Annotated in this window: 48 protein-coding genes, 2 tRNA genes and 2 pseudogenes (1 of these 52 only partly in view); 19 read left to right on the plus strand and 33 right to left on the minus strand. The window is 65.9% G+C overall.

The genetic code is table 11. The features are described from left to right. Positions 1-71: 71 nt before the first annotated feature. A pseudogene (locus AB4851_RS27310) lies at positions 72-321 on the plus strand (transposase); the annotation flags it as partial. Positions 322-1,103: 782 nt separating this feature from the next. Here the strand turns inward: AB4851_RS27310 and AB4851_RS27315 are convergent. Then, positions 1,104-1,421 carry a hypothetical protein gene (locus tag AB4851_RS27315; RefSeq protein WP_414449572.1) on the minus strand — a complete coding sequence of 106 codons (318 nt, stop codon included), beginning with the start codon at positions 1,419-1,421 and terminating at the stop codon, positions 1,104-1,106. Positions 1,422-1,624: 203 nt separating this feature from the next. Here AB4851_RS27315 and AB4851_RS27320 point away from each other — a divergent pair, with 203 nt between their 5' ends. The 3 genes from AB4851_RS27320 to AB4851_RS27330 all read left to right on the plus strand — a co-directional run bounded on the left by AB4851_RS27320 (position 1,625) and on the right by AB4851_RS27330 (position 3,249). Continuing rightward, positions 1,625-2,338 (plus strand): YdcF family protein, encoded by a 714-nt coding sequence (locus AB4851_RS27320; protein WP_414449573.1) that lies wholly within the window; start codon positions 1,625-1,627, stop codon positions 2,336-2,338. Positions 2,339-2,579: 241 nt separating this feature from the next. Continuing rightward, positions 2,580-2,837, plus strand: coding sequence for a hypothetical protein (locus AB4851_RS27325; protein ID WP_414444943.1), 258 nt, complete (start codon positions 2,580-2,582; stop codon positions 2,835-2,837). 157 nt (positions 2,838-2,994) lie between these two features. Continuing rightward, complete coding sequence (locus tag AB4851_RS27330) at positions 2,995-3,249, plus strand: DNA-binding protein (RefSeq protein WP_414444942.1); 255 nt, start codon at positions 2,995-2,997, stop codon at positions 3,247-3,249. A 737-nt stretch (positions 3,250-3,986) separates the two neighbouring features. Here AB4851_RS27330 and bamC read toward each other — a convergent pair. From bamC to AB4851_RS27345, 3 genes are all read right to left on the minus strand, one after another. Continuing rightward, on the minus strand, positions 3,987-5,189 hold the full coding sequence (bamC, locus tag AB4851_RS27335; RefSeq protein ID WP_414449574.1) for an outer membrane protein assembly factor BamC: 1,203 nt from the start codon (positions 5,187-5,189) through the stop codon (positions 3,987-3,989). A gap of 212 nt (positions 5,190-5,401) precedes the next feature. Further along, positions 5,402-5,478 (minus strand) — tRNA-Pro (locus AB4851_RS27340). A 137-nt stretch (positions 5,479-5,615) separates the two neighbouring features. Continuing rightward, entirely contained in the window at positions 5,616-5,792 is a 177-nt protein-coding gene (locus tag AB4851_RS27345) for a Flp family type IVb pilin (RefSeq protein ID WP_414444940.1), read from the minus strand. A 426-nt stretch (positions 5,793-6,218) separates the two neighbouring features. Between AB4851_RS27345 and AB4851_RS27350 the strand changes: the two genes are divergently transcribed. Beyond that, on the plus strand, positions 6,219-8,390 hold the full coding sequence (locus AB4851_RS27350; protein ID WP_414449575.1) for a hypothetical protein: 2,172 nt from the start codon (positions 6,219-6,221) through the stop codon (positions 8,388-8,390). 91 nt (positions 8,391-8,481) lie between these two features. Here the strand turns inward: AB4851_RS27350 and AB4851_RS27355 are convergent, their stop codons facing one another. The 14 genes and pseudogenes from AB4851_RS27355 to AB4851_RS27420 form a co-directional block, all read right to left on the minus strand. Then, positions 8,482-8,889 carry a MerR family transcriptional regulator gene (locus tag AB4851_RS27355; RefSeq protein ID WP_414449576.1) on the minus strand — a complete coding sequence of 136 codons (408 nt, stop codon included), beginning with the start codon at positions 8,887-8,889 and terminating at the stop codon, positions 8,482-8,484. A 58-nt stretch (positions 8,890-8,947) separates the two neighbouring features. After that, the gene (locus AB4851_RS27360) at positions 8,948-9,337 is read right to left on the minus strand and encodes an integration host factor subunit alpha (protein ID WP_414444937.1); all 390 of its coding nucleotides are present in this window, start codon (positions 9,335-9,337) and stop codon (positions 8,948-8,950) included. A gap of 87 nt (positions 9,338-9,424) precedes the next feature. Beyond that, entirely contained in the window at positions 9,425-11,854 is a 2,430-nt protein-coding gene (gene pheT / locus AB4851_RS27365; RefSeq protein ID WP_414449577.1) for a phenylalanine--tRNA ligase subunit beta, read from the minus strand. Between the two features lie 75 nt (positions 11,855-11,929). Next, positions 11,930-12,943 (minus strand): phenylalanine--tRNA ligase subunit alpha, encoded by a 1,014-nt coding sequence (gene pheS / locus AB4851_RS27370; RefSeq protein WP_206127167.1) that lies wholly within the window; start codon positions 12,941-12,943, stop codon positions 11,930-11,932. Between the two features lie 148 nt (positions 12,944-13,091). Beyond that, positions 13,092-13,451 carry a 50S ribosomal protein L20 gene (gene rplT, locus AB4851_RS27375; protein ID WP_004192938.1) on the minus strand — a complete coding sequence of 120 codons (360 nt, stop codon included), beginning with the start codon at positions 13,449-13,451 and terminating at the stop codon, positions 13,092-13,094. A gap of 29 nt (positions 13,452-13,480) precedes the next feature. After that, on the minus strand, positions 13,481-13,678 hold the full coding sequence (rpmI, locus tag AB4851_RS27380; RefSeq protein WP_006052501.1) for a 50S ribosomal protein L35: 198 nt from the start codon (positions 13,676-13,678) through the stop codon (positions 13,481-13,483). A 191-nt stretch (positions 13,679-13,869) separates the two neighbouring features. Further along, positions 13,870-14,394, minus strand: a complete 525-nt coding sequence (gene infC / locus AB4851_RS27385) for a translation initiation factor IF-3 (RefSeq protein ID WP_414445573.1) — start codon at positions 14,392-14,394, stop codon at positions 13,870-13,872. Positions 14,395-14,443: 49 nt separating this feature from the next. Further along, on the minus strand, positions 14,444-16,351 hold the full coding sequence (thrS, locus tag AB4851_RS27390; RefSeq protein ID WP_414444935.1) for a threonine--tRNA ligase: 1,908 nt from the start codon (positions 16,349-16,351) through the stop codon (positions 14,444-14,446). A gap of 248 nt (positions 16,352-16,599) precedes the next feature. After that, positions 16,600-16,676, minus strand: a tRNA-Val gene (locus AB4851_RS27395). Between the two features lie 79 nt (positions 16,677-16,755). Beyond that, entirely contained in the window at positions 16,756-18,993 is a 2,238-nt protein-coding gene (locus tag AB4851_RS27400; protein ID WP_414449578.1) for a RelA/SpoT family protein, read from the minus strand. Positions 18,994-19,029: 36 nt separating this feature from the next. Continuing rightward, positions 19,030-19,383 (minus strand): RidA family protein, encoded by a 354-nt coding sequence (locus tag AB4851_RS27405; protein ID WP_414444933.1) that lies wholly within the window; start codon positions 19,381-19,383, stop codon positions 19,030-19,032. A gap of 81 nt (positions 19,384-19,464) precedes the next feature. Continuing rightward, positions 19,465-20,462: pseudogene (locus tag AB4851_RS27410) on the minus strand (alpha/beta fold hydrolase); the annotation flags it as partial. A gap of 184 nt (positions 20,463-20,646) precedes the next feature. Continuing rightward, positions 20,647-21,288, minus strand: coding sequence for a CoA transferase subunit B (locus AB4851_RS27415; RefSeq protein WP_414444932.1), 642 nt, complete (start codon positions 21,286-21,288; stop codon positions 20,647-20,649). 1 nt (position 21,289) lies between these two features. Further along, positions 21,290-21,994, minus strand: coding sequence for a CoA transferase subunit A (locus tag AB4851_RS27420; protein WP_414449579.1), 705 nt, complete (start codon positions 21,992-21,994; stop codon positions 21,290-21,292). Positions 21,995-22,214: 220 nt separating this feature from the next. Here AB4851_RS27420 and AB4851_RS27425 point away from each other — a divergent pair, with 220 nt between their 5' ends. After that, positions 22,215-22,760, plus strand: a complete 546-nt coding sequence (locus AB4851_RS27425) for a LuxR C-terminal-related transcriptional regulator (RefSeq protein ID WP_414444930.1) — start codon at positions 22,215-22,217, stop codon at positions 22,758-22,760. A 49-nt stretch (positions 22,761-22,809) separates the two neighbouring features. On the opposite strand, the gene AB4851_RS27430 is transcribed toward AB4851_RS27425, so the two are convergent. After that, the gene (locus tag AB4851_RS27430; RefSeq protein ID WP_414449580.1) at positions 22,810-23,241 is read right to left on the minus strand and encodes an acyl-CoA thioesterase; all 432 of its coding nucleotides are present in this window, start codon (positions 23,239-23,241) and stop codon (positions 22,810-22,812) included. A gap of 27 nt (positions 23,242-23,268) precedes the next feature. Continuing rightward, the gene (locus tag AB4851_RS27435) at positions 23,269-24,045 is read right to left on the minus strand and encodes an SDR family oxidoreductase (protein WP_414444928.1); all 777 of its coding nucleotides are present in this window, start codon (positions 24,043-24,045) and stop codon (positions 23,269-23,271) included. A 170-nt stretch (positions 24,046-24,215) separates the two neighbouring features. Between AB4851_RS27435 and AB4851_RS27440 the strand changes: the two genes are divergently transcribed. Continuing rightward, positions 24,216-25,889 (plus strand): electron transfer flavoprotein-ubiquinone oxidoreductase, encoded by a 1,674-nt coding sequence (locus AB4851_RS27440; RefSeq protein ID WP_414449581.1) that lies wholly within the window; start codon positions 24,216-24,218, stop codon positions 25,887-25,889. 91 nt (positions 25,890-25,980) lie between these two features. Here the strand turns inward: AB4851_RS27440 and aroC are convergent, their stop codons facing one another. The 3 genes from aroC to AB4851_RS27455 form a co-directional block, all read right to left on the minus strand. Next, on the minus strand, positions 25,981-27,081 hold the full coding sequence (gene aroC, locus AB4851_RS27445; protein WP_414449582.1) for a chorismate synthase: 1,101 nt from the start codon (positions 27,079-27,081) through the stop codon (positions 25,981-25,983). 105 nt (positions 27,082-27,186) lie between these two features. Continuing rightward, positions 27,187-29,121 (minus strand): MFS transporter, encoded by a 1,935-nt coding sequence (locus AB4851_RS27450; RefSeq protein WP_414449583.1) that lies wholly within the window; start codon positions 29,119-29,121, stop codon positions 27,187-27,189. Between the two features lie 166 nt (positions 29,122-29,287). Beyond that, the gene (locus AB4851_RS27455) at positions 29,288-29,758 is read right to left on the minus strand and encodes a CBS domain-containing protein (RefSeq protein WP_414444924.1); all 471 of its coding nucleotides are present in this window, start codon (positions 29,756-29,758) and stop codon (positions 29,288-29,290) included. 202 nt (positions 29,759-29,960) lie between these two features. Between AB4851_RS27455 and AB4851_RS27460 the strand changes: the two genes are divergently transcribed. After that, positions 29,961-30,281 carry an Mpo1-like protein gene (locus tag AB4851_RS27460; RefSeq protein WP_414449584.1) on the plus strand — a complete coding sequence of 107 codons (321 nt, stop codon included), beginning with the start codon at positions 29,961-29,963 and terminating at the stop codon, positions 30,279-30,281. Positions 30,282-30,302: 21 nt separating this feature from the next. Here the strand turns inward: AB4851_RS27460 and AB4851_RS27465 are convergent, their stop codons facing one another. After that, positions 30,303-31,640 (minus strand): YihY family inner membrane protein, encoded by a 1,338-nt coding sequence (locus tag AB4851_RS27465; RefSeq protein WP_414449585.1) that lies wholly within the window; start codon positions 31,638-31,640, stop codon positions 30,303-30,305. A gap of 81 nt (positions 31,641-31,721) precedes the next feature. On the opposite strand from AB4851_RS27465, the gene wrbA reads away from it, so the two are divergent. Genes wrbA through AB4851_RS27485 form a run of 4 tightly spaced genes read left to right on the plus strand, consistent with a single transcriptional unit; the run spans position 31,722 to position 35,198 of the window. Next, on the plus strand, positions 31,722-32,327 hold the full coding sequence (wrbA, locus tag AB4851_RS27470) for an NAD(P)H:quinone oxidoreductase (RefSeq protein WP_414449586.1): 606 nt from the start codon (positions 31,722-31,724) through the stop codon (positions 32,325-32,327). Beyond that, positions 32,327-32,818: a DUF2069 domain-containing protein gene (locus AB4851_RS27475; RefSeq protein ID WP_414449587.1), complete on the plus strand. Its 492-nt coding sequence runs from the start codon at positions 32,327-32,329 to the stop codon at positions 32,816-32,818. Before wrbA ends, AB4851_RS27475 begins: the two co-directional genes overlap by 1 nt. Positions 32,819-32,838: 20 nt before the next feature. Further along, on the plus strand, positions 32,839-34,260 hold the full coding sequence (locus tag AB4851_RS27480) for an FAD-binding oxidoreductase (RefSeq protein WP_414449588.1): 1,422 nt from the start codon (positions 32,839-32,841) through the stop codon (positions 34,258-34,260). A 56-nt stretch (positions 34,261-34,316) separates the two neighbouring features. Further along, complete coding sequence (locus AB4851_RS27485; RefSeq protein ID WP_414451962.1) at positions 34,317-35,198, plus strand: metallophosphoesterase; 882 nt, start codon at positions 34,317-34,319, stop codon at positions 35,196-35,198. A 170-nt stretch (positions 35,199-35,368) separates the two neighbouring features. On the opposite strand, the gene AB4851_RS27490 is transcribed toward AB4851_RS27485, so the two are convergent. Both AB4851_RS27490 and AB4851_RS27495 read right to left on the minus strand, forming a co-directional pair. Further along, on the minus strand, positions 35,369-35,527 hold the full coding sequence (locus AB4851_RS27490) for a hypothetical protein (protein WP_414449589.1): 159 nt from the start codon (positions 35,525-35,527) through the stop codon (positions 35,369-35,371). Positions 35,528-35,649: 122 nt separating this feature from the next. Continuing rightward, positions 35,650-36,591 carry a LysR family transcriptional regulator gene (locus AB4851_RS27495; RefSeq protein ID WP_414449590.1) on the minus strand — a complete coding sequence of 314 codons (942 nt, stop codon included), beginning with the start codon at positions 36,589-36,591 and terminating at the stop codon, positions 35,650-35,652. 236 nt (positions 36,592-36,827) lie between these two features. On the opposite strand from AB4851_RS27495, the gene AB4851_RS27500 reads away from it, so the two are divergent. The 4 genes from AB4851_RS27500 to AB4851_RS27515 are packed head-to-tail and all read left to right on the plus strand — an operon-like array spanning position 36,828 to position 41,749. Then, entirely contained in the window at positions 36,828-38,387 is a 1,560-nt protein-coding gene (locus AB4851_RS27500) for an efflux transporter outer membrane subunit (protein ID WP_414449591.1), read from the plus strand. Between the two features lie 11 nt (positions 38,388-38,398). After that, positions 38,399-40,606 carry an FUSC family protein gene (locus AB4851_RS27505; protein ID WP_414449592.1) on the plus strand — a complete coding sequence of 736 codons (2,208 nt, stop codon included), beginning with the start codon at positions 38,399-38,401 and terminating at the stop codon, positions 40,604-40,606. After that, positions 40,603-40,806, plus strand: coding sequence for a DUF1656 domain-containing protein (locus AB4851_RS27510; protein WP_206129043.1), 204 nt, complete (start codon positions 40,603-40,605; stop codon positions 40,804-40,806). The genes AB4851_RS27505 and AB4851_RS27510 overlap by 4 nt, the downstream gene beginning before the upstream one ends. 13 nt (positions 40,807-40,819) lie before the next feature. Continuing rightward, complete coding sequence (locus AB4851_RS27515) at positions 40,820-41,749, plus strand: efflux RND transporter periplasmic adaptor subunit (protein ID WP_414449593.1); 930 nt, start codon at positions 40,820-40,822, stop codon at positions 41,747-41,749. 101 nt (positions 41,750-41,850) lie between these two features. Here the strand turns inward: AB4851_RS27515 and AB4851_RS27520 are convergent, their stop codons facing one another. Continuing rightward, positions 41,851-43,509: a methyl-accepting chemotaxis protein gene (locus tag AB4851_RS27520; protein ID WP_414449594.1), complete on the minus strand. Its 1,659-nt coding sequence runs from the start codon at positions 43,507-43,509 to the stop codon at positions 41,851-41,853. A gap of 346 nt (positions 43,510-43,855) precedes the next feature. On the opposite strand from AB4851_RS27520, the gene AB4851_RS27525 reads away from it, so the two are divergent. Next, entirely contained in the window at positions 43,856-45,106 is a 1,251-nt protein-coding gene (locus AB4851_RS27525) for an MFS transporter (protein ID WP_414449595.1), read from the plus strand. Between the two features lie 97 nt (positions 45,107-45,203). Here the strand turns inward: AB4851_RS27525 and AB4851_RS27530 are convergent, their stop codons facing one another. Together AB4851_RS27530 and AB4851_RS27535 are read right to left on the minus strand one after the other, a co-directional pair. After that, on the minus strand, positions 45,204-46,037 hold the full coding sequence (locus AB4851_RS27530; protein ID WP_414449596.1) for a 5'-methylthioadenosine/adenosylhomocysteine nucleosidase: 834 nt from the start codon (positions 46,035-46,037) through the stop codon (positions 45,204-45,206). A gap of 2 nt (positions 46,038-46,039) precedes the next feature. Continuing rightward, positions 46,040-48,409 (minus strand): UvrD-helicase domain-containing protein, encoded by a 2,370-nt coding sequence (locus AB4851_RS27535; RefSeq protein ID WP_414449597.1) that lies wholly within the window; start codon positions 48,407-48,409, stop codon positions 46,040-46,042. 210 nt (positions 48,410-48,619) lie between these two features. Here AB4851_RS27535 and AB4851_RS27540 point away from each other — a divergent pair, with 210 nt between their 5' ends. Then, positions 48,620-51,490, plus strand: coding sequence for a valine--tRNA ligase (locus AB4851_RS27540; RefSeq protein ID WP_414449598.1), 2,871 nt, complete (start codon positions 48,620-48,622; stop codon positions 51,488-51,490). 88 nt (positions 51,491-51,578) lie between these two features. Continuing rightward, positions 51,579-52,460 carry a UTP--glucose-1-phosphate uridylyltransferase GalU gene (gene galU / locus AB4851_RS27545; protein WP_414444907.1) on the plus strand — a complete coding sequence of 294 codons (882 nt, stop codon included), beginning with the start codon at positions 51,579-51,581 and terminating at the stop codon, positions 52,458-52,460. Positions 52,461-52,547: 87 nt separating this feature from the next. Here galU and AB4851_RS27550 read toward each other — a convergent pair whose 3' ends face one another. The 4 genes from AB4851_RS27550 to AB4851_RS27565 all read right to left on the minus strand — a co-directional run. Then, positions 52,548-53,192, minus strand: coding sequence for a DUF4136 domain-containing protein (locus tag AB4851_RS27550; protein WP_414449599.1), 645 nt, complete (start codon positions 53,190-53,192; stop codon positions 52,548-52,550). A 78-nt stretch (positions 53,193-53,270) separates the two neighbouring features. Then, positions 53,271-55,652, minus strand: a complete 2,382-nt coding sequence (locus tag AB4851_RS27555) for a CHASE2 domain-containing protein (RefSeq protein ID WP_414451963.1) — start codon at positions 55,650-55,652, stop codon at positions 53,271-53,273. 48 nt (positions 55,653-55,700) lie between these two features. After that, positions 55,701-57,071 (minus strand): FecR domain-containing protein, encoded by a 1,371-nt coding sequence (locus AB4851_RS27560; protein WP_414449600.1) that lies wholly within the window; start codon positions 57,069-57,071, stop codon positions 55,701-55,703. Beyond that, positions 57,068-57,268, minus strand: the 3' portion of a protein-coding gene (locus AB4851_RS27565) for a response regulator transcription factor (protein ID WP_414449601.1). 504 nt of this gene lie beyond the right edge of the window; the window shows 201 of its 705 coding nt (coding positions 505-705); its start codon lies off the right edge, out of view; the stop codon is at positions 57,068-57,070. The genes AB4851_RS27560 and AB4851_RS27565 overlap by 4 nt, the downstream gene beginning before the upstream one ends.

Consider the following 57,268-nt stretch of genomic DNA (forward strand, 5'->3'; position numbering starts at 1 on the left):
GGATCGGGTGCTTGAAGAGTGCGCGGCGCAGGGCAGCGCACCGGAGTTAGCTTCGCTGAGGTGAGGACATGATGCTGTTCGACGATTTGAAGGATAACGAATGGGCGCTGGTCGAAGGACTGTTCTGCGCGGAACCCGCACGCAGTGAGCGTCGTGGTCGCCCCCGCGTGGAAGCACGTTCGGTCGTGAACGCCGTTCTGTGGGTGCTGTCGACGGGCGAAGGTTGGTCGAAGCTGCCCGGGCGCTACCCGTCCCCGCCGACCTGCCGTCGGCGCTTCGACGAGTGGCAGGCCGATGGCACGCTCGCCGAAGTGGTGAAGCGCCTCGGCACCAGCGGCCGTCAAGTCTCGCTGCGCGGCCGGATCGGCGCCAGCGCGGTCAAGCCGCCCGCCCCCCGAGCCGCGATCGCCTGCGTGGCGCATTCTGGACCAATCCGGAATCGTGGCGCGCACCGGTGAAGATGGCGTAATCGCCTAGACGATTGCAGGCGGCCGCGGTTGCCGCTTGAAGTCTCACACGCCGGCATCCTGCCGCCTCGCGGCGTCGGCGTGATTCGCGAACTTGGCATGCTCGCGACGGCGATACATCTCTTTACCAATGCTTACAGCGCGCGAGTGCTCCCGCCCCTACCGTAAGGCTAGGTCAACAGGCCGCCTTGACGGCTTGAAGGGAGCCCAACCATGCCAAGCCGCTCGTCGCTCGCCACCGCGAGCGTGGTGCTTGCCCTGGCGCTCACCCCACTTGCGCTGGCCGATCAGCACGCCAAACCGCCGTCTGGCCATAGGGGGCAAGCAGGCCAGAGTCATGCACCGCCGTCACCGCCAGCCGCATCGCCCAATATCGTTCCGCGAGGCGATTTGCGTGGCGATATTGCGAGCAATGCACGCGTTCGCAACGACAGTGCCCCACGCCCGACCGGTTTTGCACCGCGTCACTAGCCGCACCTGCGTGGAAAGTTCAGGAAATTCAGGAACTGCGCGCGACAGCGGCAGTCAGACCTTAGCCATGAGCACAGCCTGGCAACAGCAATGTACCCGGTAGCGCCCGTATCTCGCGATACGGGCGTTTTTTTGCCCGCCTGGATGATTCCCGGTTCCGGCTGGCTACAGCCGGCTTTCGAGGATCGAAACGGCGCTCGCGTCACTCAGTACGTAATCGTCGATCCGGCGATCCACCCAGGCGGTCGACCGCTCGTCGCGTTCAAGTCGGGTAAATTCGGCGCGGCCGGTGTCGGTCAGTATCGCGATATCGACCGGGGCGTGGAAGCCCGGCGCCGGTGCAACGGTCTTCTGGCGCACCGTATCCATCAGTCCGAGGTTGCGAAGGTACTCGAAGACGTTCGGGCGTCGCGCCCAGGGAACCTGCCGGTACTGCACGCGCCGCAAGGCATCGAGCACTGCTTCGTTGGAATACGTGGCCATCTGGACTCTTTCTCAAAGTACAGCGATCCTGCAGGCGGTCCCGCCGGCCCGATGCTTCATTAGCCGGCGCCGCCACGCAACGACAGGCGGACATTACCCCTGATCCCCCTGCGCCTTCCTTCCTATCCGCTCCGCGCCACATTTCGCGGCGCCTCGACCGGATCGAACTCAACCGGGCAAACAGTTACCTTACCCCATTCAAATTGATTCTGTTCGTTTCATTTGTGATGCTTATTGCAGCCACCGCGATCTTGCGCAAGCACCGATTCGTGCTTGCGGTTGCCGCGTTCGTGCTGCTCGCCGGACTGGCCAGCGGCTGGCTCGTGGTGCCGCTCCTGGCCATTGCCGAAGCCGGCGTCCAACCCGTCGATCCGCCCGTGATGAGCGGCCGCACCGCGATCGTCGTGCTGGGCGCCGGCATCGACCGCCGCGACGGCACGCTCGTGCCGCCCCGCGATGCGCTGGCCCGCATCGCCCGCGCCGCGCAAGTCTATTCGGTCTGCCAACGAATTGCCGCGCATTGCACGGTGATCGTGACCGGTGGCGACCCTCACCACCACGGCATCAGCGAAGCCGAGCTCTACGCACCGTTGCTGCGCGAACAGGGCGTGAGCAGCCACGACCTGATTCTCGAGCCGCGCAGCCGCACGACCTACGAAAACGCGAAATTCACGGCTCCCATCCTACTCGCCGAACATTACGACGCAACGATTCTGGTGACGTCGTCCTACCAGATGCGCCGTGCCCTGCTCGATTTCGCGCGCTTCGGCATCACACCGCAACCGGTGTACGCCAACCGCCTTCGCGCCGCGTGCGGCTGGCCCCATGCATCGAATTTCGTCGTGGCATCTCGCGCGCTGCACGAGATCGCCGGGATCGTTCAATTTTACGCGTATCGGTGGCTGGGCTGGTTCTGATTCGATGCGATACCCGGCATTGCCCACGCCACGCCGCCCCATATCGTGCGCACAGCCTTGTGGCGCGCGGATGTCCGTACGGCATCGCGCACCCCGATTGTCGCGACCGCGACACGCCGTATCGCCATTCCTGGCCGGAAGTGCACCGATCCGTCACTTTTGCTACACTCGGCTCACTCGGTTGCAATGCCGGACGGATCGGCAAACTCGGGTCCCATCACCACTTAGCGGAGGTAGAGCAATGAAGAAAATGTCCCTGGCTATTCTGGTTTCGATGTCGGCTCTGGCTGGCGCAGCCCACGCCCAAGAAAGCACGACGATCACGACGATCACCGATCCGGCCAAGATCGCCGAAGTCGAACAACGCGCTCAGGCCATTCAACAGCAACAGGATGCCCAGCGCGCTGCTGCAGAAGAACAGCCGATGCATCATCACGCAGTGAAGAAGCACCACCACGCGGCGAAGAAGGCTGCCAAGCCGGAAGCGGCCAGCCAGTAATCGGCACGCTTCGACGGTTTCCGCCAGCGCGGCCGCCAAGAGCCGAATCCGGTTTTTCCGGGTTCGGCTTTTTTCATGGTACGGCGTACGGCACGCGCTGTGCTAAAGTCGCGCACCCAAGTTATCCAACCGTGCGCACCCTGGTGCGGAGGACAGAATGAGCAATATCGAACTCGACATCGAATGGACCGAAGCCGCAACGCACAAGATCAAGCAACTGATGCCGCGCGGCTCCGAAGAGGCCTATCTCGCGCTGCCGCCGATCGAATGCCTGCCGATGGAAGGTGACGTGCTGTTTCTCGGGCCGCAAGGCAAACAGCAACCGTTTATCGTCGTCGAACGCCAATATCACCATGAGGGCGACGCGGACTGGACCATCATCCTGATCCTCGACGTACCGAACGCGCACTGACGCCTTCCGTATTGCGCCGGGCGGCGCCCTGCCGCCCGCAAGCCGCATCGCCTCACGCGATGCGCTGCATCACCCTCACCTCCGACGATTCGACGTGCCGCGAGTGCCCCATCGCGTCCCTGTCGCTCGAATAATGCAAAGCGACGCGCCTCCTCTGTCATCGCGGTGCCGGTCGTATTGCAACGCATCCGCCTCAATTCGTGGCGACGACGGCGATCTTCGGCATGCTTGGCCCCTCTCTCGAAAAATCCGCCCCATACGAAACCAGCCTGCCCCGGCATTCGTGCTCCCATCGAGGGGGGACCGCACAAAAAAAATTGCCCGCGCTTAAATAAAGCGCGGGCAAAACCGTCGCCCTACGAGGATAGGCGACGGGGCCAACGGGGCTCATGCTCGCGCATGAGCCATCAAGCCTGTCCGGGGCGGGGGCGCACCGAAACGATGACGATGACCGCGACGACGAATGCGGCGTCAAACCGCTCCACGTCACGCACGATGTGCGAAGGCAACATCATCCGAATGATTTAAAGCAGCTTCCGTGCCAATCCATAAAACCACCATAAGCCTTTGATTTAAATCGCTTAATGTTTATTCACACAGGAATCATAAGTGGACTGATCCGTCCCGTTACCGGGTAACGTTACGTAACGCCCCGTCATTCCTCATATCGTTTCCGGCGCGCCAAAGAAAAAGCCCGCCAGGCGGCGGGCTTTGGACTACGCGCTGCGACGCAGCGATCAGCGCAGTTGATTCACGAGCAACGTCATGATCTGACGGCCCGGGCCGGTCGAATCGACGCCACCGTTGGCATCGACGACGGCAACGCGAGTCTGGTCCTGCGTCAGCGCCTTCACGTTGACGAGATACTGCTTCGCCGTCTTTTCCTTCTTGCCGTGGAACAACTGGCTCCAGAAGCCCTGCTCGGCCGAGGTCAAATCCTTCGGATCGACGTAGCGCACGTAGTAGAGGCCCTTCGTGCGGTCGCGATCGTCCACCGTGAAGTTGGCACGGTCAAGCGCCAGACCGACGCGCAACCACGCACGATCGTACGGCTCCGGCAGCGTCACGTCGCCCGGCACCGTCTCGGAATCGCTCCCGGCGTTGTCACGCGACGTCGGCGCGGCTGCATTGGCAACGTTCTGTGCCGCAACCGATGCCGCTGCGGCATCGCCGCCCTTGCCCGCCGCGGGTGCCGAGGCGCTGGTGATGGTCGTACCGCCCGTCTTCGCGCGGGTATCGTTCTGCGCGAGCGCCACCATCAGGCGCTTCAGGTATTCGGCTTCCAGCGCCGGATCGTTGGGCTTCGTTTCCCACTTGCTCGAATCGTTATTCGTGCCGGTCAGCGCTTCGCGCATGCCCTTCTGGCTGACGAACACATAGGTGCCACCGCCCGGCGCGCTTTCGAGGCGCGTGCGGTACTTGTTGCGCTCGGCGGTGACGTACGAGTTGCCCATCGCCTTCGAGATCACGCCGCGAATCAGGCCCTCGCCAACCGACGGATGCGTTTCGTTCCAGTCGGTTTCCATGACGCCCTTGTCGCGCTGATCGATGACCAGCAGGAAACCCTGCTCCTGCCAGAAGCGGCGCACTTGCGGCCAGACCTCGGCGGGTGCCTGCGCGTCGATGACGAGCCAGCTTTCGGTGCCATCGCGTTGCAGATGCATGCCCGGCGTGACGGGCACGACGGCCGTATCGGTTTGCGGCGCGACCTGCTGCGTTTGCTGCAGGCTCGACAGCGAGGTTTCGCCACCCGCCGGCGGCAGCGAGCGCTGGTCGGCCGTTTCATCCATCATGTTCGGCGGCACCGCGAGCGATACCTCCTTGGTCCGGGAATCGCTCTTGTAGTCGATTTTCGTGGGCGACGGCGAGCTGCACCCTGCCACGAACGCACCGGTTGCCAGCACAACCGCAAACCGCTTGATAAGACGAAGATCAGACATGTTCAGGGAATCCTTCCGGCTAGAGGCCACGGGCACTTTTCCGTGGATCAACCGCGCATTTTACCGGGGTCACGCCGTCACGTGCAAAAAGCTGAGGGTCGTTTATGCCGATGACGGGATGTGGGAGGTAAATCGGTGAGCAAGTTAGAGAGTCAGGGCCGAGAAAAAACCAAAAAGCCCGCATAACCTTTTGGTTATGCGGGCTTTGTTCTTGGTCGGGGCGAGAGGATTTGAACCTCCGACCACCTGCACCCCATGCAGGTACGCTACCAGGCTGCGCTACGCCCCGAAAGAACGAAAGTATATCAGACAGTTTGTCCGCGCAGAACCATCATCGAGCACTTTTTTGCGGGGTCGCTCGCGCAACGCGTCCTGCCAGGCAGGGCAAACCGCCATCCCGCAGTCGTAACGCAGCACGCAAACGTTTCAAAAATGAGGGAAAAGAGAAGCAACGTAGACGAATGCGCTAGCGGTCGCATCGCTGATCGAACGCATCCCCATCGCCATCCCCGCAAGGATGGCACCACCCATCAAGCCGTATTCCACGGCGGTCGCGCCTGACTCATCCGCCAGAAAACGCGCCATCAAACCCTTCATATTCATTCCCCAATTGCGTGGTCTTATATCTTTATTGATGCAAATCATACCTCGCACAAAATGACGAGTCCGTGGCGGCAACGAAAAAGTGTCACGCCTGTCGCGCGATTTCGTCACATTCGCAATTCGCCGCAGGCATCGGCATCGTTCGGTGCGCCGAAATCGTGCCGCACGCCCATGTTTTTGGTCCGCGCGCCTCCGCACACAACACAACTCATACGTTTGTTTGAATTTCCGCGTTTGAATTTTCGCCGACGGCCGCCCGCCGTTCGCGCGACGACTCGCTCCGTCGCATCGCAACACGGCGACCGTGTGTTTGGTACGGCTTCTCTAGCTCGCCTATGCCAGACTTTCACGCAGTCGGATCGCACCGACATCTCGGCCCGGGCAGCAGCCACGCACCACGGGCCGACCGACAGGGAGACGATAACTATGCGGAAATCGGCATCGCGTGCCCATCGCACGCGTTTTGCGCTTGCGCGTCGCGCGGGCTGGCATGGGCTGTCGCGGCCGGTCGCCGCGCTTGCGCTCGCCACCTTGCTGCTGGCGGCCGGCTGTGCGGAGCCGTCGGCCAACGCCCGCGCCGACACCAATGCCGTTGTACCGAAGCTCGATCGCGACAAGGCCGCGCAACTGCGACGCGAACAGCAGATCGCGCGCACCGTGCCGTCGCTCGGTTCGATCCATCTCGCCCAGCCGCGCCCGGTCACGCTGCGAGATTCCGGCCAGGATGGCGCGATCACGATGTTGCGCGACGTCGATTTCCGCATCGTTGGCGACCTCGGCTTCTACGTGCATCAGCTATCGGCCACGCTCGTCCCATCCCGAGTGGGTGCGCCGATCGTGTTCGACGATCCGTCGACGTTCGCCATCGACGTGCATCGCGGCATCGTCACGCTCGACGACACCAAGCTCACCGCCGTCTTCAACAACTATCTGTTCGGCTATCGCAACGCGCCGCTGCGCAAGCTGAAGGTGTCGGCCGGCGACGGCACGATTCATCTGGAAGGCGAAATGAAGCGCGGCGGCTGGGTGCCGTTCTCGCTGACCGGCACGCTCTCGGTGCGCGACGGCTCGCAGCTCGTGTTCCATCCGAGCACGGTGCGCGTGCAGGGGCTCGACGCCAATCCCGTGATGCGCGCGGCCAACGTCAAGCTGGCCGATCTGCTGCAGATCGATACGCCGGTCGCGAAACTGACGGGCGACGATCTGGTCATGCAGGTCGACAAGCTGATGCCGCCGCCGCAACTGAAGCTGACCGTGGTGGCGCTGCGCATCACGCCGGCCGGCCTCGATCTGGCTTTCGACGACGGCACGCACGCCGGCCTCGCGATGCCCGACGGCGCACCGCAGCAGGCGATGCTGATTCGCGGCGGCGATGTGAAGTTCATGCGCTCGATGCCGATGAACGCCGACATTCTGATCGCGCCAACCCAGCCCGCCACGCACGCCGCGCCGTTCGTGTTCGATCTGTATCACTACCGCGACCAGGTTTCGACCGGCTATTTCAATTTCGCGCCAAGCGGCGCGATGACGATCAGGATTCCGTCCTATGCGGGCGCGAAACCGCCGGCCAATGCGATCGGCGCGGCCGGCGCGCGCCTGAACGACAGCTTCGCCGACGCGCAGCAAGCGTCGCTGCGCGACGCACGCCAACGCTGGTTCTCCGATGCGTTGGCCGGCGGCGGCACGGCGGCCGCCCCGAACACGGCCAACGCCGCCCCGGCCGACGAACGTCACGTATCGAACAAGATCACGTCGATCCAATTGCGCAACGTCGATTTCACGATCTCGGGCAACATCGGCTTCCACGTCGACCGGCTCGACGCGCAAATGGTGCCGCGCCGCCCCGGCGAACCGGTCGACCTCGACGATCCGAACCAATACGACATCAAGATTCTCGGCGGGTCGGTGCTCGAACCGTGGCCGGCGATGAACGCGCTGTTCAACGACTACCTGCTCGACTACACGCCGCGCGCGCTGAACGACCTGAAGCTTGCACCCGACGGCACGAACCTGCGCGTGACGGGAGGCATCCGGCTCTGGAATCACGTGCCGCCCGGTGTCTGGCTGCCGACCTCGATGAACGGCACGATCGCCGTGCTCGACGGCCGCCATATCGCCTACACGCCCACCCAGGTCTCCGTGCTCGGCGTGCCGCAGGCGAAGCTGCTGCGCGCGCTCGGCATCGAGCTCGCCTCGTTGACGCCGCTGCGCCGGCGCGGTGCCGAATTGCGCGGCGACGCGCTCGTGCTCGATCAGTACACGGTGTTCCCGCCACCGGCGCTGAAAGGCCAGTTGACCCAGGCCAGTGTCGAAGCGAATGGCCTGCGGCTCACTTTCAATCGTGTGCCCGATGCACCGCCGCTGCCGAAGCCCGGCACCAGCGCCGCCAGCTATATCTGGATGGAAGGCGGCGACATGAAGATGTTCAACGTGCTGGAGACCAACCTGCGCGCGTTGATCGAAAACACGACGCAGCAGGGGCCGATGCAATTCGATCTGTACGGCTATCGCGCGCAGGTATCGAAGGGCTCGGTGCGCATGGCGGCCGACGGCACGCTGCTCGTCGACCTCGGCAAGACCAACCCGCTCGCGCCGTAACACATCACGCGAGACCACCGCATCATGAAAAAAGCCCGCGAGGCACTTGCCTGCGGGCTTTGTTTTGACCTGGCCACCACGGCCACGCTGCCTACTTGCGTTCGAGCACGTCGATCACGGCAAGCAGCGCGCGCCGCAACTGGTCGACATCCACGGCCTCGGCGACGCTGGTTTCTTCAGCCGCGGGAAACAGCGCCTCCTGCTCGGTGGGCATCGCGCTGCGATCCGAAGCATGCGAATCGAGCCGATTGCGTGCCCCGTTGATCGTGAACCCCTGCTCGTAGAGCAGCTCACGAATTCGCCGGATCAACAGCACCTCGTGGTGCTGGTAATAGCGACGGTTGCCACGGCGCTTCACCGGGCGAAGCTGCGTAAACTCCTGCTCCCAATAACGCAGCACATGCGGCTTCACACCGCATAGCTCGCTGACTTCACCGATCGTGAAGTAGCGCTTCGCGGGAATCGGGGGCAACACGACTTTCTCAACCGTCGATGTCATCGTCAGTCAACCGTCGGTAAGCGCGGGAGCCGCGCGGCAGCACGCAAGCGCGTGCAGGTCAGCCTTCTGCGCCGTTTTCGACGAGCGCCTTCAACTTCTGGCTCGCGTGGAACGTGACGACACGGCGTGCGGCGATCGGAATCGCCTCGCCCGTCTTGGGGTTGCGCCCCGGACGCTGCGGCTTGTCGCGCAACTGGAAATTGCCGAAACCGGACAGCTTCACGCTCTCGCCATTCTCGAGCGCATCGCGGATCACTTCGAAGAAGGCCTCGACCATGTCCTTCGCTTCCCGCTTGTTGAGCCCGACGCTGTCGAACAGCAGTTCGGCCAGCTCCGCCTTGGTCAGCGTAGGCGTTTCGCCGGACTGCGCCGGCGCCACATCGCGGTTCAGGGCGCTGCGCTGCGCCGTCAGGAGGGCTTCGAATTCACTCGAGTTCATGTCATTCATATCTGCAAAACTTGCGCATTATCCCTGGTCAAAACCGACCGGAGCCTCGTGCCCCCGGCCGGCTCCCGCGTATCCCGGCGGCTCGGTTCAGCCGCGCAGACGCGCGCCGTGAACCTGCATGCTGCCAACGAGGGCCTGGATCGCGAGATCGACCGTTTCGTCCTGCAGCGTGCCGGCCGGGTCCTGCAAGGTGACGCGGAATGCCAGGCTTTTCTCGTGCGCGGCCAAACCACCGGAAGTGTTTGATTTTGCACGAAATTCGTCAAAGAGTACAACCTTCTGAACGAACTTGCACGGCTCGCTGGCGAGCGCATCCTTCATCGCGTCGAACAAGGCCTGGACCTCGATTTTTTGATCGACGACAACGGCGATGTCGCGACGCACCGGCGGGAATTTCGATACGTCGGACGGTGCCGGCAGCGCGCGCGCGATCAGCGCATCGGTATCGATCTCGAACATCATCGGGGCGTGCGGCAGCTCGTATTGCTGCATCAGGCGCGGGTGCAATTCGCCGACCCAGCCGACCGTCTTGCCGTCGAGCTCGATGCGGGCGCTACGGCCCGGATGCAGCGCCGGGTGTTCCGCTTTCACAAAACGCGCAACGGCCGGCGCGAGCAGCGCCTCGACATCGCCCTTCACGTCGAAGAAATCGACCTGACGGGTCGCCGCACCCCACTGCTCGTCGAGCTGCGGGCCGTAGGCCAGCGCACCGACGCGCTTCGGCTGGGCATAGCCCTCGACCGTCAACTCGCCCGCGGCCACCGACGCATCGGCGATGAACACGCGGCCCGTCTCGAACACACGCACGCGCTCGGCACGACGGTTCAGGTTGTGACGCAGCACATTGACGAGGCTGCCGAACAGCGTGGTGCGCATCACCGACAACTGGCTCGCGATCGGATTCAGCAAGCGTACCGGCTGGGTATTGCCCGCGAAATCGCGTTCCCAATCCGCATCGACAAAGCTGAAGTTGACCGTTTCCGCGTAGTCGCGCGCGGCCAGCGCATGACGGATCGTGTGGATCGAACGCTGCGTTTCGTTGGTCGCGCGCATTTCGCTGATCGCCACCGGCGGACGCGCGGGAATGTTTTCGAAACCGTAGATGCGCGCGACTTCTTCGATCAGGTCTTCCTCGATCTCGATGTCGAAGCGATGCGGCGGCGGCGTCACGAGGAACGTGTCGCCGTCGCGCGTGAAGCTCAGGCCCAGGCGCGTGAAGATGCCGCCGATTTCCTGCGCGTCGATCGGTACGCCGATGATGCGATTCGCGCGCGCAACGCGCATGGCCACCGGCGCGCGCACCGGCAGGTTCACGGATTGATCGTCGACCGGGCCGGCCTGGCCGCCGCAGATGTCGAGGATCAGTTGCGTGATGTGTTCGAGGTGTTCGACCGTGGTCGAGTAATCGACACCGCGTTCGAAACGGTGCGCGGCATCGGTCGAGAAGTTGTACTTGCGCGCGCGGCCGCGCACGCTGTCCGGCCACCAGAACGCCGCTTCGAGGTAGATATTGGCCGTGTCGAGCGAGACAGCCGTGCTGTCGCCACCCATGATGCCGGCCAAGCTCTCGACCTGACCTTCGTCGGCGATCACGCCGACGGTTTCGTCGAGCTCGATGGTATTGCCGTTCAGCAGCTTGAGCGTTTCGCCACGCTTCCCCCAGCGCACGTCCACCGTGCCGTGGATCTTGTCCAGATCGAACACATGCGACGGACGGCCCAGCTCGAACATCACGTAGTTCGAGATGTCGACGAGCGCCGACACGCTGCGCTGGCCCGCGCGCTCGAGGCGCTCGACCATCCATTGCGGCGTCTTGGCCCGTGCGTTCACGCCGCGGATCACGCGACCCGAGAAGCGGCCGCACAGGTCGGGCGCGGAAATGCGCACCGGCAGCGTTTCATTCAACTCGACCTTGGCCGGCGGGAACGCCACGGCCTTCAGCGACGCGCCGGTAATCGCGGCCGTTTCGCGCGCGATGCCGTAAACCGACAGGCAGTCCGCCTTGTTCGGCGTCAGCTTGATTTCGAAGATCGTGTCGTCGAGATTCAGCGTCTCGCGGATGTCCTGACCGATCGGCGTATCTTCCGGCAGGATCATCAGGCCACTGTGATCTTCCGACAGCTTCAGTTCGCGTGCCGAGCAGAGCATGCCCTGGCTCTCGACGCCGCGCAGCTTCGACAGCTTGATCAGGAACGGCTTGCCACCCTCTTCGGCCGGCGGCAGCTCGGCCCCCACCAGGGCGACCGGCACCTTGATGCCCGGCGCCACGTTCGGCGCGCCGCAGACGATGTTCAGCGTCGCGCCGGCGCCGGCGTCGACCTGACACACGTTCAGCTTGTCCGCGTCCGGATGCTTGACCACTTCGAGCACGCGGCCGACGACGATGCGCGACGTCGCCGGCGCGACGGCACGCAGCGATTCGACTTCGAGGCCGGCCATCGTCAGCGCGTGCGACAGCTCGTCCGTCGTCAATTGCGGATCGACAAAGGTTCTCAACCAGGATTCAGGGAATTGCATGGGTGTCTACGTTCGAAACAGGTTAGATCGGGTCGGTCGCGCGGCCGGCGTCGCCTGACGCGCCGCGCAGCCGGCTCACGCGAACTGGCGGAGGAAGCGCAGATCGTTCTCGAAGAACAGGCGCAGATCCTGCACGCCGTAGCGCAACATCGTGAGCCGTTCGAGACCGCTGCCGAACGCGAAGCCGATGTAGCGCTCCGGGTCGAGACCCATATTGCGGATGACCGTCGGATGCACCTGGCCCGAGCCCGAAATCTCGAGCCATTTGCCGGCGTTCTTGCCGTGTTCGAACATCATGTCGATCTCGGCAGACGGTTCGGTAAACGGGAAGTACGACGGACGGAAGCGCACGAGAATGTCGTCGCGCTCGAAGAATTTCTTCAGAAAATCGGTGTAGACGCCCTTCAGGTCGGCGAAGCTGACGTTCTCTTCGATCCACAGGCCTTCGACCTGATTGAACATCGGCGAGTGCGTGGCATCGCTGTCGACGCGATACGTACGGCCCGGCGCGATGACCTTGATCGGCGGCTTGTTCATGCGCGCGTAGCGAACCTGCATCGGGCTCGTATGCGTGCGCAGCAGCAGTTGACGCCCTTCGGCGTCCTTGCCGTCGACGTAGAACGTATCCTGCATCGAACGGGCCGGATGGTTTTCCGGGCTGTTCAGCGAGGTGAAGTTGTACCAGTCGGTTTCGATTTCGGGGCCGTCGGCCACATCGAAACCGATCGAACGGAAAATCTGTTCGACGCGTTCCCAGGTGCGCATCACCGGGTGCAGGCTGCCCGCACCGGCGCCGCGGCCCGGCAGGGTCACGTCGATGGCCTCGGAGGTGAGGCGTTGATTCAGGAGTGCGTCGGCGAGCGCCTGGCGTCGCGCGGTGAGCGCGCCTTCCACTTGCTGCTTCGCAACGTTGATGCGCGCGCCTTCGGTCTTGCGCGCTTCGGGATCGAGTTTGCCAAGCCCTTTCAACAGCTCGGTCAGCGCACCCGACTTGCCGAGAAAGCGTGCCTTCTCGTTTTCGAGCGTGGTGATATCGGCAGCCTGTTCGAAGGCCTGCTTCGCGTCAGTGACAATCTGGTCCAGATCCATTGATCCCATCATTTCCAACGTCAATCGTTCTCGGCGAGCAAAACGCTCGATCCAACAAAAACGGGGCTCGGATGAGCCCCGTTTTCGCTGCAGCGGCCGTGACTACCGGAGCCTCGCTGCAACTGACCATGCAGTGCTAATTTCGCAATTAGGCTGCAACGGCGGCTTTCACCTGCTTGACGATCGCGGCAAAAGCAGCCTTGTCGAACACCGCCATGTCAGCCAGAACCTTACGGTCGAGTTCGATCGAAGCCTTCTTCAGGCCGTTGATGAACACGCTGTAGGTCATGTCGTGCTGACGGACTGCCGCATTGATACGCGTGATCCACAGTGCACGGAACACACGCTTCTTGTTGCGACGGTCGCGATAGGCGTACTGACCGGCACGCATCACCGCTTGCTTGGCGATGCGATAGACGTTATTGCGACGACCGCGATAACCCTTGGCCAGGTTGATGATCTTCTTGTGGCGGGCCCGTGCGGTTACCCCACGTTTGACTCGAGGCATATTTCTCTCCTTGGAGTATCAGTTAGGGGTTACGCGAACGGCAGCATGGCGCGGACGGAGTTCAGATCGGAATCATGAACGGCCGTCGAACCGCGCAGGTGGCGCTTGTTCTTCGTGGTTTTCTTGGTCAGGATGTGACGCTTGAAGGCTTGACCGCGCTTGACGGTACCGCCCGGACGCACCACGAAGCGCTTTGCAGCACTCTTCTTGGTCTTCATCTTAGGCATAACAACTCCAGTTTATTAGATGGACGTGGGTGTGCGGCCGGCTTGCGCCCTGAACCGCCCTTTGAAACCCCAATCCACTTGTGTACGGCGCACACACTGCCCGTGCGCCGTCATGTTTGGCGAGCCGCCCTGGCCGGGCCACCCGCCGCACTGCTTGACGAACCGCCGTGCAAGGCACGGCGGTTCGCGCATTACTTCTTCTTTTTCGGAGAAAGCACCATGATCATCTGGCGCCCTTCCATCTTCGGCATCTGCTCGACTTGGCCCACTTCATCGAGATCGGTGCGCAGACGTTCGAGCACGCGCATGCCGATTTCCTGGTGAGCCATTTCACGGCCGCGGAAACGCAACGTGATCTTAGTCTTGTCGCCGTCTTCAAGGAAGCGCAACAGATTGCGAAGCTTGACGTTGTAATCGCCGTCGTCGGTACCCGGACGGAATTTGACTTCCTTGACCTGGATGACCTTCTGTTTCAGCTTCGCTTCGTGCTGCTTCTTGGATTCCTGGTACTTGAACTTGCCGTAATCCATCAGACGGCAAACGGGGGGAACGGCCTGCGGCGCGATCTCCACCAGATCAACATCCAGCTCTTCCGACTTGCGGAAGGCATCGGCGAGTTTCACGATACCGATGGGTTCCCCATCGACCCCGACCAGACGCACTTCCGGCGCATTGATTTCACCGTTGATGCGATGCGACGACTTATCAGTAGCGATGTTACGTTTCCTCTAAAAATTAAAAAAACGAGCCGCGCTGCCAGGGCGGTTACTTGAACGCCCGCAGATCCTGCTGCAGACGCTCAACGAAGGCTTCGACCGGCATTACGCCAAGGTCGACGCCGCCACGGGCACGCACGGCTACCGTTTGTGCTTCACGCTCTTTTTCGCCCGCCACCAGCAGGTACGGCACTTTTTCAAGCGTGTGCTCGCGTATTTTATAGCTAATCTTCTCGTTGCGCAAATCGGCCTCAACTCTAAGCCCTTGTTTTTGCAACGATTGGGTTACGGCCTGTACGTATTCGGCCTGATTTTCCGCGATATTCATCACCACGACCTGCACCGGAGCCAGCCAGGACGGCATTGCGCCGGCGTGATGCTCGATCAGAATGCCGAGGAAACGCTCCATCGAACCGACGATCGCACGGTGCAGCATGACCGGCCGGCGGCGGCTGTTGTCTTCCGCCACGTACTCGGCGCCGAGGCGCTCCGGCAGCACCATGTCGAGCTGCAGCGTGCCGCACTGCCACGACCGGCCCAGCGCGTCCTTGATGTGGTATTCGATCTTCGGACCGTAGAACGCACCCTCGCCCGGCAGCTCTTCCCACTCGAGGCCGCAGGCCGTCAGTGCGTCGCGCAGCCCTTGTTCGGCGCGATCCCAGGTTTCGTCGGTGCCGGCACGCTGATCAGGACGCAGCGACAGCTTGATCGCGATCTGATCGAACCCGAAATCCTTGTAGATGCTCATCGCGAGTTCGTTGAACGCGATCGATTCCGAAATGAACTGGTCTTCGGTACAGAAAATGTGCGCATCGTCCTGCACGAAGCCGCGCACGCGCATCAGGCCATGCAGCGCGCCCGACGCCTCGTTGCGGTGGCACGAGCCGAATTCCGCGTAACGCAGCGGCAGGTCGCGGTACGAGCGCAGGCCGTGATTGAACACCTGGACGTGGCCCGGGCAATTCATCGGCTTGATCGCGTAGTCGCGCTTTTCCGACTCGGTCGTGAACATGTTCTCGCGATAGTTCTGCCAGTGACCCGACGCTTCCCATAGGGAGCGATCCATGATCATCGGCGTCTTGATCTCGAGATAGCCGACCGCGTTCAGGCGGCGGCGGATGTACTGCTCGATCTGCTGCCAGAGCGTCCAGCCCTTCGGATGCCAGAACACCATGCCCGGCGATTCTTCCTGCATGTGGAACAGGTCGAGTTGCTTGGCGAGCTTGCGGTGATCGCGCTTTTCCGCCTCCTCCAGCATGTGCAGGTAGGCTTCCTGGTCTTCCTTCTTGGTCCAGGCCGTGCCGTAGATGCGCTGCAGCTGCTCGTTCTTCGAATCGCCGCGCCAGTAGGCGCCCGCGACCTTCATCAGCTTGAAGACCTTGAGCTTGCCGGTGGACGGCACGTGCGGGCCGCGGCACAGATCGGTGAACCCGCCGTGCGAGTACAGCTTGATGTCGTCGCTCGTCGGGATCGATTCGATGATCTCGGCCTTGTACTTCTCGCCAATACCGCGGAAATACTCGGCGGCTTCCTCGCGCGACACGACGCGCCGCGACACCGGCTCGTCTTTCTTCGCGAGTTCCTGCATGCGCTTCTCGATCTTCTCGAGATCCTCGGGCGTGAACGGGCGGCTGTACGAGAAATCGTAGTAGAAGCCGTTGTCGATGACCGGCCCGATCGTGACTTGCGCTTCCGGATACAGGCTCTTCACCGCGTAGGCCAGCAAGTGGGCCGTCGAATGGCGAATGATGTCGAGGCCGTCTGCGTCCTTGTCGGTCACGATCGCCAGCGACGCATCGTGGTCGATCAGCGTCGAGGTGTCGACGAGCTCGCCGTCGAGCTTGCCGCCGAGCGCGGCCTTCGCGAGGCCGGCGCCGATCGACGCAGCCACTTCGGCAACTGTCACCGGATGCTCGTATTGTCGAACTGAGCCATCGGGCAGGCGTATCGAAACCATAGCAATCTCCGTGATGCCGACAGGACGCGGCAGGCAATGCGTTAAAAAACGACAAAAAAAATGCGGCCCCGCTTTCGAGGGGCCGCATTTCGATGCATCCAAACTACAGGCGAATACGTTCCTCGACTAGCGTCGTTCCGAAGTGGTTCCGGTCAACGTTCGCGATGTCATCACGGTATTTGCCTTGTGCGTAGAGAAAATGTCTACTGCCGCTTCAGACTGATGCTGCCTGCTGAAGCCGATATCGTTGGTAGGCTCGATTGGATTCGAACCAACGACCCCCACCATGTCAAGGTGGTGCTCTAACCAACTGAGCTACGAGCCTAGAGAAACGAGAGTATATGGACCTTTTTCGACTCTGGCAAGCAAATTGTGCGGTGCGGTGATCATGCCGCCCCCATTCATCAGGCCTTGCGTGTCGCGCGCACCACGCCCGACACGTCGCCGAGCAGCGTGCAGGCACGCTGCACCTGCGCCGAATTCGACACTTCCACGGTGAATTGCATGACCGCCGCATTGCGCCGGCTCTGCGTTTTCACGCCGATCACGTTCATCTTCTCGCGCGCGAACACTTCCGAAATATCGCGCAGCAGGCCCTGGCGATCGCTGGCATCGATGATCAGGTCGACCGGATACACCGACGCGCCGCGCCCGCCAAGCACATCGGCCGACCAGGTGGTTTGCAGCACGCGCTCCGGCGCGCGCTCGGACATGCGGCGGAACATCGCACAATCGCTGCGATGGATCGACATGCCCTTGCCACGCGTCACGAAGCCGCTGATCGGATCGGGCGGCGCCGGCCGGCAGCAACGTGCCAACTGCGTGAGCAGCGCATCGACGCCAACCACCAGCACCCCCGTCGAGGCGCCATGTGCGACGCTGGCGCCGCTGCTGCGCTTCTCGAACTGCTCCGGCGCCTCGATGTCGGGCTCCGGCGGCGGCGCATCGGACAGGGCATGCTCGACCGTACGCAGGCTGAACTCTTCCTTGCCGACCGCCGCGAACAGTTCCTCGGGCGCCTTGAAACCGAGCTTCGCCGCCAGGCTGTCGAGGCTGACCGATGTCTTGCCCTCGCGCTGCAAGGTCTTTTCGACCAGCGCCCGGCCTCGCGTGATGATTTCCTGCTGATCGCTGAGATTGAAGAACGCGCGCACCTTCTGGCGTGCCCGCCCGCTCTGCAGGTAGCCGAGCTGCGCGTTCAGCCAGTCGCGCGACGGGCCGCCCTCCTTCACCGCGACGATCTCGACCGTCTGCCCGTTGGCGAGCGGCGTATTGAGCGGCACCATCGAACCGTCCACCCGCGCACCGCGGCAACGGTGGCCGAGTTCGCTGTGCAGGTGATACGCGAAATCGATCGGCGTGGCGCCGTGCGGCAGCGCGATCACGCGCGCCTGCGGCGTCATCACATAGATGTGGTCGTCGTCGAGCGAGGTTTCGCGCAGTTGCGCCCAAGCTTCGTTGCCGGCCTCTTCGGGCTCGCCGTCGGTCACTTCCTCGCGCCAGGCCAGCAGTTGCCGCAGCCAGGCGATCTTCTCGTCGTACTTGTCGCCGGCCGAGAACTGGCCGCCGTAGCCGCGCGCGCCGGCTTCCTTGTAGCGCCAGTGCGCGGCCACGCCGTATTCGGCGAAACGGTGCATCTCCTGGGTACGGATCTGCACCTCGAAGGCACGGCCATCATCGCCGATCACGACCGTATGCAGCGACTTGTAGCCGTTCGGCTTGGGCCGCGAGATGTAGTCGTCGAATTCCCTCGGCACCGGCTGCCACAGGTGATGCACGATGCCCAGCACCGCGTAGCAATCCTTGATGTCGGGGACGATCACGCGAAACGCGCGCACGTCGTACAGCTCGGAGAAATCAAGCTCTTTGCCGCGCATCTTGCGCCAGATGCTGTAGATATGTTTCGGCCGGCCGCTGACTTCGGCGGGGATCTGCGCGGCCGCCAACTCCTGTTCGAGCCGCGCGATCGCCTGCGTCACATAGGCTTCGCGCTCGACGCGTTTTTCGTCGAGCAGCTTGGCGATGCGCTTGTAGGTGACGGCGTCCTCGAAGCGGAACGCCAGATCCTCCAGCTCCCACTTCAGTTGCCAGATGCCGAGCCGGTTCGCGAGCGGCGCATAGATGTCGAGCGTTTCGCGCGCGACATCGGGCGGCGGCTGGCGCTTCGCGGCTGCGTAATAGCGCAACGACTGAAGCCGCGAGGCCAGCCGGATCAGCACCACGCGAATATCCTGCGCGAACGCGAGCAACATCTTGCGCAGCGCTTCGATCTGCGCGCGGCGTTCGGCCTGCGCGTCGCGGTTGCCTTCGGGCACCTGGCGCGCGGCCAGCAGGCTGACCGTGCCGAGCCGCAACAGCTTGCGCACGTCGCTCACCAGCTTCGCGACTTCGTCGCCGAAGCGTTCGGCGATTTCCTTCTCGGGATCGTTCAGATGCGGCGTCAACGGGAACAGCGCGGCGGCCTGCACCGCGTGCGGATCGACGTTGAGCGTGCGCATCAGCGCGACGATGCCGGCAGCGTGATCGACGAGCCGCTCGCCCGAAGACAGGCAGGCGTCGCCCGCGTGCTCGCGCACGAACGCGAGCACATCATCGAACTCGGGGGACGCGGCAGCGGCGTTGGAAGCGGGATCGACGTTCATCGGCTGACCGGCAAAGGCATCGGAGAAGCGGTGCAGTTAGTTCTTTTGAGCGGCGACGACCACGATTTCGACGAGGCAGGCCGGGTTGGCCAGCTTCGCTTCGACGGTGGCGCGCGGCGGCGTGGCGCCCTGCACGACCCACGATTCCCACACTTCGTTCATCGCCGGGAAGTTCACCATGTCGGTGATGTAGATCTGCACCGACAGCAGGTTTGCCTTGTCGCTGTTCACTTCGGCAAGCAGGCGATCGATGTGGCCCAGCACTTCGAGCGTCTGGCCCTTGATGTCCTGCGCCGTGTCTTCGGCGATCTGGCCGGCCAGATAGACGGTACCGTTGTACACGGCGGTTTCGGAAAGACGCGCGCCGACATGATGACGAATGACTGCCATGGAAATCCCTGGAAAGGAGTGAATGAGGTTCGGCCGGCGGCTCGGGCGTACGCGCCCGGGAACCTGCGGCCGAACTGCATATTATGACGCGTCTTGCTCGAAAAATCGGCGGGCGATCGTAATCTGCGCCGGATCGAGGAACGCCGGGGCATGGCCCACGCCCGCAATCTCGACACTCGACACCGCCTTCCCGCGTGCCGTCATCTTGGCGACGGTGGCCGCCGACAGCAGATCCGACCCGGCGCCGCGCACCACCAGCAGCCGCCCCGCGAACGTTTCGAAGGCGCGCCACAGCACCGCCTCGCCGGCTTCGAGCTGCTCCGGCGTAGTGGCGCGAAACGGCTCGGCGATGCGCGGGTCGTAGCGCACGCGCCAGCCGCCGCTCGCCGCATCGTGCGCCAGCAGCGGCGCGTTGATCTCGCGCCATTCCTCGCTGGTCAGCGGACCGAACGATGCGGCAAGCGCCGCGAGATGATCGATGCCGGCCTGCTCGGTATCGAAATGCATGTCCTTGCCGAGATACTCGCCGATCCGTGCGAGCGAATCGGGTTCGATATGCGGACCGACGTCGTTGAGCAGCATCCGCGCGATCGGCGTATCGGGCAGACCGCCGAGCACCATGCCGATCAGACCGCCCATCGAGGTGCCGAACCAGTCGACGCGCTCGACATCGAGCCGCGCGATCAGCGTGACCATGTCGGCCACGTATTGCGGCAGACCATACAGGCGCGGATCGGCCAGCCAGCCGGAGCGGCCTCGCCCGGCCACGTCCGGGCAGATCACGCGGTAGCGGTCGGACAGCGCGGCGGCGAGGCGGTCGAAATCGCGGCCCGAGCGCGTCAGGCCGTGCACGCACACGAGCACGCGCGGATTATCGGGATCACCCCATTCGGTATAGGCAAGACGATGAAGGCCCGCCGGGCTCGCGCATTGCACATGGCGCTCGCGCGGCGAGGCGGAAGACGGGAAGGAATCGGACATCGATGCGTCCTCGCGTTGGGCCGGCCAGGCCGGCGGACCGGCGGGCCGGGACGGCCCGCGCGCAGACGCGATCGATTGTAAACCGCTTCGTTCCGCGCATGCGACGACGCCCGGCACCGAAGCCCGTGACGCTTCATGCGCCCGTCACGCGCGGGTCATCGATGCGCCGCTCGATCGCGACGAGGCGACCACGCATCGGCCGAAAGCAAAAACGCCCCGCGGCGCGAGCCACGGGGCGTTCGTCGAATCAGGGCAACCGCTCGGGCGGCCGCCCCGCTTCGCTCAGGACACGGCGCTGACGTCGAGCGGCGCGCCCGTCTTGGCCTTGACCTCGTCGACGCTCACGCCGTCGGCCAGCTCGATCAGCTTGAGGCCGTCCGGCGTCACTTCGATCACGCCGAGATCGGTGATGATGATGTCGACCACGCCCACGCCCGTCAGCGGCAGATTGCATTCGTCGAGGATCTTGTGCTGATCGCCCTTCGCGACGTGCTCCATCAGCACCACCACGCGCTTGACGCCCGCCACCAGGTCCATCGCGCCGCCCATGCCCTTGATCATCTTGCCCGGGATCATCCAGTTCGCCAGGTCGCCCTTCTTGCTGACCTGCATCGCGCCGAGGATCGCCAGGTTGATGTGGCCGCCGCGGATCATCGCGAACGAATCGGCCGACGAGAAGATCGACGAACCGGGCAGCGTGGTCACCGTCTGCTTGCCCGCATTGATCAGGTCGGCATCGATTTCCTCTTCGGTCGGCGACGGCCCGATGCCGAGCAGCCCGTTTTCCGATTGCAGCCACACTTCGACGCCCGCCGGCACGTGGTTGGCCACCAGCGTCGGCAACCCGATGCCGAGGTTCACGTAGAAGCCGTCTTGCAGTTCCTTGGCCGCGCGCGCAGCCATCTGGTCACGATTCCAGGCCATGTCAGTCTCCTTTCGCGCGCACGACGCGTTGTTCGATACGTTTTTCCGGCGTCGCGTTCAGCACGAGACGCTGCACGAAGATGCCCGGCGTGTGGATGTGATCCGGATCGAGCTCGCCGTTCTCGACGATTTCCTCGACTTCCGCCACCGTGATGCGGCCGGCCATCGCGCACATCGGGTTGAAGTTGCGCGCGGTGCGGCGATAGATCAGGTTGCCCGACTTGTCGGCCTTCCAGGCCTTCACTAGCGCGACATCGGCCGTCAGCGACGGCTCCAGCACGTAGTGGTTCTCGCCGAACTGGCGCGTTTCCTTGCCTTCCGCGATCACGGTGCCGTAGCCGGTGTTGGTGAAGAACGCCGGGATGCCCGCGCCGCCGGCGCGCAGCTTCTCGGCCAGCGTGCCCTGCGGCGTGAATTCGAGCTCGAGTTCGCCCGACAGGTACTGGCGCTCGAATTCCTTGTTCTCGCCGACATACGACGAGATCATCTTCTTGATCTGCCGCGTTTCGAGCAACAGGCCGAGGCCGAAGCCATCCACGCCCGCGTTGTTGCTGATACAGGTGATGTTCTTGACGGCGGTGTCGCGCAGCGCGGCGATCAGCGCCTCGGGGATCCCGCACAGGCCGAAGCCGCCGACGGCATAGGCCTGCCCGTCCGCGACAATGCCCTCGAGCGCGGCAGCCGCGCTTGGGTAGATCTTGTTCATCTTTCTGTCCCTTCCTCTATGGAAACCAGTCGAACCGGTTCGCGACGCGTGTCGAACCTGCCGCGTCATTCTAGACACCCTCGGATGATCCCGCGTTGACAACGCGGCACTTCCGTCGAGTGATTTGCCGGAAAGGGTACGATGGGCAGCCGATACGGCACAATACGCAAAAATACATAAGCGTTCACCACCATGCGCGAACGCCCGACAACACCGCCCGATGCCCGAACTCGATTACCAGACTGCCTTCCACCTTGCGCCGATCGGCCTCGTGCTGTCGCGCGACCGCGTGATCGAGGATTGCAACGACGCACTCGCGGCGATGTTCCGCTGCCGCCGCACCGACCTGATCGGCCAGTCGTACCGCGTGCTCTATCCGTCGCCGGACGAATTCCAGCGAATCGGCGAGCGCATCACCCGGGTGATGAGTGCAACCGGCTGCTATGCGGACGAACGGATCATGAAGCGCGCCGACGGCGAGCTGTTCTGGTGCCATGTGACGGGCCGCGCGCTCGACCGCGCGGCGCCGCTCGCCGACGGCGTGTGGACCTTCGAGGATTTGAGCGCGACGCGGCGCGTGGCCGTGGAACTGACGCCGCGCGAGCGCGAGATCGCCGCGCAACTGGCCACCGGCAAGACCAGCAAGCAGATCGGCCGCGTGCTGGACATCAGTTCGCGCACGGTCGATATCTACCGCGCGCGGCTGATGCGCAAGTACGGCACGGCGAACACGGCCGAGCTGCTGCAGCGGCTGCTCGGCCAGTAGCGGCGCGGCGCGCGATTGCGCCGTGCAAGAGCCCGACGCGGCCTGCCGCTTACTCGACGCGCTGGCGCAGCGCCGCTTCGATCGTATCGCGCAGCAGTTCCGGCAATGGCGTGGATTTGCCGAGCGCGTAATCGACCCAGACGCAGCGCGCGTTCCCGCGCGCGTACAAGTGGCTCGGATCGTCTGCCCGGGCCAGCTCGAACCCGGTGTCGAAGCTGCTGCGCCCCGGCTTGGCGACGGTCATGCGTGCGATCACGTCGCCCGGATAGTGCAACTGCTTGAGGAACTCCATCGAGGCCGTGACGATCACCGGCCCCTGCCCTTCGCCGTTGCCGCCCGCAATGCCGAGCGCCTCGAACCACGAGATCCGCGCCTGCTCCATGTAGCGGAAATAGACCGTGTTGTTGACATGGCCGAACGCATCCATGTCGCCCCACCGGATCGGCATCGACATCTCGAAAACGGGAACGTATTCGCTCATTTCACTTTCTTCCAGCAGACCGCCGCTTCATGCGAGCCCGAACCCGTCGTCGGCCGAGATGATCGAGCCGTTGACGAATTGCGACTCGTCGGCCGCCAGCAGCAGGAGCAGGCCGTCGAGATCCTGCGGTTTGCCGACGCGCCGGCGCGGCAGCATCGACTGCAGCTTGCGGCCCTGCTCGGTTTCCCACAGGTCGTGATTGATTTCGGTATCGATGTAGCCGGGGCAGATCGCGTTGACGTTGATGCCGTGCCGGCCCCATTCGCTGGCCATCGCGCGCGTCATGTGCACCACGGAGGCCTTGCTCATCGAATACAGGCCGATCTGCGGAAACACCCGCAGGCCGGCCACCGAGGCGATATTGATGATGCGATACGGCGGTTTGCCGTGGCCGTTGCCGCGCATCATCATCCGTTTGGCCACTTCCTGCGCGACGAAAAACGCGCCGCGCGTGTTGGTGTCGAACACGAAGCCGAAATCCTCGGGCGTCACGTCGACCAGCTTCTGCATCGTCGATACACCGGAATTGTTGACCAGGATATCGATCGTGCCGGCTTCCGTTTCAGCGTGCGCCACCGCGGCGCGAATGCTCTGGTGATCGGTCACGTCGAGCGACACGACGTGCGCCGCGCCGCCGGCTGCCTCGATCTGCGCGCGCAGTTCCTTGAGGCGCTCGATACGACGGCTCGCCAGCACGACTTTCGCGCCGGCCTCCGAGAGCACCTGCGCGAAGCGTTGGCCCAGCCCGCTCGACGCGCCTGTCACCATCGCCACCTTGCCTTCCAGATTGATCGAACGACCCATCACAACTCCCTTGCTGGATAGCCCGGCATGCGGCTTGCTGCCGGGCAGGAACCTTATCATATAAATAGAACGATCGTGCTAATCTAGCCGCATTCTGTTGCGGCAACCGTTTTATTTGATCGACAATACGCTCCCAATTAAAAAGCATTCTAACGGTTAGAGGAACGCTCATGACCCCCACAAGCCTGATCGAGCAATACGGCCCCCGAGAGTCGATGGAATACGACGTCGTGATCGTCGGCGGCGGCCCGGCCGGCCTGTCGGCGGCCATCCGGCTGAAGCAGCTCGCGGCGGAAAAAGGCGGCGAAATCAACGTCTGCGTGCTCGAGAAGGGTTCGGAAATCGGCGCGCACATCCTGTCGGGCGCCGTGATGGACCCGCGCGCGATCGGCGAGCTATTCCCCGACTGGAAGGAAAAAGGCGCGCCGCTCAACGTGGAAGTGGCCGAAGACCGCTTCCTGTTCCTCAGCGAAACCGGCGCGAAGTCGGTGCCGAACTGGGCGCTGCCCGACAATTTCAAGAATCACGGCAACTACGTGATCAGCCTGGGCAACGTCACGCGCTGGCTCGGTCAGCAGGCTGAAGCGCTCGGCGTCGAGATCTTCCCGGGTTTCCCGGCCGCCGAAATCCTCTATCACGAAGAGGGTTCGGTGAAGGGCGTGGCTACCGGCAACCTCGGCATCGGCAAGGACGGCGAGCCCACCGAGAACTTCCAGCTCGGCATGGAGCTGCACGCCAAGTACACGCTGTTCGCCGAAGGCTGCCGCGGCAACCTGGGCCGCCAACTGATCGACAAGTTCCAGTTGAACGCGAACGCCGATCCGCAGGCCTACGGGATCGGCATCAAGGAGCTGTGGGAAATCGATCCGGCCAAGCACAAGCCGGGCCTCGTGATCCACACGGCCGGCTGGCCGCTCGCCTCGGACACCTACGGCGGTTCGTTCCTGTATCACATGGACAACAACCAGGTGGTGGTCGGTTTCGTGGTGGGCCTGGGCTACTCGAACCCGTATCTCTCACCGTTCGAGGAATTCCAGCGCTACAAGACTCACCCGGAAATCCGCAAGTTCCTGGAAGGCGGCAAGCGCGTGTCGTACGGCGCGCGCGCCATTACCGCGGGCGGGCTGGTATCGCTGCCGAAAACGGTGTTCCCGGGCGGCGCGCTGGTCGGCGACGACGCCGGCTTCCTGAACGCCTCGCGCATCAAGGGCAGCCACGCCGCGATCAAGACCGGCATGCTGGCCGCCGACGCCGCGTTCGAGGCCGTGCAGGCCGGCCGCGAGCGCGACGAGCTGACGGCCTATCCGGAAGCCTTCAAGCAGTCGTGGCTTTACACGGAGCTGTACAAGGCGCGCAACTTCAAGCAGTGGATGGCCAAGGGCCTGTATCTGGGCACGGTGATGGTCGGCATCGAGCAGAAGCTGCTGGGCGGCAACGTGCCGTGGACGCTCCATCACCAGCACGCCGACCACGAGATGCTGAAGCCGGCCTCGCAATGCACGCCGATCGCGTATCCGAAGCCGGACGGCAAGCTGACGTTCGATCGCCTGTCGTCGGTGTTCATCTCGAACACCAACCATGAAGAGAACCAACCGGCCCACCTGACGCTGAAGGACCCGAGCGTGCCGGTCAACGTGAACCTGCACACCTACGCCGGCCCGGAAGCGCGCTTCTGCCCGGCGGCCGTGTACGAGTTCCAGAAGAACGACGACGGCAGCGACCGCCTCGTGATCAACGCGCAGAACTGCGTCCACTGCAAGACCTGCGACATCAAGGATCCGACGCAGAACATCGTGTGGGTCACGCCGGAAGGCGGCGGCGGACCGAACTATCCGAACATGTAAGCGCTGCCGGCACCCCTGACGCCGGAAACGAAACAGGCCTCGCGAATCGAATCGCGAGGCCCGTTATTTTATGGAGGGACAATCGAGCAGCTTACGGCGCTTCCGGCGCGATCTTAGGCGTGGTGGTGTGAACGTCGCCGCACTGCGCACGATGACGCAGCGCGTGATCGATCAGCACCAGCGCCAGCATCGATTCGGCGATCGGCGTCGCGCGGATGCCGACGCACGGATCGTGGCGGCCGAAGGTTTCGACGACCGATTCCTCGCCCGCCTTCGTAATCGAGCGGCGCGGCGTGCGGATGCTCGAGGTCGGCTTGATGGCGATCGATACCGTCAGATCCTGGCCCGTCGAGATGCCGCCCAGAATGCCGCCCGCGTGATTGCCGACGAAGCCCTGCGGCGTGATTTCGTCGCCGTGCTCGGAGCCGCGCTGCGCGATGCTCGCGAAGCCGGCGCCGATCTCGACGCCCTTAACCGCGTTGATCGCCATCATCGCGTGGGCGATATCGGCATCGAGGCGATCGTAGAGCGGCTCGCCCCAGCCGACCGGCACGCCGGAGGCCACCACGTTGATGCGCGCGCCGATCGAATCGCCGTCCTTGCGCAGTGCATCCATGTAATCCTCGAGTTGCGGGACGATCTCGGCGTTCGGCGCGAAGAACGGGTTCTCGCGCACATGCGACCAGTCGACGAACGGCACGTCGATCGCGCCCAGCGCGCTCATGTAGCCACGCACCTCGATGCCGAAGCGCTCGCGCAGCCACTTCTTGGCCACCGCGCCGGCGCCGACGATCGGCGCGGTCAGGCGCGCCGACGAACGGCCGCCGCCGCGGTAATCGCGGATGCCGTATTTCTGCCAGTAGGTGTAATCGGCGTGACCGGGGCGGAAGGTTTCGACGATGTTGCCGTAATCCTTGCTGCGCTGATCGGTGTTGCGGATCAGCAGCCCGATCGGCGTGCCGGTGGTGCGCCCCTCGAAGATGCCCGAGAGAATTTCGACGGAGTCCGGCTCCTGGCGCTGCGTGACATGACGCGAGGTGCCGGGCTTGCGGCGGTCGAGTTCGAGCTGGATGTCGGCTTCGGTCAGTTCCATCCCCGGCGGGCAGCCGTCGATCACGCAGCCGATCGCGGGGCCGTGCGATTCGCCGAAGGTCGTGACAGTGAAGAGCTTGCCGAGGGTATTGCCGGACATGGGAGCCGTTCCAGGAGAAAGTCGGGGAAACCGCTATTATGCCAGCCGCCCCGCCTGTCGAGGGGGCGCGGCCCCGCCGACGCCCGATTGCACGCTATTCGCGCCCTATTTCCGCAAGCCGCGCAGTTCGGTCACCACCTTCTGCAACACGTCCGGCAAGGCCGCCGAGGACTCGATCGGCTCGCCGACCGCCAGCGTCAGGCGGCTCATCGCGCCCTTCTGCACCGGCCGAGGCCAGCGCGCATCGCTGTGCCGCGAGAACCAGCTGCCCCATAGCCCGCGCAGCGCCATCGGCACCACCGGCACGTCGGCGCGGCGCAGGATTTCGGTCACGCCGTGGTGGAACGTGTTGATCTCGCCGGTACGCGTGAGCTTGCCTTCCGGGAAGATGCAGACCAGATCGCCGTCCTTGAGCGCCGCTTCGCAGGCCGCATAGGCACGCTCCAGCATCTCGGGATTCTCGTGGCGCGGCGCGATCGGAATCGCCTTGGCATGGCGAAACGCCCAGCTCGCGAGCGGCGCGCGGAAGATCCGGTAATCCATCACGAAACGGATCGGGCGCGGGCTGGCGGCGGCGATCACGAGCGCATCCACATAGCTGACGTGATTGCAGACCAGCACCGCCCCCGTGTCCTCGGGAATCCGCTCGGCATGCACCAGGCGAATGCGATAGAACGTGTGCACCAGCACCCAGGCCACGAAGCGCAGCAGGAATTCCGGCACCAGCGAATAGATGTAGGCGGCCACCACCACGTTCAGCAGCCCCGTGACGAGGAACAGCCCCGGAATACCGACGCCCGCATGCGTCAGGCCCATCGCCATCAACGCCGACGCCACCATGAACAGCGAATTGAGGATGTTGTTCGCGGCGATGATGCGCGCGCGGTGGGTCGGCGCGCTGCGGCTCTGGATCAGCGCGTAGAGCGGCACGCTGTAGAAACCACCGAACATCGCGAGCAGGAACAGGTCGGCCAGCACGCGCCAGTGCGCCGGTTGCGCGAGGAATTCGCCGACGTTCAGCAAGTGCGTGTGCGCCGGCAGCACGTGGCTCGCGAAGTACAGGTCGATCGCGAACACGCTGATGCCGATCGAGCCGAGCGGCACCAGGCCGATCTCGACGCGGTTGCGCGAGAGCTTCTCGCACAGCATCGAACCCAGGCCGATCCCGATCGAGAACGTGGCCAGCAGCACGGTGACGACGTCGGGGTTGGCCGACATCACGTCCTTGGCGAACCCGAAGAACGATGTCAGGAACGTCGCGCCGACGAACCACAGCCACGAGATGCCGAGCAGGCTCAGGAACACGGTGCGGTTCTGGCCGGCCAGCTTCAGGTTGCGCCAGGTTTCCGACACCGGATTCCAGTTGATCTTCAGATCCGGCTGCGGCGCGGGCGTGACCGGCACGCCCGAGGCCACCAACCGTCCGATCACGGCGATCACCACGCAACTGACGGCCAGCAGCAGCTCGCCGCGCCCGTCGATGCCGGCCGCCGCGCCGCCGATGATGGTGCCGATCAGGATCGCGACGAAGGTACCCATCTCGACCAGCCCGTTGCCGCCCACCAGTTCCTTGTCGCTCAGATGCTGCGGCAGGTAGGAATACTTGACGGGGCCGAACAGCGTGGAGTGCATGCCCATCATGAACGTACACAGATACAGCAGCGAGGCGACATGGGTGACGAAGCCGGCCGCACCCACCAGCATCAGCGCGATCTCGAAGGTCTTGACGAAGCGCGTGAGGCGCGCCTTGTCGTATTTGTCGGCGATCTGGCCGGAGGTGGCCGAGAACAGCATGAACGGCAGGATGAACACGGCCGAAATCAGGAACGCGGCCGTCTTGGGATCGACACCGTTGAATTTCGTGCTCTGGTAGGTGATCAGCGAGGTGAAGCCGATCTTGAAGACGTTGTCGTTCAGCGCGCCGAAGAACTGCGTGGCGAAGAACGGGGCGAAGCGTCGCTGGCGAAGCAGGCCGAATTGCGACGAGTGCGAATGGCGTTCGTTGCGCCGCGTGGTGGTTGTCGTATTGGAATCGCTCATGCGCTCGGGGCGCGCGGCATCGACGCCGCACGCGGTCGGTGTGTCGGATCGAAAACGGCCGGCACGCGTTCGCGTACCGGCCGTGGGAAGATGCGCGGCCCGTCCTGCGCATCCGGTGTGACGGGCAGCCGGCCTTGGCAGACTGCCTTGATTCGGTGAGCCCGGATCAGTTCGCCGCGGGTGCTTGATGCACTTCGCCGTCCGGCTCGGGCGGCCAATCGCGGATATACGCCTTCAGCATGCGATTTTCGAAACTCTGCGCCTCGACCACCGTTTTCGCGACGTCGTAGAACGAAATCACGCCCATCAGCACGCGCTTCTCGAGCACCGGCATGTAGCGCGCATGGCGCTCGAGCATCATCCGGCGCACTTCGTTGACGTCCGTTTCCGGCGTGCAGGTGAGCGGATCGTCCATGACCTTGCGGACCTGGACATCGCCGATCGCGCCGCCATTGGCCTTCAGGCGCAGGATGATCTCGCGGAACGTCAGGATTCCGACCAGATCGCCGTACTCCATCACGACGAGCGAACCGATATCGCGCTCCGCCATCGTATCGACTGCCTCGCGCAGCGGCATATCAGGCGTCACGGTGTACAGCGTGTTGCCCTTGACTTTCAGAATATCGCTGACGCGCATTCTTGCCCCCAAAACTGGATGGTACATAACCGGTTTTCGATCCTATCGGAAACCCCATCAAAAGGAAAGCGCGAGGCCCGCCCGGCAAGCCCCTACGGCAGGTGCCGGGGGGCGGTCCAGCCTGGCGGTTGCGGCCTGCCGCCGCGAGCCGCACAATGGCCGCCATGACGAGACGGGCATGCCGCCCGCCCGGGAGACAGCCATGACGCGCACCGCCCAAGGCGAGGATTTCGCAAATTTCGCCCAGTTCTACCCGTTCTATCTCGGCGAGCACAGCAACCGCGTGTCGCGGCGGCTGCATTTCGCCGGCAGCCTCGGCGTGATCGGCTGCCTCGCGATGGCGATCGCCACCGGCCATTGGGGCTGGCTGCCGGCCGCCATCGTGTGCGGTTACGGGTTCGCCTGGGTCGGCCACTTCTTCTTCGAAAAGAACCGCCCGGCCACGTTTCGGCATCCGGTCTACAGCCTGATGGGCGATTGGGTGATGTTCAAGGACATCTGCATCGGGCGGGTGCGGCTGTAAGGCAGCCGCGGATCGGGGCGTTCAGGCCGTTTCAGGCGGCGGTGCGGCGGTCTTGCCGGCACTCGGTTCGCCGCCTGTGCCATTGGTTTCGCCCGCTTCGTCGGCTTGCGTCACGTCCCGCCGGGTCAGCAGGTCGGCCAGCGTCGCGCCGAGCGGCTCGCCCGTCAGCGCCGCGATCAGGCGCGTGCCGTCGATCGCCGCGCGGCCGCGCTGGGCCTGATAGAGCAGCTCGTCGCGATCGACCACGAACGCGTCGAACAGTTGGGAAACCGTCAGTTTCTCCCGGTTGGCCAGCAGGATGTAGCGCGACGCCGCACTGTTCCCGCCCTCCAGCCGCGCGACCCACTCGCGATCCTCCATCGCCGACAGCAACCGCTGCGCCGTTTCCATGCCGCAGCGCACCATCACCGCCAGCCGCGCCGCCGAATGGCCCGGTTTTCCGGCATCCTGGGCATCGGCCAGACGCGCCAGCAGCGCGACGGCATCGAGCAGATCGCTGCCCGGATAGTCGACCCGGTGGAACTGGCCGATGCGGATCACCGGCAGCGCCGAGGTCAGCATCGCCCCGGCCAAGGTGATCAGCCAGCTCAGATACATCCATAGCAGGAACAGCGGCACCGCCGCAAACGCACCATACACGGCCGTGTAGGTCGGAATCCGCCGCACGTAGTAACCGAAGCCGCGCTTGGCCAGCTCGAAGGCGATCGCCGCGCAGATCCCGCCCACCACGGCATCGCGCCAGGCCACCGTGCAATTCGGCAAAAAGACATAGAGCAGCGTGAAGGCCAGCACCGTCAGCGGCAGCGACGCGATCGTCAACAGCCATTCGAACGAGTTGACCGAATCCGGCGCGCCCGCAAAGGCCAGCGACTTGGTAAACAAATAGGACGAGATCGACAGGCTCACGCCGAACAGCAGCGGGCCGAGCGTGATGATGGCCCAGTACGCCAGCACGCGCTGCGCGAACGGCCGCGACTTGCGCACGCGCCAGATCACGTTGAACGCCGATTCCACCGTCATCATCGTCATCACGGCCGTGACCACCAGCACGATCAGGCCGGCCGTGGTCAGCCCCTTGGCCTTGGCGGAGAACTGATTCAGGTACTTGAAGATCTGGCTGTTGAACTGCGCCGGCATCAGGTGATCGGCGAGAAAGCCCTGCAGCGACGACTGGAACGACGAGAAGATCGGGAACGCCGTGAACAGCGCGAACGCCACCGTTACAAGCGGCACCAGCGCGAGGATCGTGGTGAACGTCAGGCTGCCCGCGACCTGCGGGATGCGATCTTCCGCGCCACGGCGGGCGGCGAAGCGCGCGAGACGCTTGATGGTGTCGAGATCCACACTCAACTTCGGCAACGGCTTTCTCCTTCGGACGGCCTGCTCCGCCGGCTTCGCCGCGGTCGCACCCCCTATAATAGCCGCTCACTCAAGGGACCTATGAAAGACATCCTGGTGCTCTATTACAGCCGCCACGGCGCCACGCGCGATCTTGCACTGGCGATCGCGGCCGGCGTCGATGCCGTACCCGGCATGCAGGCCCGCATCCGCACCGTGCCACCGGTTTCCACCGTCTGCGAATCCAGCGAACCCGATATCCCGTCCGACGGCCCGCCCTACGCCGAACTGCGCGACCTCGAGGAATGCACGGGCCTCGCGCTCGGCTCCCCCACCCGCTTCGGCAACATGGCCGCGCCGCTCAAGTATTTCCTCGACGGCACCACGCCGCAGTGGCTCGCCGGCGCGCTGGCGGGCAAGCCCGGCTGCGTGTTCACGTCGACCGGCAGCCTGCACGGCGGCCAGGAATCCACCCTGTTGTCGATGATGCTGCCGCTTTTGCACCACGGCATGCTAATCGTCGGCATCCCGTTTACCGAGAGCGCACTGAGCACCACCGACGGCGGCGGCACGCCATACGGTGCGTCGCATCACGCACACGGCGGCCAGCCGGGCACGCGCCACGGCATCTCGGCCGACGAGAAGGCGCTGGCCGTGGCGCTCGGCACCCGTCTCGCGCGCGCCGCCGCGAAGCTCGACGCCGCCTGATGGACACCCCGCGCGCCGCGCCGCCCGCCGGCCGCTCCGCCTTCGCGCTCGCCGCGGCCGGCTGTCTGGCCGCGCTGATCGTGCTGTCGGTGGCGTGGGAAGTCTGGCTCGCACCGCTGCGCCCCGGCGGTTCGGCGCTGATGCTGAAGGCCGTGCCGCTCGCGCTGATGCTGCCGGGCGTGTGGCGGCGGCGCCTCTATACGCTGCAATGGGCGTCGATGCTGATCCTGCTGTACCTTGCCGAGGGCGTGGTGCGCGGCATGACCGATCGCGGGCTGTCGGCTCGGCTGGGTTGGGTCGAATGCGTGCTGGCGCTCGGCTTTTTCGTGGCGACGATTGCGTATGTGGCGCCGTTCAAGCGTGCCGCCAAACTGGCTGCCCGGCAGATCGGCACGGCCTCCGGCGCAGCCCGAGCCGAACCGGCCGACAATGAGGCCCATGCCGCGCGGCGCCCGCGGCCGTCGAAACGCCCGCCGCGCCGCCCCTCCTGACCGAATTCGAGACACTCGCGATGACCACCTCCCCCGCCTTCCTCGATGCCTGCCGCGCCGCGATCGGCGCCGACCATGTGCTGACCGATGCGCAGGACACCGCGCCGTTCGTCACCGATTGGCGCAAGCGCTACCACGGCGCGACCTGCGCGGTGCTGCGTCCCGGCACCACGGAAGAAGTGGCGGCGGTCGTGAAGCTGGCCGTCGAACACCGTGTCGCGCTGGTGCCGCAAGGCGGCAACACGGGCCTTGCCGGCGGCGCCACGCCCGACGACAGCGGCTCGCAGGCCGTGCTCAGCGTGGCACGATTGAATCGCGTCCGCGAACTCGACGCGCACAACAACACCATCACCGTCGAAGCCGGCGTGATCCTGGCCGACGTGCAGGCACGCGCGCAGGAAGCCGGCCGCCTGTTCGCGCTGAGCCTGGCCGCCGAGGGCAGTTGCACGATCGGCGGCAACCTGTCGACCAACGCCGGCGGCACCGCCGTGCTGCGCTACGGCAACACGCGCGAGCTGTGCCTCGGCCTCGAGGTCGTCACGCCGCAGGGCGAGATCTGGAACGGCCTGCGCGGCCTGCGCAAGGACAACACCGGCTATGATCTGCGCGACCTGTTCATCGGTGCCGAGGGCACGCTCGGCATCATCACGGCAGCCGTCATGAAGCTGCATCCGCGCCCGGCCGCGCAGGTCACCGCGCTCGCCGCGCTCGAATCGCCGCATGCCGCGCTCGACTTCCTCGCGCTGGCACAGCGCGCGGCCGGCCCGCTGCTGACCGGTTTCGAGCTGATGTCCGATTTCTGCATGCGGCTGGTCGGCAAGCACTATCCGCAGTTGCGTTACCCGTTCGCGACGCCGCACGCGCAAACCGTGCTGCTCGAACTGTCCGACAACGAGAGCGAGGATCACGCCCGCGCGCTGTTCGAGGCGATGATGGCCGAAGCGTTCGATGCCGGCCTCGTGGTGGACGCCGTGGTGGCCGAAAACCTCGCGCAGTCGCGCGCGTTCTGGGATCTGCGCGAACATATCTCGCTCGCGCAGTCCGACGAAGGCCTCAACGTCAAGCACGACATCGCCGTGCCGATCTCGTCGATCGCGCGCTTCATCGACGAAACCGACGCCGCCATTCAGCAGGTCGCGCCCGGCGCGCGCATGGTGACGTTCGGCCATCTCGGCGACGGCAACCTGCACTACAACGTGCAGACGCCCGAGGGCGGCGACGCCCGCGCCTTCCTCGCCGAATTCCAGGCACCGATCAACCGTGTCGTGTACGACAACGTGCACCGCCATCACGGCACCATCAGCGCCGAACACGGCATCGGGCAACTGAAGATCGACGATGCGCAGCGCTACAAGTCGCCGGTGGAAATCGGGTTGATGAAGACGCTGAAGCAGGCGTTCGATCCGCTCGGGTTGATGAATCCGGGGAAGGTGTTGCGGTAAGCCGGCCAACGCGGCCTCTCACACAGAACGTCCCCCAAGCAGGAGCTTTCATGTCGATCCGCGTGCGCGTGCTGTCCGACCTGCATCTCGAAGGCAACATGCCGGAAGCGATTCCCGGCGCCGCCGCCGATCTCGTCGTGCTGGCCGGCGACATCCACAATCACGCCGAGGGCCTGCGCTGGGCGGCCGAGAACTTCGATCCTGACGTGCCGGTGATCTATGTGCCCGGCAATCACGAGTATTACGACGGCGCGTTCGGTGCGCTCGAAGCCGCGATGCGCGACACGGCCCGCGCGCTCGACAACGTCCATTACCTGAACGGCGATGCCTACGTTTCGCCGGACGGCCGCTTTCGCGTGCTCGGCACGACGCTCTGGACCGATTTCGCGCTGTTCGGCAGCGACGAGGACACGCTCACCAATGCAATGACGGCCTGCGCCCGCACGATGTTCGATTTCAACGGTGTGATTCAAGTGGATTGGGCCGCGGCCGGCGATACGGAACGCGGCGGCAGCCCAGGCCCCGGCGAATCGCGCGCCCTGACGCCGGCCGACACGTTGGCCCTGCATCGCGGCGCGCGCGCGTGGCTCGAAGCCGAGCTGGCCAAGCCGTGGCCGGGGCAGACGATCGTGGTGACGCATCACGCACCGCATCGCGCGAGCCTGGCCGAGCGCTACGCGAACGAGATCGTCTCGGCCGGTTTCATCAGCGACCTGACACCCCTGGTGGCGCCGCCGGCTGCACTGTGGATCCACGGCCACACGCATACCTCGTTCGACTACGAGACGGCGGCCGGTACGCGCGTGGTCTGCAACCCGCGAGGCTACATTCGACGGAAAACGGGTGAACGCGAAAATCCCGCGTTCGCATGGGACAAGGTGGTGACACTGCCAAACGCCACGCACACCACACACGCCACTTCGGTGGAACAGCTGTAACGCGCCGTAAACGACAACGGGCGTGCGACAAGCACGCCCGTGTTGCGATCGAGTGGAAACGATCGCGTAAAATCGTCACGCCGGTAGCAATCGGTAACAACTGCCCGCTGCCTACCCACGAAAATGCCACGAAAAAGCCGGCGTTCATGCCGCCGGCTTACCAACCCGATTCAATACCGCGAAGCGCTCCGCGCCTGCGTGTCGTCCGGGCGCCGAACCCGCACCGGTACCAGTTGGCGCTGCTTCGCGCGCAGCAGGTCCCGTGCACCCACGATACCCATCCAGCCGGTCACGGCCGCGAGACCCAACATCACCCAGTGCGCGCTCATCGATTTTCTCCGTCAGTCAGTCCGACATCCAATGACTCAACAGTAGCAAACCCTGCGCGTTTCAAGCGTAAAAAAATGTTGCGAGACCGAAAAGAAGTGTGAGCGCCCAACGATTCGACGCATCAGGTCTCGCGCGTGAATAGCTTGAGCGCCGTCATGTCGGCCTCGAGCGTGGCCGGCAACGATTCGCGCATGAAATCGACCCAGGTGCGGATCTTCGCGTCGAGATACTGGCGCGACGGGTACAACGCGTAAATGTTCATCACGTGCGAGCGGTACTCGGGCATCACACGCACGAAATCGCCGTTGCGCAGGCCGGTAATGGCGGTATAGAGCGGCAGCACGCCGATCCCCATCCCCTCGCGGATCGCCACCGACAAGGCTTCGGCCACGTTGACCCGGAACGGCGGCGACGCCACCGGCAGGCTTTTTTCGCCATCCGGCCCGACCAGCGTCCATTCGTCCCACTGGAAACCGGGCGCGACCATCCCGAGGCAGGTATGCGCGTCGAGATCCTGCGGCACCCGCGGCACGCCGTGCCGTTCGAGATAGTCGCTCGATGCGCAGGCCACGCTGAAGGTTTCGCCGAGACGCTGCGAGACCAGGCCCGAATCAGGCAGGTTGCGGTCGATCACGATCGACACGTCGAACCCTTCGTCGAGCAGGTCGGGCAGGCGCTGCGCGAGCGTCAGATCCACCTGCACCTCGGGATAGCGCTGCCGGTAGCGCGCGATCATCGGCACCGCGTAATGCTGGCCGAGGCTCGTCATGCAATGCACCTTGAGCTTGCCGGACGGGCGCGCGTGGGCGTCGCTGGCCTCGGCTTCGGCCTGATCGACATAGGCCAGGATCTGCTCGCAACGCTGCAGATAACGCTCGCCGGCCTCGGTCAGCGCGATCCGCCGTGTGGTGCGGTTCAACAGCCGCGTGCGCAGATGCGACTCCAGATCCGACACCGCGCGCGATGCATAGGCGGTGGTCGAATTGAGCTGCTGGGCGGCCGCAGTAAAACTACCCGCATCGACCACGCGGACGAACACACGCATGTTCTGAAGCGTATCCATACTGATTCCCCCTTGATTGCGGGCAGATTGTTGCACAAAGCCCCGGCAATATTATCTCGGATTTCGTAAAAATGCCTTGCGCCCTTACGGGCTTATCTACCAATAACTGAAAAAATATAATCGCTTCCCAGTCATCTATATCAGAACGGGAGAAAATCGTGCAGTCTCGGGCAACAAGAGGGACGCTTGCACTCGCGGTTCTTGCAATCTCAATAACAATGGCCGGATGCGCAAGCATGGGCAATGTTGCACCGCAATCGAAGCGCGTCGATCCGTCCGCGCTCGATGCCGGATCGGCGATCCGGGCGGCGAACCGCGATGCAGGCTGGCCCAGCGCCGATTGGTGGCGCGCTTACGGCGATCCGCAACTGGACGGCTGGATCACCGCCGCGCAGGCCGGCAATCCGTCGCTGGCGGCGGCCCAGGCGCGCGTGCGCCAGGCGCAGGCCGCCGCGCGCGTTGCCCATGCGGATGAATTGCCGCAGCTCGACGGCCGGCTGTCGCTCGAACGCGAGCACTGGCCCGACGACTACTTCTACGGCCCCGGCACGCTCTCGAACAGCAACACCTGGAACAACACCGGCACGCTGAACCTGTCCTATCACCTCGATCTTTGGGGCAAGGACAAGAACAACGCCGAGCGTGCGCTCGATGCAGCACGCGCACAAGCGGCCGACGAACGCACCGCGCGCCTCGAACTCGAGGTCAACGTGGTGCGCACCTATATCGATTTCGCGAAGAATTTCGCGCTGCTCGATATCGCCCATCAAGCCTACGACCGCCAGCACGAACTCGTCGAGCTGGCGCAGAAGCGGCTGCGCGCCGGCATCGGCACGCAGCTCGAACTGAGCCAGGCCGAATCGCCGCTGCCCGACTATTCCCGCCAGATCGACAGCTACGAGGAAGCGGTGCAACTCGGCCGCCATCAATTGGCGGCGCTGGCCGGCAAGGGCCCCGGCGCGGCCGAGGCGCTCACGCGCCCGGCGCTGTCGCTGGAAACGCCGGCCAGCTTGCCTTCGGCGCTGCCCGCCGAGCTGATCGGCCGCCGCCCCGACGTGGTGGCCGCGCGCTGGATGGTCGACGCGCAGGCACGCGGCATCGACGTGGCCAAGGCGCAGTTCTACCCGAACGTCGACCTGATGGCCTCGCTCGGCGGCTTCGGCGTGGGTTCGGCGCTCACCGGCTTCCTGCGTTCGATGAACGGCGGCTGGACGGCCGGCCCGGCGATCACGCTGCCGATCTTCGAGGGCGGCCGACTGCGCGCGCAACTCGGTGGAGCCGCGGCCGGCTACGACGAGGCCGTCGAACACTACAACCAGACGCTGGTGTCGGCGCTCAAGGACATCGCCGACAACGTGGTGCGAATCCGCTCGCTCGACACGCAGCGCAAGGACGCCGCGCGCTCGGTGTCGCTGACGCGGCGCAGCTTCGATCTCTCGCATCAAGGCTTCAAGCGCGGCCTGACCGACTACGTGAACGTGCTCGTCTCGCAGTCGCAACTGCTGCGCGCGCAGGAAAGCCAGACGCGCGTCGAAGCGGAACGGCTGGCTGCCCATGCGTCGCTGATGGCCGCGCTCGGCGGCGGGCTCGACACGCCGGAAAACGGGCCGCACGATGCCGACACGCCGAAGGCCGCAGCGGCCACCGCGCCGCTCGCAGCAGCGGGCGGCCCTGCCGCCACGGCACCCGGCAAACCGGCCGACGCCGGCACCGCCGCCAACCCGGCACCGGCCCGCGCCGCCATGGCCCGCCCGACCACCGCCCCCCGCAGCGCCACCGCGCCTGCGGCCGACTGAGGGCGCCGACCATGTCCGCCTCCCCGTCCTCCCCCACCGCCACGCCGCCCGGCCGCCACCCGTTCGCGGCGCTCGCCGCCGCGTTCGCCGACTGGGCACGCACCGACGGCAACGCCTGGCTCTACCTCGTCAAGGCGCTGACGGCCGCGTTCCTCGCGATCGGCGTGTCGATGGTGCTCGACCTGCCCGCGCCGAAAACGGCCATGACCACCGTATTCATCGTCATGCAGCCGCAAAGCGGCGCGGTGCTGGCCAAGAGCTTCTACCGCCTGACGGGCACCTTCGTGGGCCTGGTGGCCACACTGACCTTCGTCGCGCTGTTCCCGCAGCAGCCCTGGCTGTTCCTGAGCGCCGTGTCGCTGTGGGTGGCGATCTGCAACGCAGGCGCCGCGCGCAACCGCAACTTCCGCAGCTACGGCTTCCTGCTGGCCGGCTACACGGCCGCGCTGATCGGCCTGCCCGCCTCGCAGCAGCCCGACACGGCGTTCATGACGGCGCTCACACGGGTGGCCGAAATCGTCGTGGCGATCGTCTCGGCCGGGCTGGTCAGCGCGTTGCTGTTCCCGCGCTACACGGGCCAGCAGATGCGCACCACGGTGCGTCGCCGTTTCTCGTCGTTCGTCGATTACGTGACGTCGGCGCTGTCGGGCAAGCTCGACCGCGCACAAATCGAGAAGGTGCACACGAATTTCGTGGCCGACGTGATCGGTTTCGAATCGGCGCGCAGCATGGCCGTGTTCGAGAATCACGAATCGCGCAAGCGCAACGGGCGGCTCACGCGCCTGAACAGCGAGTTCATGACCGCATCGAGCCGCTTTCACGCGCTGCATCAGTTGATGAACCGGCTGCGCGCCGCGCATGACACGGCCGTGATCGCCGCGATCGAGCCGTACTTCCGCGAGATCGCGCCGCTGCTCGAACCGGACGGCCGGCCGGTGCTCACCGCCGCCGAAGCCACGCGCGTGACCGAGCCGCTGCTGGCCTATCGCGACGCACTGCCGCAGCGGCTGCGCGCCACCCGTGCCGAGCTCGAACGGCAGCCCGATTTCCCGCTGCTCGATTTCGACACGGCCGCCGAGTTGCTCTACCGCTTCATCAGCGACGTGCACGCCTACGCCGCCACCTACGGGTCGCTCGCCAGCGAGACGCACGAACGCGAGCGCTGGATCGAACATTTCGAACCGAAGACCAACCTGACCGCCGCGTTGATCGCGGGCCTGCGCACCGGCGTCGTGATGATGCTGCTGGGCTGGTTCTGGATCCACAGCACCTGGCCGAGCGGCGTGATGCTGGTGCTGAACTCGGCGGCCGTCTGCGCGCTGGCCTCGTCGTCGCCGCGCCCGAGCACCACCGCCGTGCAGATGGCCATGGGCGCCTCGCTCGGCGTGGCGATGGGCTCGCTGCTGATGTTCGTGATCTACCCGCGCATCGACGGCTTCGTGATGCTCTGCGTCGCGCTCGCACCGCTGCTGTCGATCGGCATCTGGCTGACGATGAAGCCCAAAACCGGCGCGCACGGCATGGGCTACCTGATCTTCTTCAGCTTCCTGGCCGGCCCCGACAACATCACGCGCTACGACCCGACCGACTTCATCAACAACGGCATGGCGATCGTGCTGGCCATGGTGGTGGTGGCGATCGCGTTCGGGGTGCTGATGCCGCCCACCGCGCCCTGGCTCAAGCGCCACCTGCTCGCCGACCTGCGCCGGCAGGTCGTGCAGGCCTGCGAGGGCCGTCTGACCGGGCTGCGCACCCGCTTCGAGAGCGGCGCGCGCGACCTGATGTTCCAGGCGCACACGCTGTCGGCCGACCAGCCGGGCGTGCAGCGCGACGCGCTGCGCTGGATGTTCGCGGTGCTCGAAACCGGCAACGCGATCATCGACCTGCGCCACGAACTGAAGGGCCTGCCCGACGATCCGCGCTACGCGGCCTCGATGCCGTGGCGCGTCGCGATCCGCGCCATGCGCCGCAAGGTCTGCGCGCTGTTCGCCGGGCCGAAGCCGGCGCGCTTCGACGCCGCGCTGGCCGCGACGATCGACGCCATCGCGGCCACCCACCAGGCGCTCGACACGTTCGCGCCGCCGGCCGAGGAACGCCAGCGCCTGCAACGCATCCTCAGTCACCTGCATCTCGTGCGCACCGCGCTGCTCGATCGTGACTCGCCGCTCGCGGCGCTCGACGGCAACGCCGCGCCGCCTACTCCGGGAGCCCCATCATGATGCCGCGTGAAATCGCCGTATTCGATGCGTACATGCCGACCGTCGTGCTGTTGTTCGTGCTCGGCGCCATCCTGACCTGGGCGCTGGACCGGGTGCTGGCCGCCACCGGCCTGTACCGGCTGGTCTGGCATCCCTCGCTGTTCCGCGCCAGCCTGCTTGTCTGCATCTGCGGCGGCCTGAGCCTCGCCGTCTACCGTTGAAATGAATCGAACCATGCTCCTCAAAAAACTTTTCGGCTTCGTCGCGACAGCCGTGATCCTCGTCGTCGCGATCCTGATCGGACACCGGCTGTGGGTCCATTACATGGACGAGCCGTGGACCCGCGACGGCCGGGTGCGCGCCGAAATCGTCAACGTCGCGCCGGACGTGTCGGGCGCCGTGGTCGAGCTGCCGGTGCGCGACAACCAGTTCGTGCACAAGGGCGACCTGATCATGCAGATCGATCCGTCGCATTACGAGATCGCCGTCGAGCAGGCCAAGGCCGCCGTGGCCGCGCGCCAGTCCGAGTTGCAGATGAAGCGTGCGGACGCCGCGCGCCGCGCCGATCTCGACGCCGCCGTGGTGTCGAAGGAAAACCGCGAGAACGCCGCGCAAACCGCCTCGGGCGCCGCCGCCCAGCTCCAGCAGGCCAACGCCGCGCTCGACGCCGCCAAGCTGAACCTCGAACGCACGCGGGTGATCGCGCCGGTGGACGGCTACATCACCAACCTGAACGTGTTCAAGGGCGACTACGCGACAGCCGGCAACGCCAAGCTCGCGATCATCGACAGCCATTCGTTCTGGGTCTACGGCTACTTCGAGGAAACCAAGCTGCCGCGTGTGAAGCTCGGCGCGAAGGCCGAGATGCGGCTGATGAGCGGCGGCGTGCTGAAGGGCCATGTCGACAGCTTCGCGCGCGGCATCTACGACCGCGACAACCCGCAAAGCCGCGACCTGGTGGCCGATGTCAATCCGACCTTCAACTGGGTGCGCCTCGCGCAGCGCGTGCCGGTGCGCATCCATATCGACGAAGTGCCGGACGGCGTGGTGCTGTCGGCCGGCACCACCTGCACGGTGATCGTCGACGAGGGCAAGCCGCAGGCAGGCGCGGACCACAAGACGCCGGCACCCGCCACGCCCGCGCCCGCGCCCGCGCATTCCTGATCCGCGCCGCCCCCGGCGGCCATGAAAAAACCCCGCGATGCCTGACGCATCGCGGGGTTTTCGTTGGTGCCGCCGAAAGCGGGCGCCCGGCGCTTCGCGTCTCAGCCCGCCACGCGAAAGTGCCCCACCAGCGCCTTCAGCGATTGCGCCTGCTCGTCGAGCGAGCGTGCCGCCGCGGCGGCCTGCTCGACCAGCGCCGCGTTCTGCTGCGTGCCGGAATCCATCTGCTCGACCGCGCGGCCGATCTCGTCGATGCCGGCGCTCTGTTCGGTCGATGCGGCTGAAATCTCGCCGATGATGTCGGTCACGCGCCGCACCGCGCGCACCACGTCCTCCATCGTGCGGCCGGCATCGGTCGCCAGTTGCGCGCCGTTCGCCACGCGATCCACCGACGCGCCGATCAACTGGCGGATTTCCTTGGCCGCCGTGGCCGAGCGCTGCGCGAGCGAACGCACCTCGCTCGCCACCACCGAGAAGCCGCGCCCGTTCTCGCCCGCGCGCGCCGCCTCGACCGCCGCGTTGAGCGCGAGGATGTTGGTCTGGAACGCGATGCCCTCGATCGTGCCGATGATCTCGCGAATGCTGCGGGCGCTGGCGTCGATCTCGTTCATGGTGCTGACCACGCGGCCCACCACCTCGCCGCCCTGCTCGGCCACGTCGGACGCGTTCTGCGCCAGCGCGCTGGCCTGCCGCGCGTTCTCGGCGTTCTGGTGCACGGTGGAAGTCAGTTGCGACATGCTCGACGAGGTGCGCTCCAGCGCCACCGCCTGCTGCTCGGTGCGCTGCGACAGATCGAGGTTGCCGGTGGAGATTTCGCTCGACGCCGATGCGATCGCCTCGGCGCTGGCCGCGATCTCGCGCACCGTCTGCCCGAGTTCGCGCTGCATCGCGTCGAGCGCGAACAGCACGCTGTCGCGATCGCGCTTGGTGAGCTTGACCGGCTGGGTCAGGTCGCCGCGTGCGATGCCGGCCGCGATCACCTTTGCCGTGGCCGGTTCGCCGCCCAGTTGCGCGCCGAGCCGCTGCACCACCCACGAGGCGATCAGGATCGCCAACACGATCAGCCCGGCCGTCATCACGGCGATCATCAGCAGCGAGGCGTGGAAGCGCGCCGTGGAGGCGTCACGCGTTTCCTTGGCGGCTTCGCCGCGCGCCGCGACCAGCGTATCGACCTGCTTTTCGAGCTTGCCCGTTTCGACCAGCAGGCTCACGTCCTGCGTGCCGACCTGCCAGTTCATCTGCGACAGATCCAGCGATTGCTGCTTGACCAGCGTGACGAAGTCGCTCAGATGGCCGCTCCAGTCCTTCACCGACTTGGCGAAGCTGTCGAGCGCGGCGCGGTCGCCGGCGTCGGCGTAGCGGTCGAGCACGGCCAGTTCGGTCGTGATGCCGTTCAGGTCGCCCGTGATGTCGTTGCCGAGATCGTCGCGCTCCTTGGCCGTGGTGGCCGTCAGCAGCATCTTCTGCGCACGGCTCGCGCGCAACACGTGGCCGCGCACCGATTCGGCCGCCTGGCTCGCGACGTGGCCCTGTTCGTAGACGGAGCGGATCGATTCGTCGAGCCGGCTGATCTGCCAGAGCGAGAACAGGCCGATCGCCAGCGTGCCCACCAGCACCACGGCGAACGCCGCATACAGCGTCGCCCGCACCGACCAGGTCCGCCCCGGCGCCCGCGTGCCCCGTGTCGAAGCGGCCGACGCGGCGGCGCCGGACGTCATGCCTGCCGTCGCCGGCCGTGCGCGCAGCGAAATTCCCATCATCCTTCCCCCGTACTCATTCTGCTGCCGGAAATGTCGGCTCCGGCATCACCGTACGGCCGCCAGCCGCGGATCTGCGGCACGGACCTTTCCGCGCGTGTCGTCACGGATAAGGAATTGTCGGCAGGTCGGATTTTTTTCTTGAGTACGGGTCTGTCCTGATAGGAGGCAATTTTTATTCGTGCAAACAAAAATATTGTGCGAGCGCTGCACCGAATCGAACCCGCCGAGATGTCCGAATCGCGACAAAACTTGGCCTGACAATCCGAGTGAGCCAATTTACACTCCGGTGACGCTGTTACGAATTCCCATTACACCGCGCGGCCCCGCCGCCCAACGCTCGTTCGCCATGCAAACCAGCCTCGATACCGCTCAGCCCTTGCCCAACACGCCGGCCGCCACCGCGGCGCCGGCGCCCGCCCGCACCGATTACCCGGTGCTCGGCGCGATCAGCTTCTCCCACCTGCTCAACGACATGATTCAGTCGTTGATCCTGGCGATCTATCCGATGCTGAAGGACAACTTCTCGCTGTCCTTCGCGCAGATCGGCCTGATCACGCTGACCTACCAGATCACCGCCTCGCTGCTGCAACCGCTGGTGGGCCTCTATACCGACAAGCGGCCGCTGCCGTATTCGCTGCCGGTCGGCATGGGCTTCACGCTGTCGGGGCTGCTGCTGATGTCGGTCGCGCCGAGCTTCGGCGTGCTGCTGGTGGCGGCCGCCCTGGTGGGTTGCGGCTCGTCGGTGTTCCATCCGGAATCGTCGCGCGTGGCGCGGATGGCCTCGGGCGGACGCCACGGCCTCGCGCAGTCGCTGTTCCAGGTGGGCGGCAACGCCGGCACCTCGCTCGGGCCGTTGCTCGCGGCGCTCGTGATCATCCCGCACGGCCAGCACAGCATCGCGTGGGTATCGGTGGCCGCGCTGGTGGCGATCGTGGTGCTTGCGCAGATCGGCCGCTGGTACCGCCGCCAGCCGTCGCTGAAGAAGCGCAAGGCCGGCGAGCGCCATGCCACGCTGTCGAGAAAGCAGGTGCTGCTCGCGCTCGGCGTGCTGATGATGCTGGTGTTCTCGAAGTATTTCTATCTGGCCAGCATCACCAGCTACTTCACCTTCTACCTGATGGATCGCTTCCATCTCGGCGTGCAGGCCGCGCAGTTGCACCTGTTCATCTTCCTCGCCGCCGTGGCGGCCGGCACCGTGATCGGCGGGCCGATCGGCGACCGTATCGGCCGCAAGGTCGTGATCTGGGTGTCGATCCTCGGCGTCGCGCCGTTCACGCTGATGCTGCCGCACGCCAACCTGTTCTGGACCAGCGTGCTGACCGTGATCATCGGCGTGGTGCTGGCCTCGGCGTTCTCGGCGATCCTCGTCTACGCCCAGGAGCTGATTCCGGGCAAGGTCGGGATGGTGGCGGGCCTGTTTTTCGGCCTCGCGTTCGGGATGGGCGGGATCGGCGCGGCGGTGCTCGGCGACATCGCCGATGCGACCAGCGTGTCGTACGTCTACCAGCTTTGCGCCTACCTGCCGCTGCTCGGCGTGCTGACGGTGCTGTTGCCCGACGTCGAGGGCAAGAAGGCGAAACGGGCGGCGGCCGCGTAAGCCGCCTCGCGGGAGCGCGCTTCCCGAATGCAAAACGCCCGGTTCGTGTGAACCGGGCGTTTTTTCGTCTGCTCGCGCCGCGAACCGGCCGGCGTTCTCAGGCCGGCAACGCACTCGCCGGATCGGATTCGCCGGCTGCCGCAAGCGGCGCGCCGGCCAGCCCGATCAGGAACCCCTTCAGGATTTCCGACGAATAGGCGGCGGCGATTTCAGCCAGGAAATTCGTGAACGAGGCCGTGGCGTGGTCGTCGGCCGTGTCGGAGATGGTGCGCACCACCGCGCACGGCACGCCGTATTCGTAGCAGACCTGCGCCAGCGCCGCGCCTTCCATTTCGACGGCCAGCGCATCGGGCAGCGCCTCGCGCAACGCGACGACTTCCGGTTCGCTCGACACGAACCGGTCGCCGCTGATGATCAGGCCCGCATGCACGCGCGCGCCGCGCAGCCGGAAGCGCGCCTTCAGCGCTTCGCCGTGCTCGGCCACGAACGCGTCGCAGGCCGCATGCAGCCGCGCCGACAGCGCCGCATCGGCCGCGAAGCGCGTGATGCCGAGCAGCGGCACTTCGTGGCGCGGAAAGATCGGCGAGGCGTCGAGATCGTGCTGCAACAGCGCCTGCGCCACCACCACGTCGCCCACCGCCACCTCGCGCGACACGCCGCCGGCCACCCCGGCGAACACGATCGCGCGCACGTCGAAGCGATGGATCAGCGCGGTGGCCGTGGTGGCGGCCGCCACCTTGCCGACGCGTGCGAGCGTCACCACGCAGGGCACGCCGTAGGCGGTGCCGACGTGGTATTCGCGCTGCCCGAGCGCGATCGTCTCGACCGCGCCCTCGGCGCGCATCGCGGCGACCAGATCGCCCAATTCCTGCGGCAGCGCGGCGAGGATGCCGAGCGGCCGGCTGCGGTCGAAGCTCAGAGAAGACGTCATGATCATTCCACCGGCTGGAGTTTTGCGACGGCCAGCGCGAGCCATTTCTCGCCGTGCCGCTTGAATCGGACCTGCGCCTTCGCATCGGCGCCGTCGCCTTCGAGGGCCGTGACCTTGCCCTCGCCGAATTTGGTATGAAACACCGCCTGGCCGACGCGGAAGCCGTTGCCGGCCGCGCGCTTCTCGTTGGCGAACGCCGGCAGCGGCGCCGTCACGGCCGCGTCGACCACCGTCTCGCGCGAGCCGCCGCTGCCGCCGCCCGGCCGCGAGAACCAGTTGCGGCCATAGCCCGCGTTGTCCGCACGGCCGCCCCAGCGGCTGCCGGCCTCGACCTGCGGCGTCAGCCACTTCAGCACGTGCTGCGGCAGCTCGTCGAAAAAGCGCGAGCGGATGTTGTAGCGCGTCTGGCCGTGCAGCATGCGGCTTTGCGCGAACGACATGTAGAGCCGCTCCTTGGCGCGCGTGATCGCCACGTACATGAGCCGGCGCTCCTCCTCCAGCCCCTCCGATTCGAGCGCGCTGTTCTCGTGCGGGAACAGGCCTTCTTCCAGGCCGGTGATGAACACGGCCGAGAATTCGAGGCCCTTGGCCGCATGCACGGTCATCAGTTGCACCGCATCCTGGCCGGCCTGCGCCTGGTTGTCGCCGGCCTCCAGCGAGGCGTGCGACAGGAAGCCGGCCAGCGGCGTCATGGTGTCGGGGTTCTGGGCCGGGTCGCCCAGCTCGGCCGGCACCAGCACCGTGTCGGCCGCGTCGCCCGCCACGGCGATCTCGGGCGCCGCGCTCGCGCCGGGGCGCAGCGGAACCGCACGCGCCGGCGCATCGAGCCCGTAACCCTCCTCGCCGACGAACGCGGTGGCCGCGTTGACCAGTTCCTGCAAGTTTTCCAGGCGATCCTGCCCTTCGCGCTCGCCCTCGTAGAAAGCGCTGAGGCCACTCACGCGCACCACATATTCGACCGTCTCGGGCAGGCTCATGCGCGCCGTCTCGGCACGCATCTTCGCGATCAGGTTCGCGAACGCGCCAAGGCTGGACCCGGCCTTGCCGGTGACATAAGGGATCGCGGCCGACATCGCGCAGTTGTAGAGCCGCGCCGCGTCGGCAAGTTGCTCGATCGAGCGCGCGCCGATGCCGCGCGTCGGGAAATTGACCACGCGCACGAACGCCGTATCGTCGTTCGGGTTGTCGATCAGGCGCAGATAGGCCAGCGCGTGCTTGATTTCCTGGCGCTCGAAGAAGCGCAGGCCGCCATACACGCGATAGGCGATGCCGGCCGTCATCAGGGTGTGCTCGATCGCGCGCGACTGCGCATTGCTGCGATAGAGCACCGCCACTTCGCTGCGCGCCATGCCGGTGGTGATCAGCGAGCGGATTTCCTCGACGATCCAGCCGGCTTCCTGGGAATCGGTGGCCGCCTCGTACACGCGCACCGGCTCGCCGTGCCCGGCATCGGTGCGCAGGTTCTTGCCGAGCCGGTGCGAGTTGTGCGCGATCAGGTGATTGGCCGCATCGAGGATGTTGCCGTGCGAGCGGTAGTTCTGTTCGAGCTTGATCAGGTTGCGGACCCGGAATTCGTCCTCGAAGTCGCGCATGTTGCCGACGTTCGCGCCACGGAACGCGTAGATCGACTGATCGTCGTCGCCCACCGCGAAGATCGCGTTTTCCGAGCCGGCCAGCAGCTTGAGCCAGGCGTATTGCAGCTTGTTCGTATCCTGGAACTCGTCCACCAGGATCTGCCGGAAGCGCGACTGGTAATGCGCGCGCAGCGGCGGGTTGAACATCAGCAGCTCGTAGCAGCGCAGCAGCAGCTCGGGGAAATCGACCACGCCCTCGCGCTGGCATTGCTGGTCGTAGGCCTGGTACAGCTCGACGAACATCCGGTTGAAGTTGTCGGTGGCCTCGACCTTGTCCGGGCGCAGCCCTTGCTCTTTCGCGTTGTTGATGAAGTACTGGACGTTCTTCGGCGGATATTTCTCGTCGTCGATGTTCGAGGCCTTCATCAGGCGCTTGATCGCCGACAGTTGATCGGCCGTGTCCAGGATCTGAAAGGTTTGCGGCAGCCCCGCGTCGCGGTAATGCGCGCGCAGCATGCGGTTGCACAGCCCGTGGAACGTGCCGATCCACATGCCGCGCGTGTCGATCGGCATCATCGCCGACAGCCGCGTCAGCATTTCGCGCGCGGCTTTATTCGTAAACGTGACGGCCAGCACGGTGGGCGGCGACGCGAGGCCTTGCTGGATCAGCCAGGCGATCCGCGTGATCAGCACGCGTGTCTTGCCGCTGCCCGCACCGGCGAGGATCAGCGCGGGCTCGTTGGGCAGCGTGACGGCGGCATATTGTTCGGGGTTCAGGTTCGCGAGCAGATCGGGCATAAAGCGGGAGGCGGACGGTGGGAGGTCAGACAGGCCGGACATTATAGAGCGGTTGCGCGTGCCGCCGCCGCGCTGGCGCCGGCGCATCGGCGCGGCGATTTGCGCTGCCTCGGCGAGCCCGCACGCACCCTCGCGCTCCCGGGCGATGCGCATCCATTTATAATTCACGGTTTCCGCATCAATCACGCATTCCTTCAGGCATTTCCAACCATGAGCGACGACAGCACGCTGGCGAAGAGTTTCGAGCCCCAGACCATCGAATCCCATTGGGGGCCGGAATGGGAAAAGCGCGGCTATGCCGCCCCGGCGTTCGACCCGGCCAAACCCGATTTCGCGATCCAGCTCCCGCCGCCGAACGTCACGGGCACCCTGCACATGGGCCACGCGTTCAACCAGACCATCATGGACGGCCTGGCCCGCTACCACCGCATGCGCGGCGACAACACGCTGTGGGTGCCGGGCACCGACCACGCCGGCATCGCCACGCAGATCGTCGTGGAGCGCCAGCTCGACGCGCAGAAAATCTCCCGCCACGACCTCGGCCGCGAGAAGTTCGTCGAGCGCGTGTGGGAGTGGAAGGAAAAATCGGGCTCCACGATCACCAACCAGGTGCGCCGGATCGGCGCGTCGACCGATTGGAGCCGCGAATATTTCACGATGGACGACAAGCTCTCGTCGGTCGTGCGCGAAGTGTTCGTGCAGCTTTACGAACAGGGCCTCATCTATCGCGGCAAGCGCCTCGTCAACTGGGATCCGGTGCTGATGACGGCCGTGTCCGATCTCGAGGTGGTCAGCGAGGAAGAAAACGGCAGCCTCTGGCACATCAACTACCCGCTCGCCTCGGGCGACGGCCACCTGACGGTCGCCACCACGCGCCCGGAAACCCTGCTCGGCGACGTGGCCGTGATGGTCCACCCGGAAGACGAGCGCTACCGCCACCTGATCGGCCAGTCGGTGCGCCTGCCGCTGTGCGATCGCGAGATCCCGATCATCGCCGACGATTACGTCGATCGCGAATTCGGCACCGGCGTGGTGAAGGTCACGCCCGCGCACGATCAGAACGACTACCAGGTCGGCCAGCGCCACCAGCTTGCGCAGATCGAAATCCTCACGCTCGACGCGAAGATCAACGACAACGCGCCGCCCGCCTATCGCGGCCTCGACCGCTTCGAGGCGCGCAAGCGCGTGGTGGCCGATCTGGAAGCGCTCGGCGCGCTCGATTCGGTCAAGCCGCACAAGCTGATGGTGCCGCGCGGCGATCGCACCGGCGTGGTGATCGAGCCGATGCTGACCGACCAGTGGTTCGTCGCGATGACCAAGCCGGCGCCGGAAGGCAGCTTCCATCCGGGCAAGTCGATCACCGAGGTGTCGCTCGACGTGGTGCGCGACGGCAGCATCAAGTTCGTGCCCGACAACTGGACCACCACCTACTACCAGTGGCTCGAGAACATCCAGGATTGGTGCATCTCGCGCCAGCTCTGGTGGGGCCACCAGATCCCGGCGTGGTATGGCGAGAACGGCGAGATCTTCGTCGCCCGCGACGAGGCCGGCGCGCGCGCCAAGGCCGCGGCCGCCGGCTACGGCGGCGCGCTCAAGCGCGACGAGGACGTGCTCGACACCTGGTTCTCATCGGCGCTGGTGCCGTTCTCCTCGCTCGGCTGGCCGAACGAAACGCCCGAACTCCAGCACTTCCTGCCGTCCTCGGTGCTCGTCAGCGGCTTCGACATCATTTTCTTCTGGGTTGCCCGGATGGTCATGATGACGACGCATTTCACCGGCAAGGTGCCGTTCCACACCGTCTACATGCACGGCCTGGTGCGCGACGCGGAAGGCCAGAAGATGTCGAAGAGCAAGGGCAACACGCTCGACCCGCTCGACATCATCGACGGCATCGCGCTGGAAGACCTGGTCGCCAAGCGCACCACCGGCCTGATGAACCCGAAGCAGGCCGCCAGCATCGAGAAGAAAACCCGCAAGGAATTCGCCGACGGCATTCCGGCGTTCGGCACCGACGCGCTGCGCTTCACGATGGCGTCGATGGCCACGCTCGGCCGCAACGTCAACTTCGACCTGGCGCGCTGCGAGGGCTACCGCAACTTCTGCAACAAGCTGTGGAACGCCACGCGCTTCGTGCTGATGAACTGCGAAGGCCACGACTGCGGCACCGCCAAGCCGGAACTGTGCGGCGCGGGCGATTGCGGCCCCGGCGGCTACCTCGATTTCTCGGCGGCCGACCGCTGGATCGTCTCGCTGCTGCAACGCGTGGAAGCCGACATCGCCAAGGGCTTCGACGATTACCGCTTCGACAACATCGCCAACAGCATCTACAAGTTCGTCTGGGACGAATACTGCGACTGGTACGTCGAGCTGGCCAAGGTGCAGATCCAAAACGGCACGCCGGAGCAGCAGCGCGCCACGCGCCGCACGCTGCTGCGCGTGCTCGAAACGGTGCTGCGTCTGGCGCACCCGGTGATCCCGTTCATCACGGAAGCGCTGTGGCAGAAGGTGGCGCCGCTCGCCGGCCGCTACCCGGCAGGCCAGGCCGAGGGCGAAGCCTCGCTGATGGTGCAGGCCTACCCGGTCGCCGATCTCTCGAAGCTCGACGACACGGCCGAGCAATGGGCCGCCGACCTGAAGGCCGTGGTGGACGCCTGCCGCAACCTGCGCGGCGAGATGAACCTCTCGCCGGCCACCCGCGTGCCGTTGCTCGCCACCGGCGATCTCGACCGCCTGGCCGGCTTCGCGCCGTACCTGAAGGCGCTGGCGCGCCTGTCCGACGTGACGATCGTGGCCGACGAAGCCACGCTCGACGCCGAAGGCCAGGGCGCGCCGATCGCCATCGTCGGCGCCAGCAAGCTGGTGCTGAAGGTGGAGATCGACGTGAAGGCCGAACGCGAACGCCTGTCGAAGGAAGTCGCGCGTTTGGAGAACGAAATCCGCAAGTGTGAAGCCAAGCTCGGCAACGAGGCATTCGTCGCGAAAGCCCCGCCGGCCGTGGTCGAACAGGAGCAAAAGCGCATCGCGGAATTCCGCGTGACGCTCGAAAAACTGGCGGCGCAGCTTGCGCGGCTGCCGGCGTAACAAACGGTAAGGCCGCTTGCACAGACCGTGCCAGCCCAATCAACATGGGCGGCACGGACGATACAACCCCAGATGAAAGGTCGATCACATGCTGAAAGTCACTAAGGCGGTATTCCCGGTTGCCGGCCTCGGCACCCGCTTTCTGCCGGCGACGAAGGCAAGCCCGAAGGAAATGCTGCCCGTCGTCGACAAGCCCCTGATCCAGTACGCCGTCGAGGAAGCGATCGCGGCCGGCATCACGGAAATGATCTTCGTGACCGGCCGCAGCAAGCGCGCGATCGAGGATCACTTCGACAAGTCGTACGAAGTCGAAGCCGAACTCGAAGCGCGCGGCAAGGAAAAGCTGCTCGACCTGGTGCGCAGCATCAAGCCGGCCAACGTCGATTGCTTCTACGTGCGTCAGCCGGAAGCGCTCGGCCTCGGTCACGCCGTGTTGTGCGCCGAAAAGCTGGTGGGCGACAACCCGTTCGCCGTGATCCTCGCCGACGACCTGCTCGACGGGCAACCGCCCGTCATGAAGCAGATGGTCGATACGTTCGATCACTATCACAGCTCGATCATCGGCGTCGAAGAGATCCCCCCGAGCGAAACGCGCTCGTACGGCATCGTCGACGGCAAGGAGTGGGAAGACTCGATCATCAAGCTGTCGGGCATCATCGAGAAGCCGGCGCCCGAAGACGCGCCGTCGAACCTCGGCGTGGTCGGCCGCTACATCCTGAAGCCGCGCATCTTCGAACACCTGCGTTCGATCAAGCCCGGCGCCGGCGGCGAGTTGCAGCTCACCGACGCGATCGAGGCGCTGCTCGCCGACGAACAAGTGCTGGCCTACAAGTATCAAGGCACGCGCTTCGACTGCGGCAGCAAGCTCGGCTATCTGAAGGCGACGGTCGAGTTCGCCTTGCGCCACCCGGAAGTGCGCGACGAGTTCGAGCAATACCTGCGCGAACGCGGCACGCATCAGTCGGTGTAAAGCCCCGCCCTGTTCAACCGCGTTTTCCAACGCGGACAGCATAAAAAACGCCGCTTCATGCGGCGTTTTTTACTGTGCGGCCCCGGCTTACTGCGCAGCGGCAGCCGGTTTCACCGACACCACGCCGGGCAGGCCGCCCGCCGGATCGGGCCGCGTCTTCACCAGCCAGCCGCGCGCATCGTCGAACGGCAGCTTGGCCAGCGCGCTGCGCACCAGCAACGGCATCGCGGCGAGCGCATCGGGTTGGCGGTCGCGCGCGGCGGCCGTGACCTGATAGGCCGTGGCCCCCGTGCGGCGATCGACGAAACGCAGCGTCAGCAGATGCCGATAGATCGGCCCCGCGAACGGCAGCGGAAACGGCGCGGAGCCGTCGACGCGCAAGCCCGGCGCATCGGAGCACGGCCCGCTGTCCATCGGGCACGGCGCGCCGAGCGCGAGCCCGGCCGGCTGCGTCGCGTAGGCGATCGCGAGCCGGTAGCGCGCCGCCTGCCCCGCGTCGGCCTGCCGGTAGCCGTCGTGCGCCAGCGCGTCGCGCACCAGCGTCTCGACGCGCGCGTACTGCGCGTTGCCGTCCTGTGCCTCGGTGCGCGTCAGTTCGTAGGTCTGCCCGGCGGTGCCGAAGCCGGCCGGCTGCCCGGTCACGCTGACGCCGGTGGTCGGCGCGGCGCAACCGGCCAGCAGCGCCACCGCGAAGCCGGCGCTCATGATTCCCATCGCCCGAATCGTTTTCATTCCCGTTCTCCTCGCGTGGCTTGCTGTAAGCCTCTGTTGCGTCATGCCGCCCCGCTCATCCTGGTTCATTCGCCTGCTTCATTCGCCCGGCTCGTCGAGCCGTGGCAGCGTGATCGAGATCGCCGTGCCGGCGCCCACCGCACTCTCCACCGCGATGCTGCCACCGTGGCGCATCACGACCGTCTTGACGAATACCATGCCGAGCCCCGCGCCCGTCACCTCGGGCCGCTCGCTCGCGTGAAAGCGCCGGAACCGCTCGAACAGATGCGGCTGATCCTCGGGCGCGATGCCGTAGCCCTGGTCGCGGATCGTGCAGGTCACGCGCGGCGGCGACGGCTCGGCGGTGAAGCGGCACGTGATCAGCGTATCGGCCGGGCTGTACTTGACCGCGTTGTTGAGCACGTTCACGAGCGCGCGCGTCATCAGCGAGCGGTCGGCGCCGATCCAGCAAGGCTCGGCGCCGGCCTGCGCGTCGATGCGGATTCGCTTGGCCTGCGCCTGCGGCCACACCTCGTCGCTGGCGTCGATCAGCAGATCGGCGAAATTCGTCGCGTCGATCCGGTAGGTCTGCGATTCCGCGCGGGCCAGATGCACGAACTCGTCGGCCAGCGACAAGGCGCGCCGCGCATGGCGCTCGATGCGGCCGAACAATTCGGCCTGCGCGGCCGGCGCATCGGCGCGCTGGCGCTCGAACTGCAACAGCGCGAGGATCGACGCCTGCGGCGAGCGCATGTCGTGCGACAGCAGATGCAGCGCTTCCTCGCGCTGCCGCTCGGCCGCGTGCAGCGTGCTGACGTCCACCAGCCCAGCGATCCAGCCGCTCGCGCGCCCCTCGGCATTGGTACACGGCGCGTAGCGTAGCAGATGGTCGAAACCGTCGACATCACGCACCTCCAGGCCGCTTTCGAGCAGCGCCGGGGCCTGGCCGCGCGTCGGATCGAGCGCGTCGGGCCAGGCCACGCGCAGCGCTGCGTCGTGCTCCGGATGCGCCACCGTCTTGACGAAGGCCAGCTCGCCGAGCGCGGCACGCAGCGGCCGCCCTTCCGGCGCGGCCACCCGCACCCGCGCGCAATAGCACTTGGCCGCGTGGTTGGCGATCAGCACGATGCCGGCCACGTCGGTCACGAAGATCGGCTCGGGCATGCTGTCGAGGCTGTCCCAGACGAACCGCTTCATGTCCTGCACGCGCTGCGCGGCCTGCGCCATCAGGTTCATCTGGCGCTCCAGCACGTCACCGCCGAAACGGCCGCGCGCGGCCGGGTCGCGCGGCACCTCGGGCAGCAGATGCGGCTCAGCCGCAAGCCGTTCGAGCTCGCCGCGCAGGTAGCGCATCGTCATTTCGAGCCGCCGCCAGTTCCACACCGGATACACCACGATCAGGCCGAGGATCGCCGGCGCGGGCGTGAGCCAGAGCCGCGCGCCCGACAGCAGCGCGGCGCTGGCGGCCACGCAGGCCAGCGTCAGCGACACCGCCAGCAGCAGCGCGCGTCGCGGCGACAGCAGCAGGATGCCGGCCAGCAGCGCGGCCAGCGGCGGCAGCGAGGCGGCGAACAGCCAGCCGCGCGAGGCCGGCGAGATGGTGCGGCCGGTCAGCAGCATGTCGAGCACGGTGGCGTGCAGCTCGACGCCCGGCAGCGGGCCGAATTCACCCGAAATCGGCGTGGCGAAGCGGTCGTAGAGCCCCGATGCCGTCACGCCGACCAGCACCAGCTTGCCGCGCAGCGCGGCGTCGGGCACCTTGCCGGCCAGCACGTCGGCCAGCGAATACGCCGGATAGCGCGGCGTCGCGCCACTGAACGGAATCAGATAGCGGCCCGCCTCGGGCAGCGGCGCATGGATCAGCGGCGAAGCCGGCGCCAGCCCGCGCGCCGCCGACAGCATCAGTTGCGGCCAGTCGCGCCGCCCGTCGCTTTCGGTCAGCGCCACGCTGCGCACGATGCCGTCCGGATCGACCTCGAAGTTGATATGGCCGAGCCCCGCCGCGCGTTCGGCCAGCGCCGGCACCGGCGGCGTCACGTCGCGCGCGCCGGCCGCGTTCTCGGCACTCAGCAGCACCGGCAGCCAGGTCGGCACGCGCGCGAGCGCCGCGGCCAACGGCGCATCGTCGGCCGACGGCTCGACGAACAGCACGTCGTACGCCACCGCGGCCGGCCTGGCGCGCGCGAGCGCGTCGAGCAGCCGCGCATGGACATCGCGCGCCCACGGCCAGCGGCCGAGCCGCTCGATGCTGGGGTTGTCGATCTCGATCACGGCGATGTCGGGATCGAGCGCCAGGCTGCGCGCGCCGAGCAGGCGGTCGTAGACGAGCCGATCCACGCCGGCCGTGGCCTGCCAGAACACGCCGGCGAACACGGCCGCCACGCCGAGGCAGCCGATCGCAAGCCATTCGATCAGGAAGCGTCGGCCGAGCGGACGCCGCCGGCGCGGGCCGGGCTCGGGCGCAAGGCCCGAGGGGGGCACGGACCCGGACTCGGGCAGCAAACCTTCGGCAAGCTTCATCGTCGCGCGTCAGCGGGCCAGCGTGAAGCTGTTGACGGTGCCCGCCTTCTCGTAGAAACGACCGCCGTCGAACTGCTCGGCGCTCACGCTCCAGTAGTAGTCGCCCGGCGGCAGATGCGCGATCACCATGCGCGTGTCGGCCATCCCCGGCTGATCGACGATCGGGTTCGACAGATCCGCCGACGCCGACAGCACGAACCGGTAACGCGTGGTCACGCCCGCCGCCGCGCGGCCGGGCATCCAGCGGAATGCGTAGCCGCCGCTGGCCGGCCCGGCCTCGGCATGCAGGTCGAAGCGCCGCCGCTCGAAACCGTAGGTGCGGACTTGCCCTTCCAGCCCGTTCGCGTCGATCGCCGCGATGCGCACGAAATAACTGCCGTCGGGCACGCCGTCGAAGCGCGCCTGCGGCGTCGCGACGCGCAGTTCACGCAGCACGTCGAGAAACCCGGCGTCGCTCGCGATCTGCACGTGGTAAGCCTGCCCGCCCGCCGGCGGCACCAGATCGAAGCCGACCTGCACCTCGTCCTGCACGCGGCCCGGCTTGACGAGCGTGGGCGCATCGAGCAGCGGCACCGGCGCGTCGACCTGCCCGTCGGCGGCCGCGATGCTGCCGAAATTGGCATGCACCAGCGTCGGATCGAGGCGTCGCGCCGGCCCGACGCCGACCGTGCCGGCCAGCACCTCGACGCGCGTGCGCGTGTCGCCGAGCGCATCGTAGTTCACGCGAAAGCGCGTGCCGCGCACGCCGGCCACCACCGACGGCGAACGGATCTGGAACCGGTCGTCGGGCCGCTTCATGTGCGTGACGTCGCTGTCGACCGAGCCGCGTTTCAGGTCGATGGTGCGCGACAGCGTCTGGGTCAGCACCGTGCGATGGAGCGCGGTGAGGCCGATTTCACTGTCGGGCGGCAGGCTCAGATGCGTACCGTCGGTCAGTTCGAGCGTGACGAAGCCGTCCGCGCCGGTGCGCAGCCGGTCGCCTTCGCCGAGCGTCGCGTCGGCCGCGAGCGGGCCGAACGCCGTGGTGCGGCCGGCGCGCTCGACCGCGCCGTGCATCGCCACCGGACGCGCTGCGAGCAGCACCGTGCGCAGTCGCGCGGCCGGCAGCCGGATGGCGAGGCCGCGTTGCAGCCGCTTCGGCGCGGGCACACCGTTCAGGCGCGCGACCTGCCGCCAGTCGTCGGCGCCTTGCAGATACTGCTGCGAGATCGCGTAGAGCGTGTCGCCGTCGTGCGTGACATACGGCACGGTGGCGCCCACCCCGCGCCCCGCTATCGCCTGCGCGGCCGCGCCCGCCACGGCGAGCGAGCCGCACAAAGCCACGCACCCCATCGCGATCGCGCGCAATCCGCCGCGTCGCGCGGCCGGCGCGCCCGTCATTCGGCGGCGTCCAGTGGCAGCCGTTCGAGCCGGTAGCCGTAGCCGTAGATCGGCGCGAGCCGGTAGCCGTTCTCGGGCCGCAGCGCGAGCTTGGTGCGCAGCATCGAGACGTGGGTATCCATGGTCCGCGACGGGATATCGGTGGCCTGCTTCCAGACCAGATCGAGAATGTGCGCGCGCGACAGCGGCTGATCGAC

This window comes from Burkholderia sp. 22PA0099, assembly GCF_047497165.1.
Lineage (GTDB): Bacteria > Pseudomonadota > Gammaproteobacteria > Burkholderiales > Burkholderiaceae > Burkholderia.

What these genes read in the sequence shown, in the direction of transcription:
- AB4851_RS27460 (WP_414449584.1), top strand. Translation starts at nt 29,961, where the DNA reads ATGACGCGCACCGCCCAAGGCGAGGATTTCGCAAATTTCGCCCAGTTC.
- AB4851_RS27430 (WP_414449580.1), bottom strand. Translation starts at nt 23,241, where the DNA reads ATGAGCGAATACGTTCCCGTTTTCGAGATGTCGATGCCGATCCGGTGG.
- AB4851_RS27400 (WP_414449578.1), bottom strand. Translation starts at nt 18,993, where the DNA reads ATGAACGTCGATCCCGCTTCCAACGCCGCTGCCGCGTCCCCCGAGTTC.
- AB4851_RS27455 (WP_414444924.1), bottom strand. Translation starts at nt 29,758, where the DNA reads ATGCGCGTCAGCGATATTCTGAAAGTCAAGGGCAACACGCTGTACACC.
- AB4851_RS27520 (WP_414449594.1), bottom strand. Translation starts at nt 43,509, where the DNA reads ATGATGGGAATTTCGCTGCGCGCACGGCCGGCGACGGCAGGCATGACG.
- rpmI (WP_006052501.1), bottom strand. Translation starts at nt 13,678, where the DNA reads ATGCCTAAGATGAAGACCAAGAAGAGTGCTGCAAAGCGCTTCGTGGTG.
- AB4851_RS27345 (WP_414444940.1), bottom strand. Translation starts at nt 5,792, where the DNA reads ATGAATATGAAGGGTTTGATGGCGCGTTTTCTGGCGGATGAGTCAGGC.
- AB4851_RS27480 (WP_414449588.1), top strand. Translation starts at nt 32,839, where the DNA reads ATGACCACCTCCCCCGCCTTCCTCGATGCCTGCCGCGCCGCGATCGGC.
- AB4851_RS27560 (WP_414449600.1), bottom strand. Translation starts at nt 57,071, where the DNA reads ATGACGGGCGCGCCGGCCGCGCGACGCGGCGGATTGCGCGCGATCGCG.
- AB4851_RS27490 (WP_414449589.1), bottom strand. Translation starts at nt 35,527, where the DNA reads ATGAGCGCGCACTGGGTGATGTTGGGTCTCGCGGCCGTGACCGGCTGG.
- galU (WP_414444907.1), top strand. Translation starts at nt 51,579, where the DNA reads ATGCTGAAAGTCACTAAGGCGGTATTCCCGGTTGCCGGCCTCGGCACC.
- thrS (WP_414444935.1), bottom strand. Translation starts at nt 16,351, where the DNA reads ATGGTTTCGATACGCCTGCCCGATGGCTCAGTTCGACAATACGAGCAT.
- wrbA (WP_414449586.1), top strand. Translation starts at nt 31,722, where the DNA reads ATGAAAGACATCCTGGTGCTCTATTACAGCCGCCACGGCGCCACGCGC.
- AB4851_RS27505 (WP_414449592.1), top strand. Translation starts at nt 38,399, where the DNA reads ATGTCCGCCTCCCCGTCCTCCCCCACCGCCACGCCGCCCGGCCGCCAC.
- AB4851_RS27415 (WP_414444932.1), bottom strand. Translation starts at nt 21,288, where the DNA reads ATGGCCTGGAATCGTGACCAGATGGCTGCGCGCGCGGCCAAGGAACTG.
- AB4851_RS27550 (WP_414449599.1), bottom strand. Translation starts at nt 53,192, where the DNA reads ATGAAAACGATTCGGGCGATGGGAATCATGAGCGCCGGCTTCGCGGTG.
- AB4851_RS27495 (WP_414449590.1), bottom strand. Translation starts at nt 36,591, where the DNA reads ATGGATACGCTTCAGAACATGCGTGTGTTCGTCCGCGTGGTCGATGCG.
- AB4851_RS27540 (WP_414449598.1), top strand. Translation starts at nt 48,620, where the DNA reads ATGAGCGACGACAGCACGCTGGCGAAGAGTTTCGAGCCCCAGACCATC.
- pheT (WP_414449577.1), bottom strand. Translation starts at nt 11,854, where the DNA reads ATGCAATTCCCTGAATCCTGGTTGAGAACCTTTGTCGATCCGCAATTG.
- AB4851_RS27325 (WP_414444943.1), top strand. Translation starts at nt 2,580, where the DNA reads ATGAAGAAAATGTCCCTGGCTATTCTGGTTTCGATGTCGGCTCTGGCT.
- AB4851_RS27535 (WP_414449597.1), bottom strand. Translation starts at nt 48,409, where the DNA reads ATGCCCGATCTGCTCGCGAACCTGAACCCCGAACAATATGCCGCCGTC.
- AB4851_RS27355 (WP_414449576.1), bottom strand. Translation starts at nt 8,889, where the DNA reads ATGACATCGACGGTTGAGAAAGTCGTGTTGCCCCCGATTCCCGCGAAG.
- AB4851_RS27420 (WP_414449579.1), bottom strand. Translation starts at nt 21,994, where the DNA reads ATGAACAAGATCTACCCAAGCGCGGCTGCCGCGCTCGAGGGCATTGTC.
- AB4851_RS27405 (WP_414444933.1), bottom strand. Translation starts at nt 19,383, where the DNA reads ATGGCAGTCATTCGTCATCATGTCGGCGCGCGTCTTTCCGAAACCGCC.
- rplT (WP_004192938.1), bottom strand. Translation starts at nt 13,451, where the DNA reads ATGCCTCGAGTCAAACGTGGGGTAACCGCACGGGCCCGCCACAAGAAG.
- AB4851_RS27350 (WP_414449575.1), top strand. Translation starts at nt 6,219, where the DNA reads ATGCGGAAATCGGCATCGCGTGCCCATCGCACGCGTTTTGCGCTTGCG.
- aroC (WP_414449582.1), bottom strand. Translation starts at nt 27,081, where the DNA reads ATGTCCGGCAATACCCTCGGCAAGCTCTTCACTGTCACGACCTTCGGC.
- AB4851_RS27515 (WP_414449593.1), top strand. Translation starts at nt 40,820, where the DNA reads ATGCTCCTCAAAAAACTTTTCGGCTTCGTCGCGACAGCCGTGATCCTC.
- AB4851_RS27450 (WP_414449583.1), bottom strand. Translation starts at nt 29,121, where the DNA reads ATGAGCGATTCCAATACGACAACCACCACGCGGCGCAACGAACGCCAT.
- AB4851_RS27525 (WP_414449595.1), top strand. Translation starts at nt 43,856, where the DNA reads ATGCAAACCAGCCTCGATACCGCTCAGCCCTTGCCCAACACGCCGGCC.
- pheS (WP_206127167.1), bottom strand. Translation starts at nt 12,943, where the DNA reads ATGGATCTGGACCAGATTGTCACTGACGCGAAGCAGGCCTTCGAACAG.
- bamC (WP_414449574.1), bottom strand. Translation starts at nt 5,189, where the DNA reads ATGTCTGATCTTCGTCTTATCAAGCGGTTTGCGGTTGTGCTGGCAACC.
- AB4851_RS27440 (WP_414449581.1), top strand. Translation starts at nt 24,216, where the DNA reads ATGACCCCCACAAGCCTGATCGAGCAATACGGCCCCCGAGAGTCGATG.
- AB4851_RS27530 (WP_414449596.1), bottom strand. Translation starts at nt 46,037, where the DNA reads ATGACGTCTTCTCTGAGCTTCGACCGCAGCCGGCCGCTCGGCATCCTC.
- AB4851_RS27510 (WP_206129043.1), top strand. Translation starts at nt 40,603, where the DNA reads ATGATGCCGCGTGAAATCGCCGTATTCGATGCGTACATGCCGACCGTC.
- AB4851_RS27330 (WP_414444942.1), top strand. Translation starts at nt 2,995, where the DNA reads ATGAGCAATATCGAACTCGACATCGAATGGACCGAAGCCGCAACGCAC.
- AB4851_RS27360 (WP_414444937.1), bottom strand. Translation starts at nt 9,337, where the DNA reads ATGAATGACATGAACTCGAGTGAATTCGAAGCCCTCCTGACGGCGCAG.
- AB4851_RS27435 (WP_414444928.1), bottom strand. Translation starts at nt 24,045, where the DNA reads ATGGGTCGTTCGATCAATCTGGAAGGCAAGGTGGCGATGGTGACAGGC.
- AB4851_RS27500 (WP_414449591.1), top strand. Translation starts at nt 36,828, where the DNA reads ATGGGCAATGTTGCACCGCAATCGAAGCGCGTCGATCCGTCCGCGCTC.
- AB4851_RS27315 (WP_414449572.1), bottom strand. Translation starts at nt 1,421, where the DNA reads ATGGCCACGTATTCCAACGAAGCAGTGCTCGATGCCTTGCGGCGCGTG.
- AB4851_RS27425 (WP_414444930.1), top strand. Translation starts at nt 22,215, where the DNA reads ATGCCCGAACTCGATTACCAGACTGCCTTCCACCTTGCGCCGATCGGC.
- AB4851_RS27475 (WP_414449587.1), top strand. Translation starts at nt 32,327, where the DNA reads ATGGACACCCCGCGCGCCGCGCCGCCCGCCGGCCGCTCCGCCTTCGCG.